The sequence below is a fragment of the Rubritalea profundi genome (assembly GCF_002954445.1).
Classification (GTDB): domain Bacteria; phylum Verrucomicrobiota; class Verrucomicrobiia; order Verrucomicrobiales; family Akkermansiaceae; genus Rubritalea; species Rubritalea profundi.
Genome location: NZ_MQWA01000001.1, coordinates 3,619,478 through 3,677,148, shown reverse-complemented (window position 1 = coordinate 3,677,148; position 57,671 = coordinate 3,619,478). Strand labels below are relative to the sequence as shown.

The following is a 57,671-nucleotide window of genomic DNA, read 5'->3' as shown; positions in this document are numbered from 1 at the left end:
TGGCGCAGCGGCACGTAGCCTTTCTCCAGAATTTCACTCTGCTCCGATGTTACGCCCGCCGGCTCCTTCAAGCGAAGCGTGTCCTTGTCCAGTGCAATGATGATCTCTTTGAATGTCCGATCAGGTCGGGTGCAGGAAAAGCTCCATTGCTTCAAGCTGACGAGCCGCGCGAAATTCGCTTTCGCGTCCGCGCCGTATTGAAATTCCCCCTCGGCATTGTATCGATCCTCGAGTGAGACGAGATGAACGGTGCTAAGCCCGTTCGGTGTCGGCAGACGATTGGCCACCACAATCGCGACCTCGGCGTCATTGGTGAAAACATTGAGCACGTCAATCTGCTTGCCCTTTTTATCCTTCCCCCTGTCTAGGCGGGCGACGAACTGCTTCTTGTTATCGGTATTCGTCAGGACCCACTCTATTTTTTCACCGTTCTTACGTGACGTGATCGAGCAAAATTTTTGGGGCGACAGCCGAATGCCCGCTTTTTTAAGAACTTCCCGAAATTCTGCATAGGATTCACCTTTATTAGCTTTGGCGAAAACCTCTTTCGCCGTTTTGGTTTCTTTCTCCTTACACTTTTTGAGAGATGTTTTGTACTTGGTGTCAACATCCACGCTCACTGTCTTGCGCTGACGGACATGGGCGAGAAAATCCAGATCGGCCGGTGAAGGCCGCAGTTCCTCGAGAAGCGCCCGCTCCACATCGATGAGCGTCACCTTGTCTTCAGGGTGCTGATCGGAGCCGATAATCGTTTCCGGTATCGCCGTATTGTGGATCCCAGCGGCCGAGTCTTTCAAGTGTTCGTCGAGCTTCCACGGCCCCTTCTTTTTCTCACCTTGCTTCAACTTGATCACTTCCTTCAGCTCCATCACCTTCGGCTGGGATACCCGCCCCTCCTCGATGTCGTCCTGGTGAAACACCAGCAGCGCCAGCCACGAGGCACTCGATCCCGACTCGCCCTCTTCCGGTTGATCTTTGCCTGACCAAATCTCGCGTTCCCAGGGAAGGGTACTGCGGTTGAAGATGACGTGCGGCAAAACATTGGAGTGTTCGCCGAGGCTGCCGGGCGGCGGGAATACCGTGTAGATATCCTGCGGCGCTAGCTGGAATCGAGGGCCGGCTACGGTGAATTTACGGGTGTTTTCGAAAATTGTCTCAGTGGGAATCTTGGCCGAAGCCGCTCCGGCACCGCTCTCCTTCTTGGTAGTTTTTTGCCCATCAAGCTTATCTCCGATCGTTTGCTCGATCTTCACTTCGTAGTCTCCCGACATCAGTCCAGGCTTGTGGTACTGAATGAACTCGATCTTTCCGCTAAGTAGTTTGTTTGCCATGCCTTTAATTGCTCGTCAGTTGGGGTTGTTCTAGGAATTCGTCGATCAACCGCTTGTCTAGGGTTAGGTCGAAGGGATCGTCGTCCTTGCCGCGGCACATTGCTTGCAGGCTCCTTTGCGCAGGTTTCAAGATCTTCCTCAGTTCCTCTTTATGCGCTGGCTTGCCGCTGACTATTTCCGGAACTGCCGGCTTCCGCCAGGTAAGCTCCAGAAGCGACTGTTCCGGCGGCCCCGGCTCACGATTGTCAATGTTATACCGCAGCACGCTGCACTTGATGTCATTGGTGTCGCCGGGTTTGGGATGACCAGCGGGTCGCACTTCGAAGCCGCAGAGGACATCGCGGATCGGTTTGCCGTTCAGGTCGGCCTCACGCTTCGGACCCCAGAGTGCCGCTGGCACGCTCTTGAGAACCGGGGCGAACCGGAACTTATCCAAGCAGTCTTCCCCGTCCCATATCGCCGATATGGTCAGGGTCGATTCCAATTCACTCAGTTCCATCGAGCCAATCCCTAGCAGCTTGTCCGACTTACCGGACGGAAAGCCGTTCAGTTTCTTTAAAGTTTCATCCTTCTGTATTTTCCCAGTCGCTTTTTTCACCGGAATCACCGAATCGATCGACAACGCGAAGTGCTTAGGATTGATAAGCCAGCGCTCGCCGCCAGGCGCGTCCGCCTCTTTCTTCGTGCGCGACAGGCCGTCCTTCACCGCGATCGTGCAGATGTCCTTGTCCGGCGGAAGGAACGAGGTTTTGAACTCGAGCCAGGTTAGAGGGGGCGGTTTCTGAATACCGGTGGCACCGAAGGAGACATTGAAGGAAACGAAGATGAAATGGACATGGGCCGTGCCGGCAAATTCGGGTCCCCAGATGTGCACCCCTGCACCAAGACTGGCACTGACGGTTCCGAGAAAGGTCCGATAAGAGGCGCCGATTTCGATCGAAAGGCCAATATCGTAGTGGAAAGGCTGCCAGCAGACCAGGAAGTCGGCCTTCAGATCGAACCAGGCCTGGAGCCGGCCTTTGTCCAGCCGGGCTTCCAGATGCCCGCCGGCCATGACGGCGCAAGACGTCAGGGCGAAATAGGTCGTGCCCTTGACGCTCAGATCCGAGTCAATTTGCCAGTTAAGCGCCAGGCGCTCAATGGACGGATAATGCGCCGGAACATGGAAGCTGGGATGATAGCCGCCGACCGAGAGGACAAAGTCTCCGCTGTGAGGGCCGGAGAACCAGCTGTAAAAGGCGAAATCGCCGGTCAGCTGACAGTCGTGCGACAGCACATACGATCCCGGCATAATCTTGCCGTCGATCTTCAACAACTCGTCGTCGGGAATGAATTCCGCGATGAGTCCAATGGTCACTTCCGCGATCGGTGACTTGCCCGATACGGCCGGAGGCGCTACGATCTTCGAAAGCCCCAGCAACTTGATGCGAAACTCATCGCCGAAGGTCGCCACCAGCAGGGCGAAGGAATCGATTAACTTGAAAGAATTGAACTTGATCCCGAGCGCCAGGAAATACCGGTTCGGCGCGGGCGGTATGTAGCTACCTAGGCTAGACAGGATGTCGAGCAGGGCGCTGGTTTCATCTTTGACGTCGCCCACGGGATTGCCGCCCATTGCGATGGACACGAGAGGAAAGCTCTCGATCTCTTCGACTTTAGTAGGCGATTTGAGCGCACGGTTGTAGCCGAAGCCAGCTGCTAGACCGTTGACAAAAAAGAACGCCGGTCCGCCTAACGGCTTATCGAGGAAGGCGTAGACGAACATCGACGTGTACCCATCCATCTCAGCATAAGACCCCATCGCCGAGAGCTTCAACGCCTCGGTCTTGATCAGGGCGACCCCGCTGTACTGGTCAAAAGTCTGATCCTTCTTAGTGACCGGGTCCGTTTTTGTCACCTTCTCGTGGAGAAAGGCCCCACCGATTTCCAACCCGCCGCTGCCCTTGTAATCCAGGCCGATCCCGTCGAGTTTGAACTCCGGCTTGAATTCGCTCAACGGTGAACCTACCCCGAGGCCGTCCAGAGAAAGCGTCAGCCCCGAGTTCGAGAACACGACATCTAGCAACACCCAGAGCGCGCTGTTCTGGTACTGGAGACCGATGCGGTTGAACTCGACCGGTCCGAGCTTTTTGTCCAGCGTGATCCAGGTGGCGCTTCCGCCCGGCTTGGTGGCCGCAGGGTGGTGTCTGCGGCGGCGCTGGCGGCAAGGCTGGTTTCGGCTGCGGGCGTTATCACGGAATTATCCGATGCTGGCGCCGCGATGTCATGCGCGACTTCCGGTGTTTTTTTGCCCCCGTCGCCTTTACCGGACTCTGCTGACTTTGATTTCGCAGTCGTCAGGCTGATGGCCCGTTTGGATTCGCCCAGGGTCAGCACGGCGGACAGGCTCAGTCCTTTTCCGACGACGACCTCATCCGCCTCGCCCTCCGCCTTCGCTTCTCCGAGTTCCCCGGGGAGCTTCAGTTCCGCGATACCCGCCTTCGTCAGCTCCTCGTTGATTCCCTTCAGATGGGTCGCCTGGAAGGAATTCGACGCGAGTAGCACTCTCAACTGGTCGACACCCGCTGTTAGTCCCGCCGGCAGACTCTCGCCGGCGAGCGGAATGTCGGAAAGCTGAATGGACGCCTTCAAGTCAGCACCCAACAGGAAACCGGAAAACGCGGCGGCAGCTTTTTCTTTCCCTGTGACTGCCGATTTACCTTTCGCCGCGCTCTTTTTCACATCGTCTTGTTCGGCAATGCCTTCCTTGCAATACGCGAGGTAAACATCGTCGATCGTGATGGCCAGGCTCTCCGGAATCTGTTCGCCAAGGTCGCCCCCGATGAGATCTCGCAACTCGATGCGATCCCCTCCGTCCTTCCGGTAGCTTGCGACCATCCGGCTGGCGCCCGCCTCTTTGTGGCAACTCAGATTAAACTTCCGCCCAGCCACTGTCAGGTGGCCGTCGAAATCTTTAGTATAAGAACCTTCGTCGTTCTTCTTAGACGTTGACTTCGTTCTGGTGCTCTTCTCAAGGACTTCGGACTTCTTCGGTTGCTCGGATTTCTCGGGTTTTTTCGGTTCCACCTTTTTGATGGTAATGGTGATGACCATATCCACGGGCTGACCGTCTACTTTAAACTCGGTCTCGCACCCGAAGGAAAACCCGGTGCTGTCGTAGCTCATCGCCAAATTGCTGATGGTCAGAGCCTCTAGGGAATCCGGTAGATCGGCATCGATCCCGAACAGATTTTCGAGATCCCCCATCAACCTTCCAATGGGTATTTTCTGACCTGGCCCTGTGCTGCCGTTGAACTGCCAACTCTTGGCATAGTGTGCCCAAATAAATAAATCCACACCGGCCAATGTTAACACACACGCGGCCTCATATTCGCGCTGATGATCGGCATATCGCATGCTCAACTGGACTTGCTTGAGGTCCAAAGTCTTGTCGGCCGCCAATTTGATCTTCCAGTCGCTGGCGACAACAAGATTGATTGAGAAGCTTTTATCGTTGAAATTACCGACCAGCTCCATTCCTGTGATCGATATCTTCGGCAATGGCATTCCGAAGACCTTTTCAGCCAAAGCAGCTAAATCCAGAGATTCCCCCTCAGCCATTGCGGCATGAAAGTCATAGGTGGGATAGGTTAGGGTCGTTTCGAATTTGGTGCTGCCCAACTCCCATATTCCAGTTAACATCCCCTCAAGCGAACGAGAATCTGCGTCAAACGGATCATAGATGTCCAGGTCCAGCGTCGGTTTAATCGAGATGATGTTGTCGATCAACTCAATGTCATGTTCCGTCGTCACACTCAAACTCAGTTCACGCACAGATCTGGCATTCAGGTCAAAAATAATTTCGAGTTTCGACAACTGAATCTCAAGCAAGATATCAAACGGTTTAGGGAAATACTCATCGGTATTGCCCATTTCACTCAGCAACGTTCTCAGCGACGGAAAGGCTCGAAATGCTAGTGCAAGGGTCCTATGGTAAAGATCGTAATCTGCTTCAACCGTGCAAGATTGGCTACCAAATCCGATCGAGCCGTCTATGATTACTTGCGGTGCCATATCACCGGCTTCTATCAACGCGAAGCCCAGTCCAAATCGATCGAGCTTCAGCTTTAAGAGACCAAGTGTTAACTCGGCGTTGATCGTTCGGCCCACGATCAAATAAGGAATGGAATCTGATTGGCAAACAACGCCATGACCAGGAATTTGCCCCTCCAATGGAAAGCCTGCAAGCAGGTCTCCAAAAATTGCACTGACGTCGCTATTAATTGTGATTTGCAGAGGCAGATTTAGACCGGCCCTGATCTCGTTTGCCGGAACCAACTCTTCAAAGCCAGTTGGATATATCTGATCGAATCCAACCGAATAATCCAGAGAGGAAAAGATAACAGCCTTTTCCCCAAGGACAAGGTTCTCGACATAGAGGTCGATCATTGACTCGGCGGACTTGGCAATTGGTGAAGTATTGTCAGCACCACCGTCTTCCTGCACGTAGGCAATTAACGAAGTGATATCGGCTCCCGCTCGATATTCCTGCAGGTCGGCATTGGCCTCCAGTTTCGGAGGAATCTCAATCTTTAAAACAGCGTGCCGTTCGGGGGCTGATTGCGTATCGCGATCAAAAAGAGAGAATCGAACCGGCACATCCTTCCACATAAACCGGCCTAAGACCGTTAGTGTCCCATCGAAACTAATTTGATTCACCCCAGCTAATGAGCCTAACGGAGAGTTCGCCTGCCCCCCCACGTTGGGCAGGTATTTGAACGCGGCGAAGGAAAACTCTTGCTGATCGAAGAGTCCACTCAGCTGTGCGTAACAGTGCGGCCCAAGGATACTCTGAGTCAGAGACAAGTTCCCCTGCATTAGTTGATTTTTGATTTCCTCTAGTGGGATGATCGCCATGTTCGCCTTTAAATTAAATCAACAAGATATTGAAAACCGCTCTCAGTAATATTCTGGTCGGTAACAGTAGAATTAACCGCCAACAAACGCATAAGAGAAATCAGACCAAGAAAATTGTGGGTTTGTTCTTCGAGATTGAATTGTTTCTTGAAATCTTGCCACGTATGGTAGATATCGTCTAGGTCGTTCCCGAACCCTATTTGATCTAGTGTCAGTTGATTTACCACTTTCCTAATTTCATTCTGCTGAGGAGATGTGCGGCGATCGAAAGAAGATTCTTTGTCCAGCGCCGAGTTCATACACTTGAAGTATTCGATGGCACGGCTGCCGAAATCGGACGATAACGATTGTTTTCTAGCGATCTCGAAGTGAGGGTCTTCTAACAAATTTACGAAAACAGGAAAGATTTTCCAAGGCTCATTTACATCCCAATAGTCTTCGGCCTCGGGATTGCTGTAAGCCGTTTTCGTTTGTGCCGGCACATCCTCTTTGTGCGTGGCACTTGCGATCAGAGCGCGCCTGATCAAATAAGGTTCGTGGCATAGTGATCCACGATTCGCGAAATTGGTCACACCATCTGGCAGACCGTGAATCGTTAGAGGGCAGAGAATACCCAATGAGCTACTTGATGTGCGATGCGGGGGCTTTGCCACAATGTCGTTCCCCAGCACGACTCTTCTTGCGTTTCCTTTAAAGTTATTGTTGAACTCCGTTTCGAATTCACGATCACCGACCCAAGGCGCACCATAGGTTATTAATTTAGTGTCTCGCCAGGGCCAAGTTTGTACGTTGCTCGGCATTTTGTTTAGGCGCATATCGCTCGGTATATAACCATAGCCGTTGCCTTGGACGACTGCGCTCACAAAGTGAGTTGCCAGCGCTCCCCCTAAACTATGTCCGGTCACGTAAATCTCACTCGGTTTTTTCTTCTTCGCGAGGTGAATTTTATCCAAACATTTCAAAATGGTAGGTAACATTCCCTGCATGCTGATAGCGAATCCCGAACTAGATTGGCTCTTGGAACTGATAAAGTGATTGTCACAGTAGGTCGCGTACGCCAAATCCGTTACCCAATCCGCATTTCCTCTTCTCCAACCTCCAATTCTGCTGGCCCCTTCGTACATCGCCCTACTCACTTTCCCACTGCGGCTCCCTCGAAAAACAATATGGACAGCATAATCGGCTGCGTTTCTAGGTAATGGCCTAACCAAAATAAAACCCATTAGGCTAAGCGCTCCTTGCTTCTTTTCAATTTGCCCTCCGGTCTCCCCCTCAAAGCAATATATGTCGCAATCTTTAATCCCATCATCATTCTCTTTTGTTATATCTTCAATTTTGGTCGGCGCCCCTTTTGCAACGTAAGTTTTGCCGATACGCCGTGTGATTTCAGCGGGGGTGTTATAAAGAATCCATTCTCCGGTCTCTGGAAGTGCGAAACATGGTCGGTGTGGGTTTATCTGTTTGTATCGATACCGAATAGGATCTAAATGATCGGGACAGCGCGGTAGCCCGTCAGGATCTGGCGCAGACTGGCGCACCGCGTCCATGAAGTTTTCGCGGCGCTCATCTTTTTTGTCCATCTGCTCATAGTAGGGATCCATCGGCCAGACCAAGGTTTGAGTGTATAGCTGGTAGGAAAGGATGCATAGATCCAGGTGGTAGATGAGGTCGTCATGTTGGTTATACATTGTGATTTTTGTTCTGAAATCAATCTCTGCGCCGTGCGCCCTCGCTGTCGATTATTGTATAATCTGGCATCGGATCAATTTTGGTTAAAAGGATTACAGGGAATCGGCGTTAACTGCCGATCGAGGTTGCCGGTAGGCAATGATATTGCTTTGGCGCGGAACATTTCTCTCTGGATGGAAGTTGACATTAGATGCACGTCCTTTCGTTGCTTGGTTGCATCATAGCATTTGATTCATGTGGCCGGCGGCTCATCTTGGTTGGGAGTTCAGGCTTTGGGATACATGTTAGGATTTCTTGCCGCCACATCAAGATCGTAGACGCGATGCGTGATTCGTATTTTTGGTGGCTGTCGCGATTATCACGGTTCGTGTCATTGCGTTTCTTTTGATGAGCGACTTTGAATCAATATTTTATGATAAAATTCACATAGATGTTCTTGGGACGAGTTTCAGTGAGAGTCGTGGAGTGATGGTTCCGGTTGTGGTTTCGTTTCAAGCCGGCCTCGCGCACCGCCTTTTCTAGCGCGGACCTATCGCAATAAAATTGAATGACGTGTCTTCGTGATGTTTTGCGTCACCAGAGACATCTGCGATCGAGACTGTAAAATTGGTCTTTGATGGCAGCACGGTAATGCAGTTGTCATCTTTTTCATCCAAGATTCCCACTTGAGTCACCACCACGGACGGAGTTCCTTTGAATTCTTCTATGAAGGTAATCTTGTATCGACCGTTGGCCGTTCTCGTGTTGGTCTTGTTCAAGCCATCACCCCATTCGAGGTCTCCGTTCTCCTTAATGCTGCCAACAATAACGCGAAGATTTTGCACGCCGGCGAGAGCAAAGAGGTTTGTTCCGAGTGTGACTGGTCCGCCCGTGAGCGCCAGTCCCTCTTTGGAGTGAATCGTCAAGTGGTCGTCTTTATCCTCGTGAAGATAGACGTGTTCACTATCACCGAAGTTTAGCTTCGCGTTGTAGCTCCATTTCCCTTTGGTTCCAGAGAGCCGCAGTGCCGCGTCCTTCCCCGCAATGTGGAGAGCGTGGGTAGGTGCCGTTGCACCAGTGCCAATCCCGACATTGCCCTCAACTAGCAGCCCATTCGTTGGAGCGGGATGAGCCTCGGCGTAGGTCTTACCGACGGTTAACCCCTTAGTTACTGCCAGCTTACTCTTCGGTAAAGGTGTCCCGATTCCGACGTTGCCTTGACTGCCGCCTCCCGTCTGCAAGGCGACGTGATGCTGAGTGGAATCCGTCCTGAGATGAGCATGACCTGTGATACCATCAGTAAAAAGGTAGTTAGTGTGCTTGTCGTTCTTTAGTTCCACTACGGCTGAATCAGTCGAGTGACTTACTTGAAGCGGACCTCCGTGAATGTGGAGTCTTGTCTCAGGAGCGACTGTCCCAATGCCGACATTCCCGCCTTCAAACACCGCCGCGGGTTTCGGAACGTGAGGACCGTCATTGTCTTTGGTTACATCCACATGCAGTTTCGGGGTCGGTTTGTCGTTATAATTGACAGGCTCCATGTCGGTGCCTATCCCCACGTCGCCGTGTCCGACCTTACCCTGACGGTACACCAGCGGAGTTTTCTCGATCAGGCAAGTATAGTGTCCGTCCCAGTAGCCCGGGATGTCCTCGTAATGGAGGTAGAGATTGGCGTAGCCCGTTGGTGACGACGATTTTAACTCGGATAATTTCAGTGTAATGCTCTCGCCTGGGCCGAGCCCATAGTCGGCATCACCCGTGTAAGTAAAATGCCAGCTCAGCCTCTCGCCCTGAAGGGATAATTCGGGCTTCCACTGGGGGTTCTCTCGGGTCACCTCATGTTTCAGCAATTCAATACTGTCATCGGGTTTCGCGGAAGTGGGTTCTTTCAAATAAATCCAATCCGTACCCGCAGCCGCGGTTGCGGAAACTACGGCAATCGATGACCGGAGAGTGCGTTCCCCGTCTCTCCTGACGAACATCAACGAAGAATTCTCGGGAAGTAATTTCTCCAGACGCCCCGCGATTTGGATTTTGGGCCCGGGCTCTATCTGACCGACTCTATCGACGTGACTTTCACTTAGCTTTGTCCGCCCCGCATTGTCGCCAGCCCCCCATTGAATCTGGATCCCAACGGCCTCCCCAATCTTGGTCAATGCCCACTCTTTCTTCTCGTGGTCCTTTTCCAGATCAAACGAAATCGAGAATCTGGAAGCTGAGTTCTTAGTGAACATGATTGTCTCCGAATTAGAAGTGTTTGTGATTCGCAGGTTCAACTCGTTCGCAGTCTCTCCATCGTTCAGGACGGTGTTGGATCCGACAAAGCCGACATGCAGTGGGATATACTGTTTCCCCTGGTGATTGACAATGTTGAGGAACTGATTCCGCGTGCCCTCGGGAATGACCTCCTTAGGCTCTTTATCCTTATACACTAGGTGCCGGTAGTTCAGGTGGATGCGGGTTCCTCGGGCACCGCCACCAGCACCCGCGCTCAGCTTAAGGAGCTCCAGATGGAGCCTCGCCTGCTTGGGAATTCCGGCCGCAGCGCCGGGTGTCTTGGGGGGCTCTGCGCCGGGATCGACCTTCAAGGCCTCGGCAAAGTTCTTCCCGCGATTCTCACCCACCCACAATAGCGATATCCAATCGGTAAAGTCGGTGGCGTCCGGGTCGTATTGCATGTCCCAACCCTTGGCGAGAGTGGCTAGCCGGTAGGCGGGATCTTTCAGGCAAGCCTTAGTCTTCTCGGAGAGCACGCCTGGCCGAAAGCTGAGCTGAAAATGATAGAGGTCCTTCCCTGCCTTCCAATCCGTCCACTTGAGCTTCGCGCCCTCCGGATTTTTCGGTTTGGGATCTGTGTCGGGCGTTTGGAACTCGATCTCGCGCGGCGAAGTATTTTTCAGCTCCAGAATTAGGGTCTGCTTCTTTAACTGCGATTCGTCATCGGTGATGAAGAGAACCCGCTCATCGTCCTTATTATAGAAATCGAATTCAACCGGATTGGCGGTGGTGAATTTGGGGGTGGAAGCAAAAAGGAATACATCTTCCTCGTCTTTCTTTTTACCGAGCCAATTATTATGAATGAATTTTACAGCAGGCTCATTTCCTTTTGACACCTCAACAAACTCCAGCCACCAGGAACCGCCCTTACAACGCACGTTGATCTTTACCACCCTTCCAACATCAGTAGCTTTGATACAGTAGGTGTCGGCATTGCCTGACTCAAAATCATCATGATTTTCCATATCGAGCTCTGTTTCAGCCGCCTGATCAGCATGCCCGTAAAGCGTGATGTATACATTGCCATCTGTATCACCTCCACTTATGTCCCCTGTCCTTACGCGTATTTTGTAATCGATCTTACTCATGATAATGTTCTTTTTGCGGGATAGCTATTGGTCGTCTTCGGATTCACCCGTTTCGCCGGGCCGAGTCTGCAACTGGGCCTTCGATTGAGCCTTGATTTTCGCCACCAGTGGAAAGACCTCCACATAGGGGCGTTGTCCGAGGGCGTCGAGGATGGTGTTGATTTCGGATATTGTTAGATTAAGGCTAAGTTGTTCCATAATGATTCAAGCGTGAATTTCGTCTTCTCGGTGTTTTTTCAAGACCAGCCATCCCTCGCGGATTTCCAGGCCGATGCCGAAGGCCGCCGTGGTCTCGACTGGCGAGAGTTCGAGGGATTCGGAGTTAAAAATGCGCTCGACCCATTTCGCGGTGGCTGTTCCGTCTTCGCCTAACTGAGGGACGGTCGCTTTGAGGGCGGTGATCCACTCAGGATGCAGCTCGAGATTTATCGGGGCGCGTTCGTCGATCGGAACGACCCGGGCGCGGGTCGTGTCCTCGGGAATGGCGGCCAGCCAGCGAACCTTCGCATGCAAAAGATGCCTCCAGATCTCTTCGCAGAGCTTCTTATCGGATACGCCGGAGAGCGCCTTCAATTGATCCAGGAAAGTGTCACGTTCCATGACTGATACGGAGGTGGTTTCGGACCAGAAAAGGCGCTCGATGTCGTCTTCGAGTATGGAGCGTTCTTTCGCTGTCTCCCCTGTTTTTGTCTTCAGCTTTTCATGGGATCCCCGGCGACCCATTGGGATGATGCGGGCCCGGTTCATATTCGTCGGATCCGGAGTAATCCACTGGCTGACAACGAGTCGATCCCAGAGTTTATCGGCCTGCGCAGAGGTGGACTTGTTTGAGAGAGATTCCGCGAAAACTGTCTTGTCCAGCCAGCGTTTATGTTCCAACCAGGTCCAGTCGAACCCGGTCTCGTCCGGAACGGCCACGCTGCGTGTACCATGCGCCGTCAGGATGGGGGCGGTGAGGAAGGTGACCTCGATGGCCTCAAACGCCGCAGCATACTCCTCGGCGGGGATATCGATCACCTTGGTCGGTAACGCTCCGGAGGTAAGGTGGACTTTCCGCGCGTCGAACAGCAGGGTCGCAGTCAGCTTCGGGCTGTCGATGCTTTGGGTAATATGAACCGGTTCGTTGTCCTGATGGAGATTAATATCAGGATGATCGATCGTTTTATTGGGCGCGTTATCGGGCGTCTGCGGTGCGTAGAAAGTGCCGTCTTTGCCGACGCTGTCTTTGCCTTGGCCATCTTCGTCGTGTTGGTAACGATAGCCCTCATCAGCGCCATCCTCCTTTTCTTCGATCCAGTAACCGACCACGCCGTCGTTGAGCTGCTGGTATTCGCCGATGCGGACGGGGAACTGAACCTTGGTGAAGTTGTCAGTCTCGCGGTGGTCGCGGCGCAGGTCCTGCTGGAAGGCGTGCCAGCCCTGGTGGATGGCCGGAGTGCCCTGCAACTGCAAGTCCAGCGAGGCTCGGACCACGGCAATCGGCCGGCCCATCAAGAGAGCTAGACTGCGGTGCTGGGCATGGCCCTGGGGATCAATGGTTTCGAGGGCGCTTTCGATGGTGGTGAGAAAGTCTTCGAGGAAGTTCTGCGCGCCCTGCTTTCCGAGGATGTGCTTTACCATCTTGGCGAGATGCGGATTGATGTCCTTAATCTCGTCGACCTCTCGGTTTCGGCCCGGCGCCGGTTCCCACTGGATCGCGTTTCCGCGCTGCAGGATGGAGCCGAGGGCCCCGCCGTCGTGGTCATACACTGCTAGGGTCTTCTGCAGGTTGTTGGGTAAGACCCAGCCGCAGATCGGCGTGGCGTCGGGATCAGTTTCATTCGACCGCAGCCAGCGGAAATCGACCCGAGCCGGTTGTACCAGCCGGGGCGGCATCCACGTCAGGTGCGGGCTGAAGGGCACGCTCAAGCGCTGCGGCGTGATGATCTCGTGGCCTGCGGCGAGGATGGCTTCCTCGTTGAAATCCTTGACCTGGCCGAAGGTGTCGACCAGGCGCAGTCGGGTGACCGACATCGCCCCGGTGCGGATGGGATTAAACTGGTTAGTGGGCTCGGGCGCACTGTGAATGCTGTCGCCCAAGAGACCGGCGACCTTCTTGGTGAATGACTGGTAATCGTCAAAACCAAGCGGATCCTCGACCGGCAATTGCATGGTCTGCTTGTGCATGAGCAATTCGTCGTTAAAACCTCCGAGCGACTGGGAGAGAAAGGTCTTCGGATCGCCAGCTTCATCATAGAGTTTCAGTCCAGCGCAGATGACGACGTAGACCGGGTCATCAGCTTTCTTGTGCTTCGAAAGATCCTCGAATTTCTTGTTCGCGGGATCGTCGTAGGTGGGTTTCTTCGTATACCATGTCTTCAACTGATTAAGGAAATCCTGGGTCAACTTGATGACTCCTTCGCTCGAGGCCAGCTCCGGTCGCTTGGGCTGCTCGCTATTAAACCAACTCGCGAGCGACTCGTGATAGCTTTTGAGGGCCTCGTCGGCGGGCAGGGTCTCATGTTCTTTCTGTTCCTTGAATGCGTAAATTTTCTCACCCAAGTCATCGAGGAAGGTCTTCAGATACTCCGCAATCCGCTCCCGCAGCTGTTCGCTGCCATGCGGCGTCAGATAACAGCGGTTACTGTAAACCGTACCGGCGGCGAGTTCCTTCAGATCTTTTTTCTTCACCTTAAGATCGACAGCATTGTCGCGAAGACCGTAGTTGGCCGTGATGACGTCCGGTGCAAACGACGCGCCTTCGATCTCTTTATTTCCACGCGCCGGCCGGAGCAGCACTTCCCATTCCAGCATGATGGGATGCCAGGGTTGACCTTGCCAGGTTCTCTGCGGGATCTCCTTGGTGCTGCCTTCCAGCGCGGAGCCCAAGCTACCGGAGAACTTTTTGACGGCCGCATCGAAGCCGGCTTTTCTGGGTTTCTGCTTACCGGCCGCCATATCCTGCAACGCTGTAGGAAGAGATTTGATCAGCGGGCACTCGAGCACGCCGTCCATCCCGTGGCGTTCGGTGGAGCGGATGCCCTTGCCCTCCATCAGGATGACCGGCTCATTGGGCTGCCAGTAACGCGGTGCCGCCTTGCTGTAGAGCTGGTAATCGGACCGGGCACCGCCGTTCATATCTCGGCGCACCTCCGCGGGCAGGAGCGCTCGGTTATCGACTCGGACCTGGGTCATTTCCCCCTGAAAACCGTTGGGGTCATTCTCCGAACGGGCGCCAATGAAAAGCTGGTCGAATTTGTTCAGAGAGCCGATGGCTTTCTTGCCGGGCAGATTGGAACGTTGCCCGTCAATGTAAACCACCAGGACGGGACTCTCCGGCTTGGGTTCCTTCGGATTTTGTGCATCGGGTGCCTTGGTCATGGGGCGTTCGCAAGTGATCGCTAAATGATGCCATCGTCCGGGCGTAATCACGCCGATCCGTTCGTCGACGTTCGGGCACGACACTACAATGCGAGCCGTGGCACCTCGCCTGATTGGCTCGAGCTGGAGAAGCAGCGTTCCGATCTTAAAAACGATGCGCTTCCCCTCCGTCTTCTGGTCGGGCTTGATCCACGCCGAGAAGGTGACACCGCCGTGTGCCTCCGCGCCTAGCATTTCTAACTTCACCCTGGCAAAACTGGTCTGGCCGTTGAAAGGCAAGGACTTCTTGAAAGCCGAGTTTGTACTGGCCGCAACCGCTGTGGGCTCCTCCCGAAACTGGAGATTGTGCTCCAACCGGCCCTGTAAGCCTGCTGCATCCATGCCGGCCGGCCGGCCAAGCGGTGTCCCGGCATCCGGCCTGAAATGAACGATCAGGCTGTCATTGTAGTGATTGATTAAGTGATCGAGTTGTCCTTTTGCTTCATCGCGCTTGGCATCTATTTTCTCAAGTTCCCCGACGATCTTCTCGAGAGGCTTGAGATCATATTCCTCAATAAAGAACTTCACCTCGTCCACATCGGGGTAGTCGTCTCCTCGGATGGTGTCCGCGGGATGATACGTCGCCATCATGTACTTATACCAGTCCGAGAAGAGCTGTTTACGCTGGGTCTGGATCTCGTGCTGTGCCTTGTCGTATCGGTCCTGTAAGCGGTTTAGGTCGGAAAGTTGAGTTGTCATTTCCGGCGGGAGCATGACCCGCCGCTGCGCTTGGGCGTGGGCCGCGCTGGAATGCTGGAGCCCCTCAGCTTCTCCGCCGTCTTTCCCTGCAACTGACGGTGTCACGGATTGGGGGGAACGCGACTGGAGTCTCACCGCCCAGCGCAGGCCGCTGGAAACGGGGGTGAAGCCGGAACTATGACGGGCCTCCCGGAACTTGGGGCCGATATCGAGCTTACGGTTGGCGAGCTTGCCCGAGAGGTGAAGCGATTCGAGCTGGTCTTCGAGCCGCTCGAGAACCTTGGCTTCCGGCGTTGGTCCGAATTCCGAATCCTCCCCGTCCGTCAACTCATGCGCAAGGTAAGCCGATAGAGCTTCCATAGTCGTGTTACCGATGGATATTTTGACCTCGCCCGCGATATTCGGTTTCTGAATTCCGTCCTTAGGATTTTCCGCCGCAAACGATACTGAAGAGTAGTAAAGGGTTCGATCCAAGCTTCCAGTGTCAGTAACGTCTGGAAGTTTCCAGTCGAAGTCTTTCAGCTTTTGGATAGCGAGAAATTTCGCGTTTTCGCCTTCTTGAAAAAACGCCAAACCGGCTTGGACAAAGTCGTGAGACTGGAGAGCGAGAAATTCGTGAAGTTCACTCCGTAGGGCATCACCACGGATGAGATCGTCGAGAATTTCAGCTAACGAGTTTCTTGAATCAGAACGGGTGGCGTCGATGCAGGTATTGAGGAAGTCATCTCTCCTCATCGTTTTCCCCGCCCGATCCTGATCAACCCCGGATGGATCGACCTCGAAGCATTTGAGAATCGCCTGCCCCAGCACCAGTCTCTTGACCGGATCATGAGTCCCGGTCGAGTGCCAGCCGATGATCTCGTAGCGATATCCCGAGTCTCCAGCCGTAACCTCGTCATCGTGGAACCCGAAGACGCTGTGGCAATTTGGGTAAAAGGCAGCGAATGCTATCTCGCCGTAGCCAAGCGCAGTGAGGGGTGTTTCTTCGGGGAAATACGAAGATTCAGGCGGTTTGCTTTCTTGCAACCACAGATCCAGCGGCACCTGTCGGCCGACATAGCGAAACGGCTCGTTTCTCTTCTTGTCAATTTCGCGGTAGAAATAGCTGATAGAGCCGGATCGCTCGCGCTCGGCCAAGGCGTATTCTTCGTAATTTTTATCGCCTTTTTTAGGAAGCGGAAAAATGTAATCGCTCTCGACCACCCAGGATTTTTGGTTTGAGCCCTTATTACGCGTGATCAGCCAGCGGTTAGGAAGCGCGGGAAAGCGGGTTTCTTTGCCATGATGCACGCCCCGAGTAAGGGCATCAGGCATTGACCAGTGTAAGTGCACGCCCGCCTTGAGATGAAGGTTTTGGCTTTGGAAAGGCTGGGAAACGATCGACTCGCTGATATTCGCATGGTCGGCATTAATCTCCCGTTTCAGTTGCCGATCCACGTACGGTAACCGGGAAAAATCGGCCATGGCTTCCACCATCAGACGGTCCGCGTCCAGAACGAGGGCGTCGACGTGAATGGGGACAAGCAGAGCGTCGCTCACTGGACTCGGATCTCCTCGATGGCAAGGCGACTGCTAGCGAATCGCTGTTTCGGCAGTCTCGCCCCTACTGTTTCGATGTGGCAGCTAGGGATTTGCTTTTTGGGTAAGGAGGTCGAGAGCATCGTTTTTGGTGGGAGAAAGGGAATTGCGGAAGTTTCTGATGTTAGCTAACAGATTGAAGCGGGGATTCCTGATGTTAGCTATCAGATAAAAAATGCAAATGATCGGCGAGTAGGCAAGCATAAAATCAAATATTGGAACAATAGCAGAAGACTACCTCTATACCTAATTCCGGTGAGATGTGCAGTTATGAACTGGATGAAAATCTAGATAAATAATCTCCCACTGTCCAAGATGCTTGCATGTCTTGAATCGAATTTAGCCCAGAGCAGGTAGAGTCTCGCATAGTCGTCGACTAACAATCAGCACAAGACGGCCTTGCATTGCACACTCTAACAGTATAGCTCTAGCAACATGTCCGAACGTGTCACTAGTGCTCTCCTCATTACGTTTGCCCCTGCTGCCATCTACATGGGTGTCCTGTGGTTGCAGTTTCGTAAACGACGGACACATAGTAAACTTCCAATCAAGGCAATCCCACGCCCTCCTGGATGGAGCCTACAGCAACGCATTAGCGAACTCGAACCTCTATGTTGTTTTACTCATGTGCTCAGGAGCGTTTGCTGGATTCCTCTATTGGGTGGGAATAAACCTATCAACAGTCCTCACCATAGCTGGGCTGGGCTCACTCGTTGCAATCTCCCTGCTCTACCGCCTGATGCCCACCTACGCCAATTACAAGCTAGGCCTGCTGGGAGAGCAAGCTGTTGGAGCGATCCTCAACACCCTCTCACATGAAACTGTGCAGGTGTACCACGACTACCAGGTCAATGAGCCCGGTGATAAACCATGGAACATCGACCATATTGTCGTGACAGCCGAAGGTGTTTTCCTCCTAGAAACCAAGGCTCGCAGGAAGCTCAAACAAAAGAACAAGGATGGCCAAGATGGCTACCGCGTCAAATACGATGGCTCGCGTCTCCATTTCCCATTCGGAGTAGATCACTACGGCCTCAAGCAGGCTAAACGCAACTCTGAGTGGCTCAGTAAACAACTCAGCAGTTCAGTAGGTGAGCACGTCCAAGTCAAGCCACTGCTCACACTCCCCGGATGGATGGTAGAGCGAAAGGGCCGAGGTGAAGTCGACGTCCTCAACGAGAAGGAACTGCGGAACGACTTCAAGAGACCCAAGCAGGTAATTAGCCCGACACTACAGAAGCGTATCAACCATCAGTTGGAACAGCACTGCATCGTTTGACCTGAGTAAATAACAGTTTAGCCTACGCTCACATGGACGGAATTTGGGATGACGGAGAATGGATCTCCTTGGAAGAGATCAATCGGCAACTCTGCGACGAAGAGAATAATAATGAACCCGATTTTTTCATTGAAAAACTGATCCACGTCTCAGCTTTCTATCAGAGTCTATATGGTAGCAGTCTGATACCGCACTCGTTTCTAGAAAAGCACTTAGAGCGTATCATTAGTGAGGAAGTAGAGGACCGGGACATCCTCACTGAAACTGATGCTAACAGGATCAAAAATCAACTCGAACTCTATAAAGAGAATAATTTTGAACCCACACTCACAGATATTGACGTTAATTACGTGAGCCTGCTCCACCTAGCCGAAGAGTACCATGAGATACTTAATTTCGACTCTGAAGACAATTATGAAGATCCCAAAAACCTTCATACAGAGTACTTGCCTATTTACGGAGAACTCGGCGAGTCCTACGCCTCCCACCGATTTGGAATCAACCTACACCCCCCAATGCACAAGGCTCAGATGGTTCGATGCAAACAATGCTAGTCGAAGTCAAAACAATCACCCCAGTCAAGCTAGGTAAATATGTGACCGTCAAGCGTGCGGGCAACTGGGGAGTGCTCGCCATCGTCAAGATTGACACACAATTCCGCATCGACGCAAAACTGATTAAGCGCTCCAGACTTCCTAAGGGAACTGGTAAATTCGTACGCGTCTATTGGGATAAATATAAATCAGAACACTTTGATATATCGCCCGAGTATTACATGAGTAGAGCCAGACTCACAGCCTCACCCTGTATTTGACCCACCCTACCCTCTAACTTGGGAACATGACCTACTCAGAACTCGATAAAGTAAGCGCACGTGTAGGTGGTATGGTGAGCCTCATCGACATGCTCACGCAGATCACTCGCGCTATGCATTGTCCGCTGGTACGATCCTTAGCTGATCGACCGAAAGGCCCTGACTCACTCTATGACTTCTTCGCCGATGGCCCAGGAGACCCACCAGTAGGTTACTACCTCTACATCAATGAGCAGACTGACCCAGCCCTCGCAGCCTACGACACTATCAACCTCGTCTATGGCTACTGTGCGGGTGTCCAAGCTGGCGAAGCCTACACCTTCCCATTCATCAAATGCGCCGACAGACGCTACGCCCTCATCAAAGTGAAAGAGTACACACGGCACATTCACTCCCCCACTCAATCGAGTGCATAAAGTCACGTAAGGCTTAGCCTCTATACGTGATACGCGACCTAATTCCTAATTCTAAATTAGAGCGTAGCGAATACCCCGCTTCATCAGTCTAGCCCAATGACCGCCCGCAGGGCTCGTTTCATCATCCCCGTTTCATCAACCCAAGCTCTGAAAACTGAACACTGAAAACTCTCAGTCTCCGCCGCAGGCGACCATCATTCTTGATAATACACCAACGAATAACATCGTTTAACATTCTATCAGTTAGTCGGATAATTTTAATCGACATGTGAGCTTAGCGGGTCTGTTTGTCAGTTCTGTCTGAACTCGAACTCCACACCCACAGAAGCACGCCCAAACTTCTCAATTCGAACCTTCGCCACACTCTCCTGTTTATTGAACTTATCCACCACCCGCCTTGCCCGAAGATCTTTCTGCACTCTATCACACCTCAAGCCAGTAGACTCCCTCACCACCTTACCACCAGCCTCATGATCAACCCACTTAACCCACCACACATTTCCCCTTTTATACAAACTAGCCATATTTTCTTAAAAAATTGTATTCATCAACAGCAAGATACCTTAAACACCTTGTGCGTAGCTGAGCCTAAGCTATCAAACTTACCCAAACTCTAGCGAGCCAACCCAAGCTCTATCAAGTAAAAACAAACTTCCGCAAACTTTGGCGAACCATCCTAAAGACGACTCACTCGTCGCTCGTATTCTCCGTCAGAAACCACCACTATTTTGGTGGTTTCTTGTCAACGCCTCGGCATTTTGTCTCGCGGTCTGGAGTTGGGTATTCTTTCTCGAAGTCTTCGGCAACCCCCACTTACCGCAAAATTATGCTTTGCTAGAGAAAATGGGCCGCCATCAAAAACCAAAAGCGTTCGACTCCCTCAACGCACCCAAAGGTGACACACTCAGTCCACGCTCCCTTTATAAAAAGTACTACAATCTCAACCCTGAAGACATTAGCTTACTCAATAGAGAGCTCAAACGCGTCTACGTGGGTAACCTCAAGGACGCCACCTACAACACCTACCTTCAAGGTCATTACCGAGTCTTGAAGACCCGCACACTCGGCCCCGATGACTTCATCTCCGATGGCATAGCGATCCAGACCCAAGCACTGGTCCAGCCCGATGCCTTCCACCCCCCCACTCCCTATCTCGTATTAGTCGAATGGATCCTCCCCGGAGCACCAAGCTCGGCAACACAGTCTTACCAGCTCGGTGACGTGTTAGAACTCAACAAAAACCCCTATTTCCCATCGATCCTTCACGCTGTACGTGTGCCGCGCCCAGGCGATGAGCCACTCATTTCTCTCAGCTGTGTGCCACTCGTGTATGACTCCAAAGTTACCCCCACACGAGGAACGCCATTTTCCATCACTCCACCTGAGCGACTCAACCTCAATGGTAGGTTTCCTATTTTCACGAAGATAAAATAATCTTCGAAACGTCCTAACAATATAATTTAAATTTTGAAAACACTCATTTCATGGAACGTCAATGGCATCCGCGCAGTCCTCAAAAAAGGATTTGCCGAATGGTTCGCGGAGATCAAACCCGACATCCTGTGCCTGCAAGAAACCAAGGCTCGTCCAGAACAAGTTGATCTCCCACTTGAGTTCGCAGGTTACCATCAATATTGGAACTCAGCTGAGAAGCCCGGTTACTCCGGCACACTCATTCTAACCAAAGAAAAGCCGTTGAGCGTGGTCAACGGAATCGGCATCGATGAGCACGACACCGAAGGGCGCGTCATCACCGCCGAGTACGAGGACTTTTTCTTCGTCACAGTCTACACACCCAATGCGAAGAGCGAACTCGCACGACTAGACTACCGCATCGAGTGGGATCGCGATTTCCTCGCCTACTGCAAGGAGCTAGAAAAAACCAAGCCCGTCATCTTCTGCGGTGACCTCAATGTCGCGCACAATGAGATCGATCTAGCTAGGCCAAAGAACAACCGCAAGAGCGCAGGATTCAGCGATCAAGAGCGCGCTAACTTTGACAACATCCTAGCAGCAGGTTTCACCGACACCTTCCGCCACTTTTACCCCGACACCGAAGCCGCCTATTCTTGGTGGAGTTATCGTGCTGGAGCGCGCGGTAAAAACGTGGGTTGGAGACTCGACTATTTCTGTACCTCAGCCGCACTCACCCCTAGACTGGAATCAGCCAGTATCCTTGCCGACGTAATAGGCTCCGACCACTGCCCAGTCACACTCACCCTCTCCTAATTCAACTCCATACAATTATAAACTATGAAAATTCTCGTTAGAAATCTCGCTCGCACCTCCAAGGAAAAAGAACTCTACGTTCTATTCGCAGCCTTCGGCTCAGTCACAGAATGCACCCTCGTCTTAGACAAAGAGACGGGTGAATCAAAAGGCTTTGGCTTCATTGAAATGCCAAAGACAGATGAAGCTCTGGCTGCTATCAAAAAGCTCAACCAATCAGAATTTGGAAAGAGCAAAATCCGTGTGAAGTCATCTGAATAAAGGCCGACTCTCCAAAAAAAATCTATGGCCAACAATGTTTCATTGTTGGCCATTCTTTTACTTATACCATTTGAATAGTTAGAGTGGATCAATAGCGAAACAAGATGGTGAGATTAGCGAGGCGGAAGGAGGACGCATAGCGAGCTATGCAACTGACGACTAACGAAGCTAATCTTGCTAAATTGTTTCGCCCTCTCAAAATCAGCTTCGCTGCAACTACAAAGAATCAGAACACTTCTATTGATCCAGTATAACTGTGAAGATGGTATTACAAGCCTCGTTGGCGGACCGCCTCGTAGAGACAAACACCTGTGGCGACTGAAACGTTGAGACAATCAACTTTCCCAGCCATCGGAATTCCGATCAGTAGGTCGCAATTTTCTTCGGTAAGGCGTCTGAGACCTGGACCTTCAGCTCCCATCACAAGACCGACAGGACCTTTGAAGTCCATGTCATAAAGTGTTTGTGTGGCTTTATCACTAGTGCCTATTAGCCAGATTCCATGCTCTTTTTGCAGCTTTTTCATAGTGCGTGAAAGATTTGTGACGCGTATGAAAGGCACGCTCGCTGCAGCACCTACTGCGATTCTCTGAACAGTCTCAGTGAGACCTACAGATTTATCTTTGGGAGCAATCACCGCATCCACTCCTGCTCCATCGGCTGTACGCAGGATCGCGCCTAGATTGTGCGGGTCGGTGACACAGTCGAGAACGAGCACGAAAGGCTTATCACTCTTGCTAAGGATAGTATCTATGGCGTCCTCGCCTAAGGCTAGTCCACCACCACCTTTGCCTCGTACGTGCTTGTTGTCACGGGCTGTTCCATCAAATCCTTGTTTGCGCATTCCCTTGCCTTATAGCAAAGCCCACCAGCGGGCAAGCCCATCTCTGTAGAAAGCTCAGAGTTGATAGATTCTCTATCTGAGGTAATCTCCCTCCATGGCCATCCCTGTTTTCATCAAGCTTCTTCCAAAGCTCCTACCTGCGGCAAAGCTCGCCTATGACCACCGCGACAAAGCGGTCACTCTCTACAAGAATATTCAAACTTGGCGGAGTAAAGAGCAAATTCAAGAACCGCTCACAATCGACATCAATCCCGCACTCACCACTGAGGAGCAGCTTCAAGAACTGCGTGACATGATCGCTCGCCGTGATGACATCATTACTGAGCAGTCAGAAATACTAGCCAAATTAGCCAACGATCTCAGCGAGATCAGCACCCTCACCGACCGACTCCGCAAACGCTCCCAATGGCTCATGCGCAGCATCTACCTAACACTAATCATCATGCTCATCCGCTGGTTTTTCTTCTAACCGAGAGATTCCACTACGCAATGGCTTGATAAACACTCCATGTGCCTATATCGCTATTCGTATAAAAAACGGCTAACACGCATTTGCGTATTAGCCGTTGAAATTTCTTATAGAAACCGCTGAGGGCTAGACCTCTTTTGCCTCTTCGGGCGCGTCCTTCTCATCAAACTCAGCGTTCTCGATGTCTTCAGTGTCTTCGAAGTCATCTTCATCGATAAGCTCACCGTGCACCATCTGGAACTTACGCTTACGCTGTTCTTTAGGAAGTGGTGAGAGAAGCATAGTAACCGCACGACCAGCAAGACGAGGCTTCTGGTCAAGGTTTGCCATGCCTGTCATGTCACCAGCAACACGCTGGAGAACAACAAAACCGAGGTCCTTGTGTGCGTTTTCACGGCCACGAAACTGAAGCTGGACTTTAACCTTGTTACCTTCCTCGAGGAAATTCTCGATGCGTGAACATTTGAGGTTATAGTCGTGCTCTTCTGTGCGTACACGGAATTTCACTTCCTTCAGCTTAGTCGTAGTCTTAGGATTGCTCTTCTTCAACTTTGCCTGCTCGTACTTGTATTTGCCATAGTCACAAACCTTACAGACTGGTGGGTCTGCTTTGGATGCGATCTCCACGAGGTCGAGACCGATGCTTTTTGCTTTCGTTACTGCTTCACGAGCACTCATCACACCGATGAGTTCTCCTTTGTCAGTCACAACACGTACTTTGGGAGCACGAATGTACTCATTCACACGCGTCATATCACGACGACGATTCTTATATGGCTTCTTTGGCTTTGCTATTGTTTTATCCTCCTATTGGTATTGAAAATTTGAGACCTGTGTTGCGCCTACTCGTTTAGAGTGAGCGACTACTAATCTCAGTGTGTAAATCTTTGATAAATTCATCGAGTGGTCGAGCACCCAAATCCATGCGATCTCTGTGGCGTACAGAAACAGTGTTAGACTCTGCTTCTTGCGCGCCAATGACCAGCATATAAGGTACTCTGTCTAGTCTTGCAAGACGAATCTTAGCTCCTAATTTCTCAGAAGCACGATCCACGCTGACGCGAGCGCCGATATCAGTCAATTTCTTGGCTGCGGCTTCAGCATGTTCGATGTATTTATCTGAAATTGGCAACACGCGCACCTGCTCAGGCGCAAGCCATGTTGGGAACTTCCCTTCGAAGTGCTCAATCAGTAGACCGACAAAGCGTTCGAGCGATCCGAATGGCGCACGGTGGATCATCACTGGGCGGTGACGACCATTGTCGGAGCCAACGTAAGTGAGGTCAAAACGCTCAGGCAGATTGAAATCGAGCTGGACAGTACCAAGCTGCCAGTCGCGACCAATCACATCTTTAACCACGAAGTCGATCTTCGGGCCATAGAATGCTGCTTCTCCGAGCTCGACAGTGAAATCAACCCCAAGGTTTTCAGCTGCTAGTCTGAGGGAAGCTTCCGCTTTATCCCAAACCTCACGGGTACCGACATACTTGTCGGAATCTGGATCTGAGAAAGAAAGTCGTACTCGGTAATCTTCCATACCTAATGTGCTGAGGACCTTCTTCACGAGGTCTAGGCAGCTGGCGATCTCGTCATCGACTTGATCAGGAGTACAGAAAATGTGAGCGTCATCTTGAGTAAATCCACGGACTCGCGTCATGCCACCGAGCTCTCCAGATTGCTCCCAACGGTAAACGGTACCAAACTCAGCAAGACGCACTGGAAGGTCACGATAACTGTGCGGGTCGCTGTCAAAAATCTTGATGTGATGTGGGCAGTTCATCGGCTTGAGCATGTAGCCCTCGATCTCACCAGTGGAAAGACCATTGGTTAGGACTGAACAGCTCGCCTCTTCTTCGGAAAGCTTCTCAAGCGCGTCACGATCAGGGATCGCAGGAAATTGGCTATCAGAATAGAACGGGAAGTGACCAGAGGTACGGTAGAGGCTGAGCTTGCCAATGTGTGGAGTGTACACCTGGCTGTAGCCCTGCGCGTCAAGTTGCTCAGTGATGAAGTCCTGAAGCGAACGACGCACAAGTGCGCCCTTTGGCTTCCAGAGGATAAGTCCCTGCCCTACTGCGTCATCGATAGTAAAAAGCCCGAGTTCTTTGCCGAGACGGCGGTGGTCGCGCTTCTTAGCTTCTTCTAACTTCTCTAAGTGGTCAGTGAGCTCAGTCTTATTTTTAAAACAAGTACCGTAGACGCGCTGGAGGCTCTCTTTGTCCTTATCACCTTTGTAGAAGGCCGAAGCCACACTCATTACCTTGAATGCCTTACAGTTGCCTGTACGTCCTACGTGTGGACCCGCACAGAGGTCCCAAAAATCATTATTCTTAAAGATCGAAATCTCTTCACCCTCAGGGATGCTAGCGAGCAGGTCAGTCTTAAATTTGCTCTCCACTTCGCGCTCGGCAATAGCACCGAGACGACCACTCTTAGCGAGTTGCAGTGCTGCATCGCGAGTCACAACTTCCCTCTCAAACTTTGAATTCTCTTTCACTACCTTTTTCATCTCCGCCTCAATTTTTGCGAAATCGTCTGGAGTGATGCGGTGCTTGAGTTCCATGTCGTAGTAGAACCCATTGTCAACTGGAGGCCCGCCTGCAAGCTGGGCATCTGGCCAGATACGCATGATCGCCGTCGCCAACACATGGGCACAGGAGTGACGCAAACGTTCCAAGTCACTCATCTGGTGACGCTCCTCAAGCGATTTTCTCTCTTTGATATCTGACATTACACAGCTTTGAAAGCAGTCTGAGCCACTTTTTGCAACTCAAATCGGCTATAAATACAGCCATTTATAACGGGAAATAGGGAACTCTAGCTTTATAGAGAGAAACTCCAGCCCTTAGATTCTCTTTAAATTGTCCAAGGCTCTAGAATATCGAAAGTCCATCCTCATCGCGTGGTCGCGATTTTCATAGTAAAGAATAGGACTCGTATTCCCGCATACTCACAAAGCCACTAGGCTTTGCTAATAAAACTTTCGATCTTACGGCTTTCGACACTCCGCGACTAGGTCAAAGCACAGAACATCAAAGCCGCTATGAGTCCATAAAAATGGTGAACGCCTAGAATTGATCATAGATAAGCACCTTCTCGTCTGGCAATCTAGGACCTCGAGCCCATGCCGCTTTGATTTGCTCCCCAACTGGAATCATAAATCCTAACATCATGCCTTCAGGTAGGTTGACGAGTTTTGAGACAGCGTCTTTATCAAACCCAATCATAGGACAGGAATCGTAACCTAGCTCACGTGCGGCAAGCATAAGAGTCATCCCAGCAAGCGCTGTCGAGCGGTTTGCCTCGTCACGGATGAGCTCATCATTGCCCTCATAGAATGGCTTAATCATTGGCCCCAGAATATTCTGCACTTCCTCTGGTGCGTGGCCCCAGTATTCTTCTGGATTTGCATCGTAAGCATTGAGGTCAGCGCACATAATAAAGAGGACACTAGCATCTGTGACATGAGCTTGATCCCAAGCAGCTGCACGAATCTTCTTTCGGAGTTCTTTATCACGCACCACCAACAAGCGGTAATTTTGCATATTAAAGGAGGACGGCGCTAGCTTAGTTAACCGGATAAGTTCCGCTAGATCCTCTTTAGGCATCACACGCTCTGGATTGAAATGTTTGGTGGATCGGCGAGTTTCAATATTTTCCTTGGTATTCATGATTCTTAATCGATTGAGAGGCCCGCCGACTACAATAGTCGAAACGAGCAACACACTCTACGCTTCAGTCTTAGCAAAGTGCAAGAATCGAGATAGAAAATCTGAATAACGACTCAGCTATCTCTATTAGATCAAATAATAGATCCCTATAATGAATTTGACATAATATGATCTCACATGATTTTTGTATATTTTAGGCGATTGATCTATCGCCAGTCAATAGGAGCACACTTTAGGCTGGAATGCCATTCTGCATATGGCTTCGTTCTTCTTTGTTAACGGATAGGATCAGCTCAGTCATCACGCCTAACTTTGCTTGAAATTCTTACCATCACCAACAACGCTAGTTGCCGGGGTCCCTTAGATTCCATGGCCATTCTCAGATAAATTTCCATTTTGACGCTAATAATAAACGAGTCAGCAGCGCTTACGGTCCAGTGACTCCTGTCGTACCGTTAAACAGCCATTCCAAGCCCTTGAATTGTGGCTTGCTAATCAACCATTCCACCGTAGTCTCCGCCGCCTATGAGCGAGCAGAACACGCAGCCACAATCCACCGAAGCAGAACTCATTGCAGTTCGCACCGAGAAACTAGCCAAACTCCGCGAGTTGGGAATCGATCCCTACGGAGCAAAATTTGAAGTCACCACTACTCCTGGTGAGCTCAAAGCTACTTTCGAGAACGAGAAACCGGTGACTCTTGCTGGGCGTCTTCTCGCTATACGCGACATGGGGAAATCTGTGTTCGCCACCATCGGTGACGTGCACGGCCGCATTCAGATCTACCTCAATAAAAAAGGTGTCTCTGAAACAGACTGGGCAGCATGGAAGCTCATGGACATGGGCGACTGGGTTGGTGTTGAGGGCGAGACCTTCACCACTGGCAAAGGCGAGCCATCTGTTCAGGTAGCTAAGCTCACTGTACTTTCTAAAGCACTCCGACCAATGCCTGACAAATGGCACGGTGTGAGTGACCGCGAGACAAAGTACCGCAAGCGTCACCTCGACCTCATGTCAAACCAGAGCAGCGCTGATCTCTTCATCAAGCGTTCAAAAATGGTTGCTGAGATCCGCAATTTCCTACAAGATCGTGACTTCCTCGAAGTAGAGACACCAATGCTCCACGGCGTGGCTGGTGGTGCTGCGGCAAAGCCATTCGATACGCACCACAATGCGCTCGATATGCCGCTCACGCTTCGTGTTGCTCCTGAGCTTCACCTCAAGCGCCTCCTCTGTGGCGGCTTCACCAAGATTTTCGAACTCAACCGTAACTTCCGTAACGAGGGAATCTCCCGTCGCCACAACCCAGAGTTCACCATGCTCGAAGCTTACTGGGCATTCTCAGACTTCGAACAAATGGCTGACCTCGTGGAGGAAATGACCTGTCACCTTGCAGAGAAATTCTGTGGTGGCCTTCAGATTGAGCACAAGGACGAGAATGGCGAACACGTTCGCACCATCGACCTTTCCCGCCCATGGGCGCGCACACCGTACCACGACCTCATCAAGAATGTCGCTGGTGATGACTGGTTCGACCTCACTAACGAGCAACGCGTGACTAAATGCGACGCACTCGGCGTGCAAGTCTCCCCAGAGATGGAAGACTACGAAGTATCTCAGCAGGTGTTCGAGAAGCTCGTTGAAGAACACACCTTCAATCCATGTTTCGTCACTCACGTAGCCCGCGAGCTCGTGCCACTTGCTAAACTCAACACAGAGAACCCAAAGGTGATCGACGTGTACGAGCTTATCATCAACGGCCAAGAGATCTCACCAGGTTACTCTGAGCTCAACGACCCAATCCAGCAACTCGAACGTTTCGAGTCACAAGCAGGTGGCGAGACTCAGAACATTGACCACGACTTCGTAGAAACAATGGAATCAGGGATGCCACCAGCAGGCGGCATCGGCATCGGAATAGATCGCCTCATCATGATGCTCACAGGCGCCCCTACCATCCGCGACGTCGTCCTCTTCCCACAGCTTAAGAAAAAGTAGGCAGTGGCTGGCATTTAAAGATTTCCAATCCTCACAGTCCTAACCGACTGTGAGGATTTTTTCTAACGGCACTTAGAAGAGCGTTTCCAGCCTCTTTGCTCCACCTGGCTTGGGACATGTACCCACCACAAATCTTCCCTACTTGATGAAACTTACCCTCCGCGAAAAAAACGAAAGACGCTAAAGGGCCTACTTGATGAAACAGCTCTACCACGAATCCACACAGATCTCACGAATGAGGACAAGCAAGTAAAAATGCACCTATGTTCTGACCGTACCAAATCTTGTTCATTCTTAATTATTAATTCTTAATTGGAGCACAGTGACTTCTCCCACAGATTCATGCAGATTTTCCCAGCATGATGAAACAATTCTACCGTGAAGAAACGTGACTTCAGCAAAGGAACCCCTAATGGCTCTAGCTTATAAAGTTTCGCCAACGGCGAACATCATACCAGCCTAGGCCAAGGCGCAGCCGCATGCCTAGGTTTACCCAAGAAAATGTTAGTTGGCTGAAAGCCAACCTAAGTGAATTATCGACTAGATTTTGAAGTTTACGGATTCCCTGAATCCATTTATGCATAATTTAATGGCTCGTAAAAAACAACTCTTGGATAGATCCTCGATCAATTCAAAAAGAATATTAGCTCTCAATAAGCCCAAGGGGTATGTGGTCACTCGCTCTGACGAGCTTGGCAGAAAAACGGTCTATGACCTTTTGCCCGATTGGGGGTTTCGTGACGGGTGGATGCCTGTCGGTCGCCTTGACCTAGAGTCTAAGGGGCTTTTATTGTTCACAACCAACGGCAAATACGGCGACGTGCTTACCACACCAGGTAATTGCATTAAGACATACGAGATCTGGGTCAGGGGCCACGTAACAGACGAACATATTGCAGCAGCTCTGAAAGGCGTGAAAAGCTCAGGAGATCTTCTGAAAGCTATTCGCCTTGAGAAAAAAGGCACTGGTGGAGCTAAAACGAAACTCAGGATAGAAATCGATGAGGGCAAGAATCGGCATATTCGCCGGCTTTTCGGGGCACTGAAAGACCCCAAATTTGGAACCCCATTGAAAGTCCTAGAGCTGAAACGAGTCGGTATTGGTAATTTCAAACCCAACCTCGACACCAACCTCGAAAGCGGCAAGTGGCGTTACCTCTCACTAGAGGAAGAGAAAAGACTCATGAACAGAATTATCTAGCAAGACGGACTCCATGAACCCTCGAACAAATTGCGCGTCTATTACATTTGATTCAATACTAGAAAGTTGCGGGTGTTTTTTCACAATAATTTTTAAGCCCATTTAGCCTTTGAGCTACTTCACGTGAAAGGACGGAGTGCGCTATAGGTGTTAGAAACCTCGCATACCATCTTAACCGAAATGCGTATTTGTAGCAAACTGTCGATCCGACATTCTGAGTTTCGTGTCGGATTGAAGCGCTAAAGCTTCCGAAAAGTAAGGATCTGTTGACCATCTTCACTGCAGCCACTCGATCCGGTTTATATGTCAGGTAGACAGCTTCTATTGGAAAGAGCTTCATCCAGCCTTTACCTAGACAGCGGGTGACGACTCCAGTTCCCGCAGAGAACTGGCCGCTAATGATAGCAGCGCTAGAAAGCATCGTGTCCCACTTCAAACGCATAGCATAGTCGTACACTGTCTTGAACACTTCAGATGCGGGCACTCGTATCGTGCAACTCTGTACGCCAGTCTGGATCATAGCAGATACTTTCCCCATTCGTCAGACTCTGCGATTGCTTTGAGGTGGGCATTTTTCATTTTGATGAACCGACGCAGGTAACGCGTGAGGAAAACCTGCTCCGCCAATTTCCCAAAGACACCACAAGGAGCTTCATAACAGAAGTTGTCACGCATCAGAGTTCCCTCCTCCGTTTGCTCAAAAGAATGCACATGCCGCAATCTCTTGAAAGCACCTCTTAGCATCGTGTCTTCAAACATAATTGGATACTTGAATGCTGTAATCTCACTCTCCAGTTGCTGACGCACACCAAAGTGGCGCGCTTCCCAAGTCACCGTTTCACCGAGCCCAATCAGACCAGAACGACGTCCAGCTACGACCTTCTCGTCAGTTCCCTTGGTCCCGTCCATGTGAAGATCGATACTGCGTGCCAGATCAAACACCCGCTCAAGGGGGGCATTTATGTGGGTATCTAGTAAAATAGTACTCATTATTTATCACTCCATTCTATCAAATCAGGATCTTCAAACTGAAACCCTTCAGCTAACAAACGAGTTGGAATAACCCAGCGACTTTTGAGAACCAGTTCGGTTTCTGTGCGCATGAAGAATGTACCAATTTCTAACATCCACACGGTGGCTGGTAGACCGATTCGCATTCCAACACTGTCACGCACGCAGCGCATGAGGTTTGCATTGGTGACGGGATTCGGAGCACTGACATTGTAGGTTCCCGTGGCTGCATCATTCTCAGCCAGCCACTCAACGGCTCGGGCGAAATCTAGATCTGAAATCCAGCTCACCCTTTGCTTACCACTCCCCATCTTGCCACCCAGCCCTAGTCGAGCCAGACGCTGAAGCACCGTCCACACAGTCTCGGGCTCATCGGCCATCACCACCGCTGAACGAATAGCTATTTTTCGGACGCTGTTGAGGTCATCCTCAAAAAATGCCTTTTCCCAAGCTTTTGCTACATTGACTGAGAACCCAGCTCCGATCTCGCCATCAAAGTCACCTTGTGGGCGATCTTCTGCATGTCGATAGATCGTAGCGGTACTTGAGTTGATCCAAACCTTCGGTGGATTCTCACATTCAGCCACAGCTTCACCTAACAACTGGGTGGTTTTCACACGTGAGTCGAGAACAGCCTGGCGATTCTCCTCGCCGTAGCGGCAATTGACAGATCTTCCTGCTAGATTGACCAACACGTCGACCCATTCAAGTGCTTCCGTCCAGACTCCCAGAGTTTTGCCGTCCCATTCGACGTAGTCGACACCCTCGACGACTCCTCGTTGATTTCTAGCAATTCCTATCACGTTCCATTTTTTCTGAAGAAAGTAGCGTGAGATGACTCGACCTAGGAAGCCATTGGCTCCCGCTATCACTATTGTTTTCATAAGTTTAGTAAATTGAACACATCACGTGCGGGTAGAATCACAGCTTCAACAAAAACTGTGGGGAAAAGAAAATTGAGACCAAGGACGAGGCTAGCTCCGCAAAGAATCGCACTCACGAAGCTCTCACGTTTTTCTAGAGTGGTGAGGACGCCTTGAACTAGGAAGAAGCATGTGGGCAATCCATAGCCAGCCTGCACAGGCACGGTGATGGCTAGTTCGTGGAGTATGCCAGAAACTATAAAGACACAGAATAAAGCAATTTTCGCACCAAACATTTGCTGAATCGGACGCTTCACTGCGCGAACCATCAACTGACTGTACGCTAGGTTCCACCTCTTCCCCCAGAAGTCTTCAAAGCCACGAGTGAGGAAAGGATTTCTAAAGAGAGTTCTTACAGGGAAGCCCTGAAATCTCCAAAATGCAGTGAGCAGACGCAATGCGCCGAAGTGAAAGCCAATACTCATAGCAATGAATAAAGGAATCAACATGGTGACTTCGTAGATGCTCATAAGGAAAACGAGTGCTCCACCAGTGAGGCTGCAAGCGCCTCCCCAAAGAGCATGAGTCTTCCATTGAATACTGCGCCTTTTACCAGTCCAGGCCATCGGCTCCATCCCAAACCATAGCGTGGCGAAGCACAGCCAACGCCCCCATGGAAGAATCTCACCACCGCGCCTTCTCCACTCGCTGTATACAATCCACTTCATCCCCGCCATCAGCATGCAACAGAGTAAGACCATGCGTAGGAGTGGAGGTTGGTCAATACTGGCAAAATGCATCACAGCGTAGGCCGCCAGAGTTACCAGCCATACCAGCACTCTCCCAACTACGAGACGATCAAAGATAAGCTTCGCTAGGACGATAAGCAGCATTCCTAGCAACAAAGCGACGATGCATGCGTTCATAGAAGGTTCCTCCAAAGTGCCATTCCATAGATGGTGGTTAGACCAATAAAGAGCATGACGAGTAAACCTTCAGCTAAGTAGTTGAATTTGGTCTGTGGAATACAACTGCGATCAAAACAACAGAACTGAAGAATGATACGAACACCCCACCAAATTGTCATCAGTGCACAGAGCGCCGTGCTGAGGAAACCACCAGCTAACATTTCATTCGTGGCAAAGGTAGAAATTAACCCGAAGAACAAATGCATGCCTAGGATGTATCCAGCGTAGGTCAGGAAGAGCTGGCGGGTGAGCTTGTTTGCCGTCCCTATTGCTTCCTTCCAATTGAGGCATTTTGGGATAAATACTGAACCAGCGACTAAGCATAATTGTCCAATTCCGGCTAATTTAACTAAGGTTTCTAACATCATCTGGTTTTGGTTTGAAATTTATTTCAGGTCACAACTGCCGTCGCTACACTGATCTTTCTGTTTTTCGAGATCTCTCTTCAACTTACTATCGTCGGTGAGCAACCTTGAAATCACGTAACGACTGCTGGCAATGAGTGGGTAGATCTTCCGGGCTAAGGGAAGGAACAATGGCTTGCGCAACTTCATCGCCAACCCTCGATACTCACGGCATGCCCAGAGGCAAATCACAGTCGCTTCAGCACCTTGATAGATTTTTCCAGTGTCAGCGCGAACCACCATCGCCTTTTCTGGCTGGTACTTGGCGAGGTCAGGAAAGCGCTCTCTAGCTGCCTCAGATGCGTAGCTTAAAAACTCCACACCTATCAGATGTTCTTGTTGCTCTAGCCAATTCTTGAAACGACCACACATGGCACAGCTCCCATCATAGTAGATTTCTATAGAACGCATTTCCTGATTGATTGTCATTATCGTATTTTCAGTTATTTTAGAAAGTTGAATTCAAATAAAAACAGCTCTTACTGCGGCACCACTGGTGGGTAGCCTGGACCTTGAGGAGCTCTTCCTTTCTTACGCATCTTATCAAAATTATACATATTGAAGAAGTGCATACCGCCGAGGACAAGCATGACGAATCCGAGCTTCATGGCGCAGAATTCAATAGCAGTCACCACATCTTCCACTCTTTCACCCCATTTAAGGAAAAGAAGAATGAAGCCAATATTGATAAGGTAAAAACCCACGACTAGCAGATGATTGACAGCGTCAGCGCGCTCCTCATCACCACGAAATGCTTCTAGCAAAAACACCCGACCATTTTTATGCAATGTCTTTGCGACCCATATGGTGAGCGCGACACTCACGAGGGAATACACAGCATACACGACTATTTGATTGTTCATTGTTTTGTTTTCTATTGTTTAGTCAGCCCATCACCACTATGGGTTAAAAGTTGTTTTAGGGAGCCACTCCTAGCAGCTTAGCTACCATTTTTAGCGCTGGGCCATACTTCAGACGGCTGATCTTGCCGCCCGCATTGCTGGCGAGTTGGGCGAACTCCTCGAGCTCTTTCATCTGATTGTGAAACGCTTTCCCTTCAGGTGTTGTTTCATTTTCTGTGTCCTCAGCGCATTCCTGCAGTAGGTTCAATGCGGGATCGATCTCTCGGCGTTGGCGTTCTTTCAAAACCAAAGTGAACATCTTCCAGACATCCTTCTCCGCCTCAAAGAACTCTTTGCGTTCTCCTTTTTTTACAATAATACGAATCAACCCCCAGCCCACTAAATCTTTAAGGTTTGTGTGTGCGTTGCCGCGGCTGATCACTAGATCCTCCATCACTTCGTCTGTGCTCATCGGCTCTGGACTCACCATCAAAAGCGCGTGCACCTGCGCCATCGTTCTACTAATCCCCCAGCTTGATCCCAGTGCTCCCCACTGGGCAATAAAGGCATCTTTTGATTCTTTGAATTTCTCTCCCTCGTTCACACTTTCAGTAAATACTGAAAGTTCAGTATATTTACAAGTGCTAATTTAAAAATAATAACCTCACCTACTGAGCCGTCTTTTGAGCCCTGAAGTGAGCGGGTCTGAGTCCATTGTGTTTTTGAAGAAGCTAGAGAAGTAATGTTCATCTTAGAAACTGAGGCGCTGAGTTATTTCATACATGCTCTTTTTGTTCTTTCAGTAACTCTGTAAGTAACAGCTGCATCACCAGTTCCATACGATCGAAATGTATCCATGCAAAGCCAAACATGGATTCGTGATGCATTTAAGCCACACCTCAACACCCTCTAAATACAATTTTATGCAGGAAGTATATTCACCAAAAAAATATATTCACACGATAGACATGGCATATTATGGAGTATAGTAATCTACACAGAAGCACGATTCCAAACTGTATAACATTTCCAAACCTGACCATTTTATCCACAATCATAGCGACTAGCCTGCTACAGGCTGAGGCGGGTAGTAAAGTTTCGTTCAATAAGGATGTTCGCCCCATCTTCATCAACAAGTGCACCAAGTGCCATGGCGGAGCGAAGGCTGATGGCGATTTATCTTTAATATACAGGTCGGAAGTTCTCGGCATTGGGAAGTCAGGAAAGACCATCATTGTGCCAGGAAAGCCCGCCGAGTCTGAGCTCTACAGACGTATCATCACTGATGACCTCGATGATAAAATGCCCTTGCAACAAGGTGATCACGCTGACGAACCGCTCAGTAAAAAACAAACGGATACAATCAAGCGCTGGATTGAACAAGGAGCTCAATGGGAAGAGCATTGGGCCTATATTCCTCCAGCTCAAGCGGCTCTCCCAAAATTGAGCCACAAAGATTGGCCGTTATTGGAAATGGATCGCTACGTGCTGGCTAGCATTGAAAAGGAAAAACTCTCTCCTAGTAAAAGTGCCGGAAAAGCTCAATGGTTACGCCGAGTCAGCCTCGACCTCATCGGTCTACCGCCAAGCCCAAAGGAACTCGACAATTTTCTTGCTGACGACAGCTCAGAATCCTTCGAAAAACAAGTCGACCGGCTTCTTTCCTCTCCACGATTTGGTGAGCGCTGGGCATCCATATGGATGGATCTGGCCCGCTACGCCGACACGATGGGCTACGAGAAAGACCCGCATCGCAACATCTGGCCATACCGCGATTATTTAATAAATTCATTCAATGCGGACAAGCCATACAACCAGTTTCTACAAGAACAACTCGCTGGAGATCTCTTTAAGAATCCAAGCTCTGAGCAGCTAATCGCTACCGCTTTCCATCGCAACACACAAACTAACACCGAAGGGGGTACTGATGATGAAGAATACCGCGTGCTATCTACCATTGACCGAGTGAACACAACTTGGACTGCAGCCCAGGGCCTTACCTTCGGCTGTATTCAGTGCCACGATCACCCATATGAGCCGATTCCACACGCTGATTACTACCGTTTCAGCGCATTCTTTAACTCGACCGCGGATGTGGATATAGATAACGAATTCCCCCTCTTCAAGGTTTCTGACAACAAAGAGGAAAGAGAAAAAACGGTTCTAATCTTCAACCAGATTAGACCTCTCCAAACAGCACTCAACCAGTACGGAAAGAAGTGGATCACAGCTGACACTAGCTGGGCGCATCTAAACTTCACCACCACCAATACCACCCATGGAAAATTGGCCAGCTACCCAGATGGCCAACTACGCGCTTCAGGAACGCTTGCGATAAGGACCCGCTTCGACCTCGTGGCGCAGCCGCAAGACTTTACAGCTCTCAGAGTCAGCATTATTCCTGAGACTGAGAACCCTGCCGAACTGCCCGAACGCGCCTCTGTACTATCCCAACTCATTCTAAATATCGTAAAACCAGACGGAAGTAAGCAGCCTATAAAAATAGCACACGTCTTTGCCGATTCTATAGTTGGTCCTCATGACCCGAATAGTTCGATCAATGATAAAAGAGACGGATTCGGCGGCTACCCTAAACTTTTTAATAAGCGACAAGCGGTCTTCGTGCCTACCGAGCCAGTAACTTTAGCTGCGGACGAATCACTAGAAGTTACTATTCAGCACAAAGCCAGCACAACTGGTAGTCAGGCCTGCACACTTCGCCGCTTCTCGATCGAGAGCTCTCAGTCGCAGGAATGGACTAAAATTATTTCCAACAAAAGCTTCGAGCTATCAAAGACTGCTCTAGCCAAGGCGCTGCAAGAGTATAAAGAAATCAAGGGGCTCAACATCCCTATCATCCAGCAACGACCAGAGGATGCACACCGTGAAACCCGTTTATTCATTGGTGGCCTATGGCTCAACAAGGGCGAAATCCACACAGAAGGAGTCCCACAACTGCTCAACCCAGCAGGCAAAAAGGTAACCAACCGCCTAGAGATGGCTCAGTGGATTTCGTCTGAGAAAAACCCACTCACTGCCCGCGTGATGGTAAACCGCCTCTTCTCCGAACTCTTTGGTCGTGGCATTGTTCAGACCTTAGGCGACTTTGGATCGACCGGAACCAAGCCAACTAATTTACCCTTATTAGACCACCTCGCGATTGAATTCCAGACCACACAAAAATGGTCTATCAAGCAGGCGCTTCGTAACATGATGCTCTCCTCCACTTACCGGCAAGACCACAATGCCTCAGCTGAGCTCGCTGAAAAAGACCCCCACAACATCCATCTAGCTCGCGGACCACGCACCCGCCTCAGCGCCGAGATGATCCGCGACAACGCCCTCGTCACCTCTGGCCTTATGACAACGTCTCTCGGTGGAGCGTCAGTCATGCCGCCACAACCAGACGGAATATGGCAGAGCGTCTACAGTGGAGCCAAGTGGAAGACCTCTGAGGGAGCAAATCGCTATCGCCGCGCGCTCTACACCTACTGGAAACGCACTAGCCCGTACCCTTCCATGCTCACATTTGACACCCCCTCACGTGACCTTTGCTCAGCGCAGCGCATCACAACTAACACCCCACTGCACGCACTGATCACTCTCAACGATCCCGTTTTTCTAGAATGCTCGCAGGCATTTGCCAAACGCATGGCCGATGAAGCCGGCACTGACCTAGAAGCGCGCATCAAATATGGCTACCTGCTCAGCACCCAACAAACAGCTAGCAGCGACACCGTTACAATACTCAAGCAACTTCATGCCGATTTCCTTGAAGACTTCATTGCCTCTCCAGAAAAATCCCAAAAAGTTGGTAAATCTCCAGAAGACGCCGCCCTCACCGTCATCGCAAACACCCTTCTTAATCTAGACGCTGCAATCACCAAGTAAGACACCTATGAACGTTTTCCAACAACTCCAGCACGATAAGCTGCTGCATCAATCGCGTCGGCAATTTCTCTCAAAGTGTGTTGCTGGCGTGGGCTCAGCCTGGCTCTCATCACTCGCAAACCAAGCTATCGGCGCTGGCAGCAGCGATATTCACAGCTCTATTTCACACATTGCCCCAAAGGCCAAACGGGTGATCTTCCTCCACATGGCTGGTGCTCCATCGCAACTTGAACTATTCGATTACAAACCCGAGCTTGCTAAATACGACGGTAAACCAACCCCAGAAGAATACCTTGCGGGTCAACGTTTCGCCTTCATTCAAGGCGTGCCTAAGTTGATGAACTCCATCTACCCATTCCACCAAGCTGGCGAATCTGGCCAGTGGATTTCCGACCGCCTGCCGTGGTTTGAAAAAGTTATCGATGAAGTGTGTTTCATCAAATCGATGCACACCAACCAGTTCAACCACGCTCCCGCTCAATTACTTCTCCACACTGGCAATGCCAACCTAGGAAACCCATCGATAGGGTCTTGGGTCACCTATGGATTAGGCAACGAGAACGACAACCTTCCTGGCTACATCTCATTAGTATCTGGCGGTAAAGCTCCTTCAGCGGGCAAGTTCGTCTGGGGATCAGGCTTCCTGCCATCGGTCTACCAAGGCGTGCAATGTCGCTCCAAGGGCGATCCCGTTCTCTACCTTTCTAACCCTGATGGGATCTCTCGGGACATGCGCAAAAATGCGGTCGATGCAATTACTAAGATCAACCAACAAGCGTACAATGAATCACACGACCCAGAAACACTCACTCGTATTTCCCAATACGAAATGGCATTCCGCATGCAGATTCATGCCAATGAAGCCTTTGACCTAAAGGACGAACCTGAGCACATTCACGAGCTCTACGGCACTGCGCCAGGCAAAGAATCATTTGCCAACAATTGCCTACTAGCACGCCGCCTAGCTGAGCGCGGTGTCCGCTACATCCAACTCTTTGACTGGGCTGGGACTCACACGGCACGGGTAAAAGTACCGCTCTCAATGATGGGTTCAAAGATAAGTGCGAAAACATCGACAAACCAATGTACGCACTGCTCACCGACCTCAAACAACGCGGCCTACTGGAGGACACCCTCATTGTATGGGGAGGAGAATTCGGGCGCACACCAATGCGCGAAAACCGCGGTGGTCAGGAAATGAAATTTATCGGCCGCGACCACAACCCTGGTGCCTCCACAATGTGGCTCGCGGGAGGCGGGGTTAAACCCGGATTTAGCCTCGGTGAAACCGACCCAATTGGTTACAAAGCGACGACTGACAGAGTGTCTACACAAGACCTTCAGGCGACTATCCTCCACTCGCTAGGACTCAAACACAACCACCTCACCTACCCTTTCCAAGGCTTGGATCAAACACTTCCAGGCGTCACAGAGCCAGCAAGAGTGGTGCACGAGATCTTTACATAGCCTAACAATTTTAGCGCATTTTCCTAGCGTAACGACATCGATTTCTCTATCAGAAGTCTATGTCGTTTTTTATAGCCGATTGAAGACTTGTGGCCTCGTAGTATTTCTGTGCGGCATACAGCAGTCTACTCAAGCAAGTATGCATAGGCCGGCAACTGACATCATGAGCTTCGAAGCTCACATTCTTCAATACAGGAACACAACCGGAAAGATCCCCAGTGAAAAAGCGGGTCTTCAAGCACTTGTCGAGAGACCTAAAGAACTCGGTGAGAGTAAAACTTGGAACAAGTCTCTCAATAGCATCCATTATGACCCATGGGGAAACCCCTACCAATAGGCCACCAGCGAGGACTTACCAAATGGCTACGGTATCTGCAGTAGGGGCCGAGATGGGAAATCCGTCAGCATGGGCAACGATCCCGATGATTGGAATTCTTGGTCAGAAGAGTCGCCTATCGCTGAACCAAAGTTCAAATCCTCGTGGCTATGGACTCAATCGTTATGGATCAGCATCGCTGTGGTGAGCGCACTGCTAGTAGGCATCTTGCTCGGCCGAGGCTTTTCAAAGTCTCAGCCGGCAACATACAATACCAACTAGTCGTTCATTGTAGTATCCATACCGAGGATTACCTGTGGGTGTTGCTTGTGGTCATGATCCTCATCAGAATCTGCACGCTTATGAAGAGCGTCTTGTAGCAACTTCGCGCCCTTCTCAGTCACCTTTGTATTCCACACATAGACTCTGTGAAGCTTCGGGTGATTGCTCAGCTTACTAAGTCCTTCATCGCACACCTGAGTTCCGTAGAGGTTGATCACCTCGAGCTCAGATAGCTCTGAGAGTGTTGCCAGAACAACATCGCTCACTTGAGTGCCATTTAATTTCACTTTCTTAAGTTTTGTGAACTGAGAGAGCTTGCTAGCTACTGCATCCGTTATCTGAGTAGAGGAGAGGTCCAACTCAACTACATCATTGAAGACTGAAGCGAGAATCTCGATGTCAGCGTCAGCAAATTTTGAACGGTAACTGACCGCAGAGAAGTTAAGCTCGGTATTTTGCTGGGAAACATACTTCAACGAGCCTGGGAACTTGTCATTCACAGCATCTAGAGCTATGGCTAGCTCGATACGTTTTTTATCATCCGCTTTTTTCTTTGCGGCTAGTTCTGCTTTTTTCGCAGCTTCTAATCGCACACGTTGAGCTGGTGTCAGCAATGTGGCTAGTGCCTTCTCAGTCACAGGAGTGATTTCCACCTCGCTACGTTTTGCCGACTCAGGTGCCCCGATTTTAACCCACCACTCGAGGATTTGTATCTCCTCAGCAGTCATTTGAGTTTTGCCTTCAGGTGGCATATGAAGATCATCATCTTCAGGCAAATGTAGGTAAGTAACCATCGAGGACTCCTTCAGGTCACCTGGCACAAGAGAGGCTGTTTCCTCGCCACCTTCGAGCATGAAAGCGTATGTATCGAGTCTGAGTGAGCTCTTTTGCTTATCCTCGCCGTGACAGCTGATGCATTTTGCTTCGAGGATTGGCTGAATGAATTGAGTGAATACAACTGGATCAGTATCTACAGGGGCATTCTGGAGCTCATCGCGCTTTGCTATGACTGTAGCAGGCAAAGAATCAATCGGGTCACCATGGCTGATCTCACCACCGTGGTGACCAGCGCACAGCATCATGAAGCCTGTGGCTCCGAGCGAAGAAAAGTACACTCCCTTGAATGCTTTGCCAGTCAACTTCACGTCTGCCGTGTATTTGATCACAAAGGCAAGTAATAAGAATAGACTAAAGAGAATGCCGTCACGCTTGTGTTCCAGAACGAGCACGCTTTCTGGGTACTCTCCAGTAAGATACAGACAATAGCCAAACACTGCCGCAAACACCCCTGTTGATGCTGCAAAAAACAAACCTAAGGTGGTATTTGGTCGATACTTCCCACGCGTCATCAAACCTGCAGCTTCCATCAAGAAAACCAACGACAAAGCTCCAATTGGTAAATGTAAAAAGAGTGGGTGAAATTTACCTAGAAAGTTAATCCATAGCCCAACTATCGTGGCGGTCTTTTCATTCGCCATTCCGATCTCACCCAATAATGGCATCAGTGCCACTAAAGCAATACTGACCACCGCAAAAATCATTGCGGGTATATAGAGTTTCTTGTAAAGCTGGGAATTAAAATCAGTTTTCTCTGTGTTCATAATTGCTTTCGTATACTTAAGTAATAATATTATAGATCAATCAAATTTCAAATTTTCATTGAAATCCGCACTTAAACTTGAAGTGTGCTCATTACAAAAAAGCCCGCAACTATTTTACTAGTACGGGCTTTTGAGAGTGTGTTGTAGACAACTAATTTATTGCTCGTCTTCAATACCGAACATGTCTCCACCATGGTTGAGAATAAACTGAAGGTCATCGACACCGAGAGTACTAGCGAAGCCTTCGTCACCGAGGACGTTGGTTACAAGAGCTGTCTTCTGGTGCTGAAGAATACGAATTTTCTCTTCCACTGTATTTCGGGTGAGTAGTCGGTAAGCTATCACTTTATTCTTCTGACCAATACGGTGAGTACGGTCAATCGCCTGATTTTCTACCGCTGGGTTCCACCATGGATCGTAAAGGATAACGTAGGACGCCGAGGTCAAGTTAAGACCAGCACCACCCGCTTTGAGTGAGAGCATGAATACAGATGCATCCTTGGTAGTCTGGAAACTTTCAATCACGCCCTTACGGTCTTTAGTTTGACCTGTGAGATAGTGGTATGGTCGGCTTTCGGTTTCGAGGCGAGCTTTGATGATATCAAGCATCGAAACGAACTGAGAGAACACGAGAACTTTGTGATTTTCCTCACGTAGCTGGTCGAGTATGTAGAAGAGCGCGATCATCTTCGCACTATCTTCCCTAAGGAACTTAGGATCTATCAATCCTGGGTGGCAACAAATCTGACGCAGACGCATGAGCCCCTGAAGGATTGCGAAGGAGTTCTTCTTCACAGCCTCATCAGAATCAAGACCAAGCAGAGCCTTTTGGATGCGCCTAAGCTCAGCCTTGTACATGTCTGACTGAATGCCCTCCATTACAGCGAAGACTTCTTCTTCAGTACGTGGTGGAAGATCTTTCGCAACCTGAAGCTTGGTACGGCGGAGAAGGAACGGTCGAAGTCTCGCGGCAAGCCGAGTCTGCGATGACGGATCCTTGCGCTTGTCAAAACGCTTCTTGAAGTAGGCTTTAGAACCTAGAACACCAGGCATAGCAAATGCCATCAGTGACCACATATCCATCAAGCGATTCTCAATAGGCGTACCTGTAAGAACAAGTCGGTTTACTGAGTTGAGCTCGCGAGCTGACTTTGCAGCCTTGGAGTCAGGGTTCTTGATCTGTTGACCTTCATCGAGAATGACTGTGAGCCATTTGATGTTGTTAAGATCTTCACCGCAAACACGAAGCTGTGCGTAGTTGAGAACTACAAGATCGAGGCGGTTCTGAGCTTCATCAATATCAAGGTCGTCACGAGTACGAAGTATTTTAACCTTCAACATCGGAGCAAACTTCTCGGCCTCTGTCGCCCAAACATCGAGAACTGACTTAGGACAGACAACCAGAGCTGGACGTTTTTCACCCCTCTCGAGTGCTTGCTGACGGAGCCAGAGAATGTAGGTAATCGACTGAATCGTTTTACCAAGACCCATATCATCCGCAAGAATACCACCGAAGCGGTTCGTTGAGAGATAAGTGAGGAAGCGGAAACCATCGATCTGATAAGGTCGGAGTGTCGCCTGGAGCTCATCTGGTACCGGTGTGTCGAGATTGACCTGGATCTCGTGTGCGGAATCCTTGATACGCTTCCATGCTTTGGGATCGAAGACATCTGCTGCCTTTGGGTCGGAAAGCTGGAGTGCGTGCATACGGTGAGTCTCTCCTGAAAGGTCGAATGGATCGAGGCCTAGACGAGTCACGGCTTCGCGCTGGTCATCGTCGAGCTTGATTTCAAGACGCATCCAACCACCATCTTCCATACGAACGTAGCCACCTCGAGCTGCAACAAGCTGACGAATCTGAATCTTAGTGAGGTTTACACCCTCAACGTCGATCACGATCTTAAGATCGAACCAATCGATGTCCTGATTGACTACTTCGAAGCGGATAGCCGCTGTGACTGGGTCAGCAAGAAGAGTTTTCAGCTTGAAGTCCATCTCCACCTGCATTGCCTCAGGAAGATTCTTTGCCCACTCGGCAAATTTCTCAGGGAAAAGTTTGGTGACGCGCGTCTTAAATTCTTCAAGCTTATCGTCGTAGGTGAGTCCCATTTCCTGGAGTAATCCCGGGACTGGATAAAGATCTTCACGAGCAAAGCGTAGGAGTTGCTTGCCCTTGACCGCCTTCTGTTCCACCAGATCCCAGCCATCTTTAACTAGTTTCTCGGTACGGCGATCTTTCTTCTCAAGTGCGAGTACGTTGATCACCAAGTGCTCAGTCTCAGCAGCCGTGAGTCCTTGCTCAATGTGCATTTCAAAACGCGGGAAGAGATCGAGATCCATCACACGCTTCTTCAATGATTCTGGGAGACGTGCTCCTATCTTACGAAGAAATTCCACACCCTCAAGTGAGTCGATCACTTGGATAGGGATCATATAGCGTGGCATCACGTCTGTGTCATCGAGCCAACGTGGCGGCCCAGGGAAGACGGTCTCATCGGATTGATAGAGTTCTTCACGACCTGGAAGTAGGCGGACTGAGTGTGAAACATTTTCACCGGATTGTGTCACTAACTGTAGCGCAAAACTATCTGGGTAATATGGATCATCTTCACAAACCCAGCTAAGGCGCTCGTTGACAACTTTGTAGAACTTCTCATCAAGGTTCACAATGTAGCCTTTGAGAGCTGGCTGGCGGAAAAGTCGGTTCATGAAGCGACATGCGGACTCGTCATCGAGATCCATCGATGTTGCTCCTTCTTTATTATAGAATGAGTAGAAGTGCTCCCAGATAATCTGACTCTGTGCATCCATGCGTAATGCTGAGGAGGAGAACAATGAAGCGACACGCTCGATGTCGTTCTTCTCGCGCAGAATGAGCCATGCTGACTTGTCTTCGTTGTACTCGACCCGTGCTTCGTTCATCGTACTGACGATGCGGAATTCGCACGGAAGAGGCTTCTCTTGAGGAGGACGCTCGTTGACGTCCTCGATACGCTCGTACCATTCGGACACTTCACGCTCTTTCTCCCAGTCCTTCATTTTCTTCTGCACTGCCTCAAGGTCAGTTACAGAATTCATGAAATCTGGAAATGGCAGACGCTTCTTGAAAAATGCATAGGCGAGATAGTTCCAGAATTCTAGAATGTCTCCCGGTGGCATCGGCCAAAGCTCTAATGGATCATAAGTGACAATCTCCCATCGTGTTGAGTCGCACCATGTCGTGATCATGAATTTCTCCTTCGATCACATAACGGCGGTAGCGCTTCTCTACCTTAGTCACGAAGTCAGCTTCTTTATCGTCAAGCTCGCGGTCGAGCTTCTCTTCGATAAGGTCAATCACTGGAGTATCGTCGAACTCGTTAGGGCTCTCGGGTAGATCTTCTCCACGGTGCATACGCTCCATCATGGTGGCGTAAAGACACGCCCCAGCAATGGTTTCATCTTCGGCAGTACAGCTACCGAACCAACGATTGCCTTGTAGTCGAAGACTCGTACGGAATGTGCCCGTCTTGTCTTCTACCCTTCCTTGGATGAAAAGGTGGTTACCAAAAATTTGAGTTACGGCTCCCTCTTGCTGAAGGTCATCGCCACGGGTTCTTGCTTCTTCTGGGAAGCTATTTAGAAAATTGAGTGTTGCTCTATCCGGATTCATGTGGATGTGAGATTGTTGAATCTATGCATTGATGTGCCCATTTTAGTAGGGCGCAAAAAAGATCGAGAATATGTTGGGGTGCCTCATATTCTGCGATCAGTGGAACGCGACTTTACAAACGAATACCTACTTCGTGCAAGAAAAAGCGTCCTTTAAATAGTCTAACAATAATTTAATCTGCTATTCCGCACTGAACCTAAAAAGAAGGAGCTCAAAAATATCGACCTAAATCTATTAATATCTGTCAGTTAGATCATTTACAACCAATAACTCTCTGCATATTCGAGCCGATTCCTTCTACTCCAAATTCCACTAAATCTCCAGCTTGGAGGAATCGAGGGGGATCAAAACCCATTCCGACACCTGCCGGAGTACCGGTAGCGATCACATCACCAGGCAAGAGAGTCATAAATTGAGAAATATAGCTCACTAAGTAATCTACGCTAAATAACATGTCCCCCGTCCAGCCGCTCTGGCGGAGATCTCCATTGACTTTACTCCACAGCCTCAAAGCCTGTGGGTCAGGTAATTCATCAATCGTCAACAAACATGGTCCCATGGGCGCAAAAGTGTCCGCACTTTTACCCTTCACCCACTGACCACTGCGTTCCTTCTGGAAGGCACGCTCACTATAGTCGCACATCACTGAATAGCCTGCTATATATGACCTCGCATCTTCTTCCCGTACGTAACTCGTAGTTCTCCCAATCACTATTGCCAACTCAACCTCGTAATCTAGTTTCTCACTATTTCGCGGGACATGCACATCATCGGCCCCGCTCACATAGGCACTAGTCGCTTTCATAAAAAGCACTGGTTCGCTTGGCTGCTCCCCACCGAACTCCTTCGCATGCTCAAGGTAATTCTTGCCGACACACACAATCTTAGAGGGTCTAGCAACTGGAGCCCCTATTCTTGCCCCTTTAGGAATCACAGTGCCACCAGTGCAACCGTCGTCCACCCAGCGCTGCAAGGACTCTAATCCGGCACAAGCAAAGAACCCTTCATCGAAATCACGAAATTCGGAGCTCGCATCGATAGCCCTACCATCATCCAACAACACAGCTGGCTCCTCGTATCCAGGTTCACCATATCGCACTAGTCGCATAATATTAGACTTAACATACTTAGCCTAAAATTGCCACCTTAGAACAAGCCTACTACTTTACCGGATTCATCCAGATCAATACGATTTGCTGCGGGAATTTTAGGGAGTCCAGGCATCGTCATCACATCTCCACAGATAAAAACAATAAACTCGGCTCCAGCCGCCAGTCGTACTTCACGCACTTTTACTATATGGCCTTTGGGCGCTCCCAATTTGCTGGGGTCTGCAGAAAAACTGTAGGGATTCTTCGCTACACAAACTGGATAATGACCGTAATCTTCTTGGAGCTTGGCAATTTTCTTGCCGACCTTGGTATCAAATGTCACCGCCTCAGCCCCGTAGATCTTCATCGCTACCGACTCCATCTTCTCAACAAGACTAGCCTCGTTTTCATAAATAAAATGAAGATCCGTAGGTTTATCTTCGATGATTTTGACAACCGCCTCAGCTAACTCGACAGCCCCCTCTCCACCACGGGCCCAGTGGTCAGCCTCGACCACTTGTACATCAAGGTGTGCCAACTTCTTTTTGACCAAAGCAATCTCAGCTTCAGTATCAAAACTGAACTTATTGATCGCTACAATTGTTGATATCCCGAAACTCTCGCGCACATTCCGCACATGTTGTTCTAGGTTTGCCAAGCCCACCTCTAGAGCCTGTATATTCTCCTTTGACAAATCCGCTACAGCCACTCCCCCATGAAACTTCAGAGCCTTCAGAGTGGCGACCACTACTGATGCTTTTGGACGCAGTCCCGATTTCCGACACTTTATGTTTACAAATTTTTCAGCACCCAGATCGGCACCGAACCCAGCCTCAGTGACAACATAGTCAGCTAACTTCAGCGCGGCTTTGGTTGCGACTACCGTGTTGCAACCATGAGCAATATTAGCAAATGGCCCACCGTGGATGAAGGCTAGATTCCCCTCCAATGTTTGTACAATGTTGGGTTTGAATGCATCTTTTAGCAGCACAGTCATCGCGCCGTGCGCCTCCAACTCACGTGCTGTCACAGCTACATTTTCGCGAGTGTGAGCCACAACGATATTTCCCAATCGGTGCTTCAGCTCTGTGATGCTTGTCGCTAAACAAAAGATAGCCATTACTTCACTAGCCACCACAATATCAAATCCATCCGACCTAGGAAACCCGTTGTTAGGACCACCCAATCCAGCTGTTATTTCACGCAGCGCTCTATCATTCATATCCAACACTCTCCGCCAACTCACCTTTCGCTGATCGATCCCAAGCACATTCCCGTGATGGATGTGATTATCAATCAATGCCGAAAGTAAATTGTGAGCGAGGCCAATAGCGTGGAAATCCCCCGTGAAATGGAGATTGATATCCTCCATTGGCACGACCTGAGCATAGCCACCACCAGCGGCTCCCCCTTTCATACCAAAACATGGCCCTAACGAAGGCTCACGAAGGCACACGATGGCCTTCATGCCAATCTTATTCAAGCCATCGGTGAGACCAACGCTCGTCGTTGTTTTACCCTCTCCCGCTGGCGTTGGGCTGATCGCAGTGACGAGGATAAGATTGCCATCCTCCTTATCAGCCAATGAATCCAAGTAATCTAATGACACCTTCGTTTTATAGTGACCGTAGGGTTCCATCATTTCCTCTGGTATTCCTATTTTAGCTTTCACCAATGGGATGATTTTTTTCATTTTGGCATCCTGCGCGATCTCAATATCATTCATTCAAGGAATCATGATGATTCCATGCTTTTTGTCGATACTAGATACCCCACACGCACTGGTTGTATATTCCTTCCTGCTTATTGAATAAAATAAGCGTTACCTAAGAAATATAATCAGTGTGTTTCTAGAAAATCTAAGGTAAAAACATGTATGCAATCAGAAGACGCTCCATTAAAAATCAAAGACCCTAAAACTTGGGCAGCAGGCACTCCAGCGGTCATCTCATCACTAAAACAGGTCATGTCGACAGCTGGCCCCATCCGCGGCACCAAGGCATTGTTAGAACTCAACCAAACTGATGGATTTGATTGCCCATCATGCGCGTGGCCTGACCCCGATGACCACCGAGCTATGACTGAGTTTTGCGAGAATGGGGCAAAGGCCATTGCTTCTGAAGCCACCACTAAGGTAATAGACGAACACTTTTTCGCCAACCATTCGATCGAAGAAATGAGCGAGCAAAGCGACTATTGGCACGACCAACAAGGACGTCTCACTAGCCCAATGGTCCTACGTGAAGGAGCCACCCACTATGAGCCAATCACTTGGGAAGCAGCATTCGACCTCATGGCTGACGAACTAAAAGGGCTCGACCATCCTGATGAAGCAATCTTCTACACATCGGGACGCACCAGCAATGAAGCAGCCTTCCTTTACCAGCTTTTCACCCGCCACTACGGCACCAACAACCTCCCCGATTGCTCAAACATGTGCCACGAATCCAGCGGTTCTGCACTCGGCCCAGCCATTGGAATCGGAAAAGGGACAGTCACTCTAGATGACCTCCACACTGCAGACGTCATTATCTGCGTCGGTCAAAACCCTGGCACTAATCACCCGCGTATGCTCGCATCCCTAGAAAAGTGCATCAGCAATGGTGGTGAAGTCGTGGCTATTAACCCACTCCGTGAAGCTGGATTGTTAGGCTTCGCCCACCCGCAGAAAATCTCGGGCATGCTCAATCAAGCATCACCACTTGCTGACCTATACCTTCAGGTCAAAATGAATGGAGACATGGCAATCTTCCGCGGCGTAGCAAAGACGATCTTTGCTCGTGACGAAGCTGCCCCTGTTTCAGTCATCGATCGCGACTTCATCGATGAGCACACTGCTGGCTTCGACGCCTACGCAGAGGCCTGCACCGCAAGCTCGTGGGATCAAATCACCCAAGACTCAGGCATCACTCGGGAAGAGATCGAGTTGCTTGCTGACAAAATCATAGCCAAAGACAAGAAGCTCATTACTTGCTGGGCGATGGGACTCACCCAGCACAAGAACTCAGTCGACACCATCCGTGAAGTCACCAACGTTCATCTTCTCATTGGAGCAATCGGTCGCTCAGGTGCAGGCGTATGCCCAGTTCGTGGTCACTCCAACGTCCAAGGTGACCGTACCATGGGGATTTACGAGAAATCACCGGAGAGCTTCCATCTCGGACTCGAACGTGCATTCCAGTTCAAGTCACCACGCAAACACGGCTACGATGTTGTCGAAGCCATCCATGCGATGCATAAAGGAGATGCTAAATTTTTCCTTGCGATGGGCGGCAACTTCCTCCAAGCCGCACCAGATACGAAGTTCACCGCAGCCGCACTCCGCAAATGCAACCTCACCGCCCATGTGGTCACCAAGCTTAATCGCTCTCAGCTCGTCACAGGCAAAATTGGCCTCATCCTCCCCTGCCTAGGACGCACTGAGACGGACATGCAGAAGGCTGGTCGGCAATTTATTACCTGTGAAAACTCAATGGGAATTGTCCACATGTCCACTGGCCGACTCAAACCGATTTCTACTCACTTAATGTCCGAGCCTGCTATCGTCGCTCACCTTGCCAATAAAGTCATAGGTAACACCAAGGTCATTGATTGGCTAGCATTCGCAGACGACTACGACCTTATCCGAGATGCAATTGAATCCGCCATTTCAGGCTTCGAAAACTTTAACATTCGCGTTAGAAAATCCGGTGGATTCTACCTCCAGAACAATGCCAAAGATCGCATTTGGGATACGCCTAACAATAAGGCGAACTTCGGTAACGCAGCCCTGAGTATTTTCAAGAAAAAGGACAACAAGCACCTCATCCTCCAGACCCTTCGTTCACACGATCAATATAACACTACAATCTACGGGCTCGATGACCGCTACCGAGGTATAGGCAACCAACGTAAGATCATCTTCCTCAACCCCGAAGACATGAAAGAACGTCGTATCAAGCCGGTTCAAAAACTCAGGATCACCAGTCACTGGGACGATGGCCAACGCCATGCTGAAGGCTTCCTCGCTATACCTTACGAAATGCCCCGCGGGGCCGCTGCCGCCTACTTCCCAGAAGCCAACGTCCTCATCCCGATCGACAGTACAGCTGACACATCTAACACCCCAACCTCTAAAGCTGTCGAAATCAGCCTAGAAGTCATGTAGCTAGATCTTCAAATAATTGCCTTTTAGAGAAAAAATCGCCATGGTGAATCAAAGCACTTCGCAAAAAAAAGGCTAAGTTAGGATAGCTCGATAACTTGAGGGAATCTCTTCTGATTTTCCTGTCTTAGATACGTATACAGTGACAAATGTTCCTTCAGCCGAAATGAGTTCAGCCAACCGCACAGTGAATTTCCAAGTCAAAGATCTTTCACCAACCTTCTCCAACTGCATTTGGATTTCAGCGTCATCCCCAAAGCGCAAGGGTGATCGATAGTCACAATCCACATGAACCTTAGGAAAACCACCGGATGCAACCATAGCTGGGACAGAAAGCCCTTGCATAACAAAGTGCTCAGCCTCTTCAACATAGCATAAAATTTTACTGAAGTGCACGATCCCTGCTAGATCAGTATCAGCGAACTGAACTCGGCGCTTGTAGATTGGAAATTCTTTCACGTGAATAGAACTAACATAAACAGCGAGATTACAGGACAAAAAAAATCCCGCAAAGCGTAGAGCCTTGCGGAATTAGATAAATAGTGGTTGCTCTCTATTCGGAAAACTTCTTCACCAAAAGGCTGGCATTATGACCGCCGAAGCCGAAGGAGTTAGACAGCGCGATATCGACATTCATCTCACGTGCTGTGTTCGCACAGTAGTCGAGATCACATTGAGGATCTTGATCTTCTAGGTTGATGGTTGGAGCTACTATTCCATCTTTTATCGCCATCAAACATGCTGCAATTTCGATACCACCAGCGGCACCGAGAAGGTGGCCAGTCATCGACTTTGTAGAACTCACTACCAACTTATCCTTGGCGTGGTCGCCGAATGCTAGCTTGAGCGCCGTGGTCTCTGAGATGTCACCGAGTGGAGTTGAGGTTCCGTGAGCATTCACGTAGTCTACTTCCTCTGGGTTAACCTTACCGTGCTTGAGAGCCATGTGGATCGCACGGCATGGGCCGCTACCATCTGGCGATGGTGCGGAGAGGTGGTAGGCATCTGCACTCACACCATAACCGATAAGCTCACCATAGATTTTAGCTCCACGCGCTTTCGCATGTTCCAGTTCTTCTAGGACAACCACACCAGCACCTTCACCCATCACGAAGCCATCACGCCCTGTATCGAATGGACGAGACGCAGCTTGAGGGTCGTCGTTGCGGGTGGATAGAGCCCTCATTTTTCCGAATCCTCCGAGTCCCATTGGTAGTATTGTAGCTTCTGCACCACCTGCCACAAAGGCATCTGCATCACCAAACTTGATCATCCGCCAAGCTTCACCAATATTGTGGTTAGATGTCGCACAGGCTGTTACAATCACCATGTTTGGCCCGCAAAATCCGTACTCCATCGAGATCATTCCAGACGCAATATTAGATATCATCATCGGTATCACGAATGGTGAAACACGATCTGGGCCTCTCTCTAAAAGCTTCTTGTGCTCGCGCTCGAGAGTCCCGAGCCCACCAATACCTGAGCCAACCATGACGCCGACGCGTGTCTTATCGACTGCCTCTGGGTCCATTCCGGAATCTTCCACCGCCATCTTCGAAGCCGCCATAGCGAGCTGAGTGTAACGATCTGCACGCCGTGCGTCCTTAGCATCGTTGAAGAAAGGTTTGGGATCGAAATCTTTAACCTCTCCTCCGATCTTGACTGTATAGTCAGTGGTGTCGAGCTGTGTGATATAGTCGATGCCACTCTTACCGGCCTTAAGGCCTTCCCAAGTGGAGTTGAGATCATTGCCTAATGGGCTAAGTGTTCCGACTCCAGTGATAACTACTCTGCGTTCGTTCATAAAAATTTAATTTCGAGGATTATCCACGCGATTGCTCTAGGTGCAAGCCTCATCCTAAGGACTTATCGCGTCCACGTTGATTGGCACGTCCACATTCTGGGCAATCCACAACTTTATCTGCGCTGCTATCTTTAAAGAGATGACCGCAGACATCGCAAGTGATGATCGAGCGCAAGCTCCGCCGGCGCACTTGTCGCTCAGTGGAATTCCTTCCAATCAAAAGGACTCCAAGTATCAACATAGAAAATGCCAGCACTGAAATAGCAAGGTCTTCGAAACTAATTTCCAGCATGATTCTTCACCTCCACCCGTACAGTTACCTCACCTACCTCTAGACTTACCGACTTCGACGGGACGAATCGCTGCATCCTTAACCAGTTTTCAATTTTCTTTTCGTATTCACCTTCTCGCCATTCCGCAGGCGCGATGAATTGGACATTCCCCTTGCCATCAAGCGTCACCACAAAACGTAAAGCACTACCATATGCCTGCTCTGGAATGACCACATCCATTGGTGAAATTTCCTTAGGTTTACGTTTTTCAATCCCACCAAGCGCGTCCAAAAAGACGACCAACTCTAACACCCCTTTTTTCTGCTTATTTTGAAGAGGTTTTGGCAAACTACCTAACTCTATCATTCCGTGCTCAATCAAACGCGGAACACTCAGAGGAAGTGCAACTTTTGGCATATCTATCCAAGGGCTGGGAGGTGTCGTCATTTGCTGAAACAACCCATCGAGTTCATCATTCACTCTCTGCTGATGACCACTATCAACCAGTGGGTCCCATCGACTAGGAAATGGCGAATTCTGATCCACCCACAAAGCCATTTCAGTAGAAAACTGATCCACTAATAAAATTTTAGCATACTTGCGTATCTCTGGCTTTGTCGCCTTGAAGTTGAGGCTAACCCCCCAAAACGCCAGAGCAAAAATGCTCGAAGCGATCAAGATAGAGAATATCATCCCCCGCGGTTCCCCCTTGACCACCTCGCCAGCAAAACACAAGTCCCGCATCGCGGTCTCGTTGCAATTTTTTCTGACGGGAAAACAACATCAATCAACTTATTGGATTGGCTTAGCAGCCAGTAGACAACGAAATCCTTCATTTTTGAGCTTCAGCATAACATCCATCCCGTACATCTGTGCCGACTTATCCACCCGCATCAGTATAGCTGGAGGCCCTCCACTATCCCAAGACTCTGCACGCTTTTGCACTACCGCCACTAAATCATTTTCCTCCACTAATTCTTTCCCCACCCAATACTGTGGATCAGCACCACCAGTAATACTTACAATAATAGGGTTGGCAACTCGCTGGAGACGAAAATCGGTCTCCGGCAACTCCACCTCGACCCCTGCCTGCGGGGCAAGTGAAGTAGTCAGCAGAGGGAATAACATAATCAAAGCCAAAAGATCCACCAATGGCAACGCATGCATCAAGCCAGGTTTCTCTGGCAGTGACATCTCAAGCTTCATTTATCTGGGGATGCGGATGCTTTGTCGTTTATTGACTGCGTATTTCCGCGGCGCGCTTGAGCGACTTCTTCGCCAAACGATACGATGTCACTCGTAGCCTCACGTGCATCGCAGATCAGATTGACCATTTCGATACCTGCACGCTCAATTCTGTGTACCATGCGCTTTGCTCGCCCTAGGAAATACATGTAAAATAAGTAGGCCGGTACTGCTACCATTAGGCCCACTGCGGTTGTTATAAGACACTCGTGTACACCATCGTTGATCATTTTAGCGGAAGAGAAACCAGCTCGCTCTTGCATCCCCCCAAAAGTCTCGATCAAGCCCATCACTGTGCCCATCATACCCACTAGGGGGGCTATCAAAGCTACTGTATAGAGCGCTCTAAGATTATTCTCAATTCTTGGCACTTCTAATTGTCCCGCCTCGCGGGCGATGTCGCGCAAATCTGTTCGAGGCAAATGATGGCGCATCAATGCAGCGTGCGCCACCCTAGCGACAGGACCCGGCGCACGTGCAGCCTCATGCAGAGCCTCACCATACGCTTTTTTCCGCACATGATTCGCCAAGCCTAAAATCAAGTTGCCAACATGCACTCGATTCCTCTGAAAATAAAGTATCCGCTCCAACACGACCACTGTCGCTACAAAGGATAGCGCTAAAAGGACCCACACTAATGGCCCACCTTGAGTTATTAAATCCCACATCTTGGCGACACAATACCCAATCAAAGCCTACCTGCAAAGCTCGATTCTTAGAAATTACGGTAATCTTAAGAGGATCCTAGAATGCTTCCTCTACCACACAAATTTCCGGCAACTCTCCCTCCTCTAAAATAACCTCTACCACGTCAAATCTCCATTGGAAATCGTTATGCGGCAGCAATGCCAACCACGAGCGAGCTCCGCGCTCTATCAAGTCTTGCTTCTCTGGTGTTACAGCATCCAGAGGTCTGCTGCCAGAGCGCCTCCGCCTTGCTTTCACTTCAACGAAACATAAAAAATCACGGTCTCGTGCCACAATATCGAGCTCGCCACCCTTGGGTCCACGGTAGTTTCTAAAGAGTATCTTTTTGCCACTTCGCCTTAGGTAAGAAACTGCCATTCTCTCACCAATCTCGCCAATTTCAATGTGCGACAACCTCCGCCCCGCTTGATCAAAGTAAAATGGACGATCCAGCAGTTTGCTCGGCAGACAACGGTATATTAAGGATAGCACCCTAACAGAATAGAGCCGCCATCCGAGTAATGCAATCTGCAAATCTCGACCTAAAGCTCGAAACTAAGCTGAACAACAGGCGCAAACGATTTCCGATGAATCTTGATGGGACCAAACTCTTGCAAGACAGCTAAATGCGCTTTTGTCCCGTACCCCTTATGCTTCTCAAATCCGTATTCTGGGAACTCCTCCGCGTACGCAACCATCCTATGATCACGCTTCACTTTAGCAATAATACTTGCCGCAGCGATCGAAAGACTCTTTCCATCCCCTTTGACAATTCCTTTCGACTCGTATGGAAAGTTTGGCACATTCAGTCCATCAATCAGGCAGTACGCCCCTGCCTCACCGAGCTGATCAACAGCACGCGCCATCGCTGCATGCGTTGCCTTAAGGATATTGATCGAGTCGATCTCATCTTCATCAGCATACGCGTGCCCCCACTTGATCCGCTCATCGTCCATGATATCTTTATAAATGGACTCACGCTTCTTCTCACTGAGTTTCTTAGAGTCATCTAACAATGGGTGCGTGTAGCCCTCGGGTAGGATCACAGCGGCTGCCGATACCGGCCCAGCTAAAGGGCCGCGTCCTGCCTCATCTACCCCCACAACAATAGTCTTTCCAGCAGCTTTTGCCTCTAATTCATATTCAAGATCAGGCATGGTAAATTTACTTAAGAACTATGGCGGCCTCAGCGCATTTCAAGCCATCAATCGCGGCGGAAACAATCCCACCCGCATAGCCAGCACCTTCACCACATGGAATCAGATTCACCACCTCTGGGTGAGTTAAGCTTTGTTCATCTCTAGGAATCCTCAACGGACTACTAGTACGGGTCTCAAAACCTAACAAATTAGCCTCTTCGCCGAGATACCCCTTCATTTGATTTCCAAACTTTTTAAGTCCGATTTTCATACGGTAAGAAACATCATGCGGCAGGATCTCATCTAATCGACAAGATGTTAAACCAGGGAAGTAGCTCGTCTTTGGGAGTTCCGCTGAAAGTTTTCCAGCAATGAAATCATTTACTTTCTGCCCAGGAGCTTTCTGCTTTCCACCACCCGCAACCGAAGCCTTCACTTCAAGATCCTTCTGATAAGCTATTCCCGCAAGAATGCCATGCTCCTTTTTAAATTTGACTGTGTCTTCAGGCTCAACAGTGACCACCATACCGCTGTTAGCGAATGGGGAATTTCGCCGAGCTAAACTCATTCCATTGACTACAACCTCATCATTCATCGTCGCCGCCGGCACGATGAAACCACCTGGACACATACAAAATGAATGCACACCACGGTTATCAATCTTAGTCGCTAGATTGTACCTAGCTGCGGGCAAGATCCGTGGGCGCTCGGTCCCCCTCTCATAGGAATACTGAATGCTATCAATCAATGGCTGCGGGTGCTCGATACGCATCCCCACCGCAAACGGCTTTTGCTCCATCAAAATTTTCTTATCTGCTAGAAGCTGATAGATATCGCGGGCACTATGGCCAGTAGCCAAAATGACGGATTCACCAGTGATCTCCCGACCATCAGCTAAAACCACACCAGCCATTTTCGTGCCACCATCGCGAAGAATGAAATCAACAACCTTAGACTCAAAGTGGACTTCGCCACCGGCATTCAAAATCGACTGGCGCAATGCCTTAACCAGATTTGGCAATAGGTTTGAGCCACATGTGGGTGAGCATCAGTAAGAATTCTCTCTGGCGCACCGTGAGCCACCAATGTCTCATAGACATCACGCACAGGACCACGCTTAGTAGCGCGCGTATAAAGTTTCCCGTCAGAATAGGTTCCTGCTCCACCTTCACCAAAGCAATAATTCGAGTCTTCGATCACTCGTCCTTCTTTCATGATCGGTCCGAGATCGAACCTTCTCGCTGAAGCATCTTTGCCCCGCTCCACTATGATCGGCTTCGCACCAAGCTCAATACAGCGCAATGCAGCAAAAATCCCTGCCGGCCCACAACCGGTAATAACAACTCGCTTTTCCCCACCGCTCAGTGATGGATATTCCTTAGTTGATTTCACCTTATTAGGTAGTGGCCCATCAATACCAACCTCCATCCGCATTTGCACTTTAATAAGCTTCTTCCGGGCATCGATCGAATGCTTCATCAAGCGAAACTCATGCACATGCTCTGGCTTGAGGCGCAGTTTTCTACAAATCGCTTTTTTGCGAGCTTCCTCATTTTCGGAAGTTTCCAGCGACAAAATAATATCTACGAGCTCGTACCGTGCTTCAGCCATGCCCCACTCATGCGCGAGCCCTCACCGATAGTCAAGACGACTCGCTATATTCTAGGTGAACAAGTGCCCCCCTAGATCAGCAGCCGCTAAATCTGATTACAACGGCAATAACACTCCTTGATACTTGCTGCTTCCACAATCAACGAGCATAAAGAACACTCGAGGCCGGCCCCGTTAGACCACCAATAGTCCTCATGCTCCGATGGGAAGCTATCTTTGGGGATCTACAAGTTCATTTGAGATACTAACTTAGTTTTAGGATT

The 57,671-nt window shown here is 49.9% G+C and carries 46 protein-coding genes and 2 pseudogenes (1 of these 48 cut by a window edge); 15 read left to right on the top strand and 33 right to left on the bottom strand.

The genetic code is table 11. From position 1 onward, the window contains the following. The 7 genes from BSZ32_RS16090 to BSZ32_RS16065 all read right to left on the bottom strand — a co-directional run. A protein-coding gene (locus tag BSZ32_RS16090; RefSeq protein WP_105044360.1) for a hypothetical protein crosses the window boundary here: on the bottom strand, positions 1–1,331 show its beginning. It extends 1,552 nt beyond the left edge of the window; only the first 1,331 of its 2,883 coding nucleotides appear in the window; it begins with the start codon at positions 1,329–1,331; its stop codon lies off the left edge, out of view. A 4-nt stretch (positions 1,332–1,335) separates the two neighbouring features. After that, positions 1,336–3,432 carry a DUF6603 domain-containing protein gene (locus BSZ32_RS16085; RefSeq protein ID WP_338066260.1) on the bottom strand — a complete coding sequence of 699 codons (2,097 nt, stop codon included), beginning with the start codon at positions 3,430–3,432 and terminating at the stop codon, positions 1,336–1,338. Further along, positions 3,390–6,227 carry a hypothetical protein gene (locus BSZ32_RS16080; RefSeq protein WP_105044358.1) on the bottom strand — a complete coding sequence of 946 codons (2,838 nt, stop codon included), beginning with the start codon at positions 6,225–6,227 and terminating at the stop codon, positions 3,390–3,392. Before BSZ32_RS16080 ends, BSZ32_RS16085 begins: the two co-directional genes overlap by 43 nt. An 8-nt stretch (positions 6,228–6,235) precedes the next feature. Continuing rightward, positions 6,236–7,828, bottom strand: a complete 1,593-nt coding sequence (locus BSZ32_RS16075) for a lipase family protein (RefSeq protein ID WP_165788899.1) — start codon at positions 7,826–7,828, stop codon at positions 6,236–6,238. A gap of 606 nt (positions 7,829–8,434) precedes the next feature. After that, positions 8,435–11,260, bottom strand: a complete 2,826-nt coding sequence (locus BSZ32_RS16070; protein WP_105044356.1) for a PLAT/LH2 domain-containing protein — start codon at positions 11,258–11,260, stop codon at positions 8,435–8,437. Positions 11,261–11,284: 24 nt separating this feature from the next. After that, a complete protein-coding gene (locus BSZ32_RS19005; RefSeq protein WP_165788898.1) occupies positions 11,285–11,458 on the bottom strand; it encodes a hypothetical protein in 174 nt (57 codons plus the stop codon). 6 nt (positions 11,459–11,464) lie between these two features. Beyond that, on the bottom strand, positions 11,465–16,897 hold the full coding sequence (locus tag BSZ32_RS16065) for a LamG domain-containing protein (protein WP_105044355.1): 5,433 nt from the start codon (positions 16,895–16,897) through the stop codon (positions 11,465–11,467). A 484-nt stretch (positions 16,898–17,381) separates the two neighbouring features. Here BSZ32_RS16065 and BSZ32_RS16060 point away from each other — a divergent pair, with 484 nt between their 5' ends. The 7 genes from BSZ32_RS16060 (at position 17,382) to BSZ32_RS16025 (ending at position 21,935) form a co-directional block, all read left to right on the top strand. Then, a complete protein-coding gene (locus BSZ32_RS16060) occupies positions 17,382–18,215 on the top strand; it encodes a nuclease-related domain-containing protein (protein ID WP_129589799.1) in 834 nt (277 codons plus the stop codon). A gap of 32 nt (positions 18,216–18,247) precedes the next feature. Further along, positions 18,248–18,769, top strand: a complete 522-nt coding sequence (locus tag BSZ32_RS16055; RefSeq protein ID WP_105044353.1) for a hypothetical protein — start codon at positions 18,248–18,250, stop codon at positions 18,767–18,769. After that, positions 18,754–19,029, top strand: a complete 276-nt coding sequence (locus tag BSZ32_RS16050) for a hypothetical protein (RefSeq protein WP_129589798.1) — start codon at positions 18,754–18,756, stop codon at positions 19,027–19,029. The genes BSZ32_RS16055 and BSZ32_RS16050 overlap by 16 nt, the downstream gene beginning before the upstream one ends. 26 nt (positions 19,030–19,055) lie before the next feature. Next, positions 19,056–19,445: a hypothetical protein gene (locus BSZ32_RS16045; RefSeq protein ID WP_105044351.1), complete on the top strand. Its 390-nt coding sequence runs from the start codon at positions 19,056–19,058 to the stop codon at positions 19,443–19,445. A 663-nt stretch (positions 19,446–20,108) separates the two neighbouring features. Further along, positions 20,109–20,879 (top strand): hypothetical protein, encoded by a 771-nt coding sequence (locus BSZ32_RS16035; protein WP_105044349.1) that lies wholly within the window; start codon positions 20,109–20,111, stop codon positions 20,877–20,879. Between the two features lie 33 nt (positions 20,880–20,912). Continuing rightward, positions 20,913–21,674, top strand: a complete 762-nt coding sequence (locus BSZ32_RS16030) for an exodeoxyribonuclease III (protein WP_105044348.1) — start codon at positions 20,913–20,915, stop codon at positions 21,672–21,674. Between the two features lie 24 nt (positions 21,675–21,698). Next, positions 21,699–21,935, top strand: a complete 237-nt coding sequence (locus BSZ32_RS16025; RefSeq protein WP_105044347.1) for an RNA recognition motif domain-containing protein — start codon at positions 21,699–21,701, stop codon at positions 21,933–21,935. Positions 21,936–22,203: 268 nt separating this feature from the next. Here the strand turns inward: BSZ32_RS16025 and rlmB are convergent, their stop codons facing one another. Beyond that, positions 22,204–22,779, bottom strand: coding sequence for a 23S rRNA (guanosine(2251)-2'-O)-methyltransferase RlmB (rlmB, locus tag BSZ32_RS16020; protein ID WP_105044346.1), 576 nt, complete (start codon positions 22,777–22,779; stop codon positions 22,204–22,206). Between the two features lie 94 nt (positions 22,780–22,873). Here rlmB and BSZ32_RS16015 point away from each other — a divergent pair, with 94 nt between their 5' ends. Continuing rightward, complete coding sequence (locus tag BSZ32_RS16015) at positions 22,874–23,248, top strand: hypothetical protein (protein WP_105044345.1); 375 nt, start codon at positions 22,874–22,876, stop codon at positions 23,246–23,248. A 126-nt stretch (positions 23,249–23,374) separates the two neighbouring features. Here BSZ32_RS16015 and infC read toward each other — a convergent pair whose 3' ends face one another. The 3 genes from infC to BSZ32_RS16000 all read right to left on the bottom strand — a co-directional run bounded on the left by infC (position 23,375) and on the right by BSZ32_RS16000 (position 26,919). After that, complete coding sequence (infC, locus tag BSZ32_RS16010) at positions 23,375–24,001, bottom strand: translation initiation factor IF-3 (protein WP_105044344.1); 627 nt, start codon at positions 23,999–24,001, stop codon at positions 23,375–23,377. Positions 24,002–24,098: 97 nt separating this feature from the next. Further along, positions 24,099–25,979 (bottom strand): threonine--tRNA ligase, encoded by a 1,881-nt coding sequence (gene thrS, locus BSZ32_RS16005; RefSeq protein ID WP_105044343.1) that lies wholly within the window; start codon positions 25,977–25,979, stop codon positions 24,099–24,101. 337 nt (positions 25,980–26,316) lie between these two features. Next, positions 26,317–26,919 carry a nitroreductase family protein gene (locus tag BSZ32_RS16000; RefSeq protein ID WP_105044342.1) on the bottom strand — a complete coding sequence of 201 codons (603 nt, stop codon included), beginning with the start codon at positions 26,917–26,919 and terminating at the stop codon, positions 26,317–26,319. A 525-nt stretch (positions 26,920–27,444) separates the two neighbouring features. On the opposite strand from BSZ32_RS16000, the gene lysS reads away from it, so the two are divergent. Together lysS and BSZ32_RS15990 are read left to right on the top strand one after the other, a co-directional pair. Beyond that, positions 27,445–28,917, top strand: a complete 1,473-nt coding sequence (gene lysS, locus BSZ32_RS15995) for a lysine--tRNA ligase (RefSeq protein ID WP_105044341.1) — start codon at positions 27,445–27,447, stop codon at positions 28,915–28,917. Between the two features lie 577 nt (positions 28,918–29,494). After that, a complete protein-coding gene (locus BSZ32_RS15990) occupies positions 29,495–30,118 on the top strand; it encodes a pseudouridine synthase (RefSeq protein ID WP_206018886.1) in 624 nt (207 codons plus the stop codon). 58 nt (positions 30,119–30,176) lie between these two features. Here BSZ32_RS15990 and BSZ32_RS15985 read toward each other — a convergent pair whose 3' ends face one another. From BSZ32_RS15985 to BSZ32_RS15950, 8 genes are read right to left on the bottom strand one after another with little or no spacing between them, the layout of a single operon-like run. Then, entirely contained in the window at positions 30,177–30,656 is a 480-nt protein-coding gene (locus BSZ32_RS15985; RefSeq protein ID WP_105044339.1) for an SRPBCC family protein, read from the bottom strand. Next, a complete protein-coding gene (locus BSZ32_RS15980; protein ID WP_105044338.1) occupies positions 30,635–31,108 on the bottom strand; it encodes an SRPBCC family protein in 474 nt (157 codons plus the stop codon). The genes BSZ32_RS15985 and BSZ32_RS15980 overlap by 22 nt, the downstream gene beginning before the upstream one ends. Beyond that, entirely contained in the window at positions 31,108–32,013 is a 906-nt protein-coding gene (locus tag BSZ32_RS15975; RefSeq protein ID WP_105044337.1) for a TIGR01777 family oxidoreductase, read from the bottom strand. The genes BSZ32_RS15980 and BSZ32_RS15975 overlap by 1 nt, the downstream gene beginning before the upstream one ends. Continuing rightward, entirely contained in the window at positions 32,010–32,918 is a 909-nt protein-coding gene (locus tag BSZ32_RS15970; protein ID WP_105044336.1) for an MBOAT family protein, read from the bottom strand. The genes BSZ32_RS15975 and BSZ32_RS15970 overlap by 4 nt, the downstream gene beginning before the upstream one ends. Further along, positions 32,915–33,328 (bottom strand): hypothetical protein, encoded by a 414-nt coding sequence (locus tag BSZ32_RS15965; protein WP_105044335.1) that lies wholly within the window; start codon positions 33,326–33,328, stop codon positions 32,915–32,917. The genes BSZ32_RS15970 and BSZ32_RS15965 overlap by 4 nt, the downstream gene beginning before the upstream one ends. A gap of 18 nt (positions 33,329–33,346) precedes the next feature. Beyond that, positions 33,347–33,793, bottom strand: a complete 447-nt coding sequence (locus BSZ32_RS15960; protein ID WP_105044334.1) for a thiol-disulfide oxidoreductase DCC family protein — start codon at positions 33,791–33,793, stop codon at positions 33,347–33,349. Between the two features lie 50 nt (positions 33,794–33,843). Beyond that, positions 33,844–34,227 (bottom strand): hypothetical protein, encoded by a 384-nt coding sequence (locus BSZ32_RS15955; RefSeq protein WP_105044333.1) that lies wholly within the window; start codon positions 34,225–34,227, stop codon positions 33,844–33,846. 55 nt (positions 34,228–34,282) lie between these two features. Next, positions 34,283–34,810, bottom strand: a complete 528-nt coding sequence (locus BSZ32_RS15950) for a GbsR/MarR family transcriptional regulator (RefSeq protein WP_105044332.1) — start codon at positions 34,808–34,810, stop codon at positions 34,283–34,285. Positions 34,811–35,184: 374 nt separating this feature from the next. On the opposite strand from BSZ32_RS15950, the gene BSZ32_RS15945 reads away from it, so the two are divergent. The 4 genes and pseudogenes from BSZ32_RS15945 to BSZ32_RS15930 all read left to right on the top strand — a co-directional run bounded on the left by BSZ32_RS15945 (position 35,185) and on the right by BSZ32_RS15930 (position 40,162). After that, positions 35,185–38,097 (top strand): PSD1 and planctomycete cytochrome C domain-containing protein, encoded by a 2,913-nt coding sequence (locus BSZ32_RS15945; RefSeq protein WP_105044331.1) that lies wholly within the window; start codon positions 35,185–35,187, stop codon positions 38,095–38,097. A 7-nt stretch (positions 38,098–38,104) separates the two neighbouring features. Continuing rightward, positions 38,105–39,564 (top strand): annotated as a pseudogene (locus BSZ32_RS20425) (DUF1501 domain-containing protein). A 79-nt stretch (positions 39,565–39,643) separates the two neighbouring features. Continuing rightward, positions 39,644–39,901 carry a type II secretion system protein GspG gene (locus BSZ32_RS15935; RefSeq protein ID WP_276308442.1) on the top strand — a complete coding sequence of 86 codons (258 nt, stop codon included), beginning with the start codon at positions 39,644–39,646 and terminating at the stop codon, positions 39,899–39,901. A 69-nt stretch (positions 39,902–39,970) separates the two neighbouring features. Continuing rightward, positions 39,971–40,162, top strand: a complete 192-nt coding sequence (locus tag BSZ32_RS15930; RefSeq protein ID WP_105044329.1) for a hypothetical protein — start codon at positions 39,971–39,973, stop codon at positions 40,160–40,162. Here the strand turns inward: BSZ32_RS15930 and BSZ32_RS15925 are convergent. From BSZ32_RS15925 to BSZ32_RS15910, 5 genes are all read right to left on the bottom strand, one after another. Further along, positions 40,159–41,763 carry a c-type cytochrome domain-containing protein gene (locus tag BSZ32_RS15925; RefSeq protein ID WP_105044328.1) on the bottom strand — a complete coding sequence of 535 codons (1,605 nt, stop codon included), beginning with the start codon at positions 41,761–41,763 and terminating at the stop codon, positions 40,159–40,161. The two genes, BSZ32_RS15930 and BSZ32_RS15925, sit on opposite strands and share 4 nt — an antisense overlap. Positions 41,764–41,919: 156 nt before the next feature. Next, positions 41,920–44,991, bottom strand: coding sequence for a DEAD/DEAH box helicase (locus BSZ32_RS15920; RefSeq protein ID WP_240610663.1), 3,072 nt, complete (start codon positions 44,989–44,991; stop codon positions 41,920–41,922). Further along, the gene (locus BSZ32_RS19890; RefSeq protein ID WP_240610662.1) at positions 44,942–45,415 is read right to left on the bottom strand and encodes a hypothetical protein; all 474 of its coding nucleotides are present in this window, start codon (positions 45,413–45,415) and stop codon (positions 44,942–44,944) included. The genes BSZ32_RS15920 and BSZ32_RS19890 overlap by 50 nt, the downstream gene beginning before the upstream one ends. A gap of 253 nt (positions 45,416–45,668) precedes the next feature. Then, the gene (locus BSZ32_RS15915; RefSeq protein WP_105044327.1) at positions 45,669–46,523 is read right to left on the bottom strand and encodes a fumarylacetoacetate hydrolase family protein; all 855 of its coding nucleotides are present in this window, start codon (positions 46,521–46,523) and stop codon (positions 45,669–45,671) included. Between the two features lie 38 nt (positions 46,524–46,561). Next, on the bottom strand, positions 46,562–48,232 hold the full coding sequence (locus BSZ32_RS15910; protein WP_105044326.1) for a formate--tetrahydrofolate ligase: 1,671 nt from the start codon (positions 48,230–48,232) through the stop codon (positions 46,562–46,564). 150 nt (positions 48,233–48,382) lie between these two features. Between BSZ32_RS15910 and BSZ32_RS15905 the strand changes: the two genes are divergently transcribed. Continuing rightward, the gene (locus BSZ32_RS15905) at positions 48,383–50,653 is read left to right on the top strand and encodes an FdhF/YdeP family oxidoreductase (RefSeq protein ID WP_105044325.1); all 2,271 of its coding nucleotides are present in this window, start codon (positions 48,383–48,385) and stop codon (positions 50,651–50,653) included. 72 nt (positions 50,654–50,725) lie between these two features. Here the strand turns inward: BSZ32_RS15905 and BSZ32_RS15900 are convergent, their stop codons facing one another. The 9 genes and pseudogenes from BSZ32_RS15900 to BSZ32_RS20650 all read right to left on the bottom strand — a co-directional run bounded on the left by BSZ32_RS15900 (position 50,726) and on the right by BSZ32_RS20650 (position 57,408). Beyond that, positions 50,726–51,109 carry an acyl-CoA thioesterase gene (locus tag BSZ32_RS15900; RefSeq protein ID WP_165788897.1) on the bottom strand — a complete coding sequence of 128 codons (384 nt, stop codon included), beginning with the start codon at positions 51,107–51,109 and terminating at the stop codon, positions 50,726–50,728. 94 nt (positions 51,110–51,203) lie between these two features. Then, positions 51,204–52,454, bottom strand: a complete 1,251-nt coding sequence (fabF, locus tag BSZ32_RS15895) for a beta-ketoacyl-ACP synthase II (protein ID WP_105044323.1) — start codon at positions 52,452–52,454, stop codon at positions 51,204–51,206. A 49-nt stretch (positions 52,455–52,503) separates the two neighbouring features. Then, complete coding sequence (locus tag BSZ32_RS15890; protein WP_105044322.1) at positions 52,504–52,746, bottom strand: FmdB family zinc ribbon protein; 243 nt, start codon at positions 52,744–52,746, stop codon at positions 52,504–52,506. After that, on the bottom strand, positions 52,733–53,206 hold the full coding sequence (locus BSZ32_RS15885) for a hypothetical protein (RefSeq protein WP_165788896.1): 474 nt from the start codon (positions 53,204–53,206) through the stop codon (positions 52,733–52,735). Before BSZ32_RS15885 ends, BSZ32_RS15890 begins: the two co-directional genes overlap by 14 nt. Positions 53,207–53,518: 312 nt before the next feature. Beyond that, positions 53,519–53,932 (bottom strand): ExbD/TolR family protein, encoded by a 414-nt coding sequence (locus tag BSZ32_RS15880; RefSeq protein WP_105044320.1) that lies wholly within the window; start codon positions 53,930–53,932, stop codon positions 53,519–53,521. Continuing rightward, positions 53,929–54,489 carry a MotA/TolQ/ExbB proton channel family protein gene (locus tag BSZ32_RS15875; protein ID WP_206018885.1) on the bottom strand — a complete coding sequence of 187 codons (561 nt, stop codon included), beginning with the start codon at positions 54,487–54,489 and terminating at the stop codon, positions 53,929–53,931. Before BSZ32_RS15875 ends, BSZ32_RS15880 begins: the two co-directional genes overlap by 4 nt. A gap of 226 nt (positions 54,490–54,715) precedes the next feature. Next, positions 54,716–55,150, bottom strand: a complete 435-nt coding sequence (locus BSZ32_RS15870) for a YraN family protein (RefSeq protein ID WP_129589796.1) — start codon at positions 55,148–55,150, stop codon at positions 54,716–54,718. 50 nt (positions 55,151–55,200) lie between these two features. Beyond that, positions 55,201–55,815: a ribonuclease HII gene (locus BSZ32_RS15865; protein ID WP_105044317.1), complete on the bottom strand. Its 615-nt coding sequence runs from the start codon at positions 55,813–55,815 to the stop codon at positions 55,201–55,203. Positions 55,816–55,822: 7 nt separating this feature from the next. Next, positions 55,823–57,408 (bottom strand): annotated as a pseudogene (locus tag BSZ32_RS20650) (NAD(P)/FAD-dependent oxidoreductase). Between the last annotated feature and the right edge of the window lie 263 nt (positions 57,409–57,671).

What these genes read in the sequence shown, in the direction of transcription:
- rlmB (WP_105044346.1), bottom strand. Translation starts at nt 22,779, where the DNA reads ATGCGCAAACAAGGATTTGATGGAACAGCCCGTGACAACAAGCACGTA.
- BSZ32_RS15985 (WP_105044339.1), bottom strand. Translation starts at nt 30,656, where the DNA reads ATGGGGAAAGTATCTGCTATGATCCAGACTGGCGTACAGAGTTGCACG.
- BSZ32_RS15970 (WP_105044336.1), bottom strand. Translation starts at nt 32,918, where the DNA reads ATGAACGCATGCATCGTCGCTTTGTTGCTAGGAATGCTGCTTATCGTC.
- BSZ32_RS16025 (WP_105044347.1), top strand. Translation starts at nt 21,699, where the DNA reads ATGAAAATTCTCGTTAGAAATCTCGCTCGCACCTCCAAGGAAAAAGAA.
- BSZ32_RS16070 (WP_105044356.1), bottom strand. Translation starts at nt 11,260, where the DNA reads ATGAGTAAGATCGATTACAAAATACGCGTAAGGACAGGGGACATAAGT.
- BSZ32_RS16055 (WP_105044353.1), top strand. Translation starts at nt 18,248, where the DNA reads ATGGACGGAATTTGGGATGACGGAGAATGGATCTCCTTGGAAGAGATC.
- BSZ32_RS15880 (WP_105044320.1), bottom strand. Translation starts at nt 53,932, where the DNA reads ATGAAGCTTGAGATGTCACTGCCAGAGAAACCTGGCTTGATGCATGCG.
- BSZ32_RS16000 (WP_105044342.1), bottom strand. Translation starts at nt 26,919, where the DNA reads ATGAATACCAAGGAAAATATTGAAACTCGCCGATCCACCAAACATTTC.
- BSZ32_RS15975 (WP_105044337.1), bottom strand. Translation starts at nt 32,013, where the DNA reads ATGAAAACAATAGTGATAGCGGGAGCCAATGGCTTCCTAGGTCGAGTC.
- BSZ32_RS15960 (WP_105044334.1), bottom strand. Translation starts at nt 33,793, where the DNA reads ATGACAATCAATCAGGAAATGCGTTCTATAGAAATCTACTATGATGGG.
- BSZ32_RS19005 (WP_165788898.1), bottom strand. Translation starts at nt 11,458, where the DNA reads ATGGAACAACTTAGCCTTAATCTAACAATATCCGAAATCAACACCATC.
- infC (WP_105044344.1), bottom strand. Translation starts at nt 24,001, where the DNA reads ATGACGCGTGTGAATGAGTACATTCGTGCTCCCAAAGTACGTGTTGTG.
- BSZ32_RS15965 (WP_105044335.1), bottom strand. Translation starts at nt 33,328, where the DNA reads ATGATGTTAGAAACCTTAGTTAAATTAGCCGGAATTGGACAATTATGC.
- BSZ32_RS16015 (WP_105044345.1), top strand. Translation starts at nt 22,874, where the DNA reads ATGGCCATCCCTGTTTTCATCAAGCTTCTTCCAAAGCTCCTACCTGCG.
- BSZ32_RS16080 (WP_105044358.1), bottom strand. Translation starts at nt 6,227, where the DNA reads ATGGCGATCATCCCACTAGAGGAAATCAAAAATCAACTAATGCAGGGG.
- BSZ32_RS15865 (WP_105044317.1), bottom strand. Translation starts at nt 55,815, where the DNA reads ATGCCTGATCTTGAATATGAATTAGAGGCAAAAGCTGCTGGAAAGACT.
- BSZ32_RS15925 (WP_105044328.1), bottom strand. Translation starts at nt 41,763, where the DNA reads ATGAACACAGAGAAAACTGATTTTAATTCCCAGCTTTACAAGAAACTC.
- lysS (WP_105044341.1), top strand. Translation starts at nt 27,445, where the DNA reads ATGAGCGAGCAGAACACGCAGCCACAATCCACCGAAGCAGAACTCATT.
- BSZ32_RS15915 (WP_105044327.1), bottom strand. Translation starts at nt 46,523, where the DNA reads ATGCGACTAGTGCGATATGGTGAACCTGGATACGAGGAGCCAGCTGTG.
- BSZ32_RS15890 (WP_105044322.1), bottom strand. Translation starts at nt 52,746, where the DNA reads ATGCTGGAAATTAGTTTCGAAGACCTTGCTATTTCAGTGCTGGCATTT.
- thrS (WP_105044343.1), bottom strand. Translation starts at nt 25,979, where the DNA reads ATGTCAGATATCAAAGAGAGAAAATCGCTTGAGGAGCGTCACCAGATG.
- BSZ32_RS16050 (WP_129589798.1), top strand. Translation starts at nt 18,754, where the DNA reads ATGCAAACAATGCTAGTCGAAGTCAAAACAATCACCCCAGTCAAGCTA.
- BSZ32_RS16075 (WP_165788899.1), bottom strand. Translation starts at nt 7,828, where the DNA reads ATGGATCCCTACTATGAGCAGATGGACAAAAAAGATGAGCGCCGCGAA.
- BSZ32_RS19890 (WP_240610662.1), bottom strand. Translation starts at nt 45,415, where the DNA reads ATGAATCCGGATAGAGCAACACTCAATTTTCTAAATAGCTTCCCAGAA.
- BSZ32_RS15980 (WP_105044338.1), bottom strand. Translation starts at nt 31,108, where the DNA reads ATGAGTACTATTTTACTAGATACCCACATAAATGCCCCCCTTGAGCGG.
- BSZ32_RS15955 (WP_105044333.1), bottom strand. Translation starts at nt 34,227, where the DNA reads ATGAACAATCAAATAGTCGTGTATGCTGTGTATTCCCTCGTGAGTGTC.
- BSZ32_RS15905 (WP_105044325.1), top strand. Translation starts at nt 48,383, where the DNA reads ATGCAATCAGAAGACGCTCCATTAAAAATCAAAGACCCTAAAACTTGG.
- BSZ32_RS15945 (WP_105044331.1), top strand. Translation starts at nt 35,185, where the DNA reads ATGGAGTATAGTAATCTACACAGAAGCACGATTCCAAACTGTATAACA.
- BSZ32_RS15930 (WP_105044329.1), top strand. Translation starts at nt 39,971, where the DNA reads ATGGGCAACGATCCCGATGATTGGAATTCTTGGTCAGAAGAGTCGCCT.
- BSZ32_RS15910 (WP_105044326.1), bottom strand. Translation starts at nt 48,232, where the DNA reads ATGAATGATATTGAGATCGCGCAGGATGCCAAAATGAAAAAAATCATC.
- BSZ32_RS16045 (WP_105044351.1), top strand. Translation starts at nt 19,056, where the DNA reads ATGACCTACTCAGAACTCGATAAAGTAAGCGCACGTGTAGGTGGTATG.
- fabF (WP_105044323.1), bottom strand. Translation starts at nt 52,454, where the DNA reads ATGAACGAACGCAGAGTAGTTATCACTGGAGTCGGAACACTTAGCCCA.
- BSZ32_RS15990 (WP_206018886.1), top strand. Translation starts at nt 29,495, where the DNA reads ATGCATAATTTAATGGCTCGTAAAAAACAACTCTTGGATAGATCCTCG.
- BSZ32_RS15920 (WP_240610663.1), bottom strand. Translation starts at nt 44,991, where the DNA reads ATGATCACGACATGGTGCGACTCAACACGATGGGAGATTGTCACTTAT.